At 44.9% G+C, this 57,671-nt stretch carries 47 protein-coding genes and 2 pseudogenes (1 of these 49 running past the window's edge); 36 read left to right on the top strand and 13 right to left on the bottom strand.

The window, feature by feature from the left end:
* From L3V32_RS23350 to L3V32_RS23365, 4 genes and pseudogenes are all read left to right on the top strand, one after another.
* Positions 1 to 121, top strand: a pseudogene (locus L3V32_RS23350) (elongation factor Tu); the annotation flags it as partial.
* Positions 122 to 452: 331 nt separating this feature from the next.
* Complete coding sequence (locus tag L3V32_RS23355; protein WP_031780493.1) at positions 453 to 641, top strand: (2Fe-2S)-binding protein; 189 nt, start codon at positions 453 to 455, stop codon at positions 639 to 641.
* Between the two features lie 101 nt (positions 642 to 742).
* Positions 743 to 1,219: a bacterioferritin gene (bfr, locus tag L3V32_RS23360; protein ID WP_005395745.1), complete on the top strand. Its 477-nt coding sequence runs from the start codon at positions 743 to 745 to the stop codon at positions 1,217 to 1,219.
* 203 nt (positions 1,220 to 1,422) lie between these two features.
* Positions 1,423 to 2,700, top strand: a complete 1,278-nt coding sequence (locus L3V32_RS23365; RefSeq protein ID WP_006742766.1) for a malic enzyme-like NAD(P)-binding protein — start codon at positions 1,423 to 1,425, stop codon at positions 2,698 to 2,700.
* A 112-nt stretch (positions 2,701 to 2,812) separates the two neighbouring features.
* Here the strand turns inward: L3V32_RS23365 and metJ are convergent, their stop codons facing one another.
* Positions 2,813 to 3,133: a met regulon transcriptional regulator MetJ gene (metJ, locus tag L3V32_RS23370; RefSeq protein WP_005381353.1), complete on the bottom strand. Its 321-nt coding sequence runs from the start codon at positions 3,131 to 3,133 to the stop codon at positions 2,813 to 2,815.
* 225 nt (positions 3,134 to 3,358) lie between these two features.
* Between metJ and L3V32_RS23375 the strand changes: the two genes are divergently transcribed.
* The 3 genes from L3V32_RS23375 to metF all read left to right on the top strand — a co-directional run bounded on the left by L3V32_RS23375 (position 3,359) and on the right by metF (position 8,108).
* Positions 3,359 to 4,522 (top strand): O-succinylhomoserine (thiol)-lyase, encoded by a 1,164-nt coding sequence (locus L3V32_RS23375; RefSeq protein WP_237285351.1) that lies wholly within the window; start codon positions 3,359 to 3,361, stop codon positions 4,520 to 4,522.
* A gap of 12 nt (positions 4,523 to 4,534) precedes the next feature.
* Positions 4,535 to 6,943, top strand: a complete 2,409-nt coding sequence (locus tag L3V32_RS23380; protein WP_237285352.1) for a bifunctional aspartate kinase/homoserine dehydrogenase II — start codon at positions 4,535 to 4,537, stop codon at positions 6,941 to 6,943.
* Between the two features lie 262 nt (positions 6,944 to 7,205).
* Positions 7,206 to 8,108 (top strand): methylenetetrahydrofolate reductase, encoded by a 903-nt coding sequence (gene metF / locus L3V32_RS23385; protein WP_237285353.1) that lies wholly within the window; start codon positions 7,206 to 7,208, stop codon positions 8,106 to 8,108.
* Between the two features lie 70 nt (positions 8,109 to 8,178).
* Here the strand turns inward: metF and L3V32_RS23390 are convergent, their stop codons facing one another.
* From L3V32_RS23390 to argE, 3 genes are all read right to left on the bottom strand, one after another.
* Positions 8,179 to 8,718, bottom strand: a complete 540-nt coding sequence (locus L3V32_RS23390) for a PadR family transcriptional regulator (RefSeq protein ID WP_005395734.1) — start codon at positions 8,716 to 8,718, stop codon at positions 8,179 to 8,181.
* A 425-nt stretch (positions 8,719 to 9,143) separates the two neighbouring features.
* Positions 9,144 to 11,777 (bottom strand): phosphoenolpyruvate carboxylase, encoded by a 2,634-nt coding sequence (gene ppc / locus L3V32_RS23395; protein WP_109170362.1) that lies wholly within the window; start codon positions 11,775 to 11,777, stop codon positions 9,144 to 9,146.
* Positions 11,778 to 12,049: 272 nt separating this feature from the next.
* A complete protein-coding gene (gene argE, locus L3V32_RS23400; protein WP_237285354.1) occupies positions 12,050 to 13,186 on the bottom strand; it encodes an acetylornithine deacetylase in 1,137 nt (378 codons plus the stop codon).
* A 144-nt stretch (positions 13,187 to 13,330) separates the two neighbouring features.
* Here argE and argC point away from each other — a divergent pair, with 144 nt between their 5' ends.
* The 4 genes from argC (at position 13,331) to argH (ending at position 18,575) form a co-directional block, all read left to right on the top strand.
* Positions 13,331 to 14,335 (top strand): N-acetyl-gamma-glutamyl-phosphate reductase, encoded by a 1,005-nt coding sequence (argC, locus tag L3V32_RS23405; RefSeq protein ID WP_237285355.1) that lies wholly within the window; start codon positions 13,331 to 13,333, stop codon positions 14,333 to 14,335.
* Between the two features lie 21 nt (positions 14,336 to 14,356).
* The gene (argB, locus tag L3V32_RS23410; protein ID WP_237285357.1) at positions 14,357 to 15,148 is read left to right on the top strand and encodes an acetylglutamate kinase; all 792 of its coding nucleotides are present in this window, start codon (positions 14,357 to 14,359) and stop codon (positions 15,146 to 15,148) included.
* Positions 15,149 to 15,232: 84 nt separating this feature from the next.
* Positions 15,233 to 16,447 carry an argininosuccinate synthase gene (locus L3V32_RS23415; RefSeq protein WP_065645889.1) on the top strand — a complete coding sequence of 405 codons (1,215 nt, stop codon included), beginning with the start codon at positions 15,233 to 15,235 and terminating at the stop codon, positions 16,445 to 16,447.
* Between the two features lie 253 nt (positions 16,448 to 16,700).
* Positions 16,701 to 18,575 carry an argininosuccinate lyase gene (gene argH, locus L3V32_RS23420; protein WP_006742774.1) on the top strand — a complete coding sequence of 625 codons (1,875 nt, stop codon included), beginning with the start codon at positions 16,701 to 16,703 and terminating at the stop codon, positions 18,573 to 18,575.
* 206 nt (positions 18,576 to 18,781) lie between these two features.
* On the opposite strand, the gene L3V32_RS23425 is transcribed toward argH, so the two are convergent.
* The 3 genes from L3V32_RS23425 to L3V32_RS23435 all read right to left on the bottom strand — a co-directional run bounded on the left by L3V32_RS23425 (position 18,782) and on the right by L3V32_RS23435 (position 21,835).
* Positions 18,782 to 19,051: a DUF3624 domain-containing protein gene (locus tag L3V32_RS23425; protein WP_012841349.1), complete on the bottom strand. Its 270-nt coding sequence runs from the start codon at positions 19,049 to 19,051 to the stop codon at positions 18,782 to 18,784.
* A gap of 390 nt (positions 19,052 to 19,441) precedes the next feature.
* A complete protein-coding gene (locus L3V32_RS23430; RefSeq protein ID WP_237285360.1) occupies positions 19,442 to 20,914 on the bottom strand; it encodes a dihydrolipoyl dehydrogenase in 1,473 nt (490 codons plus the stop codon).
* A 192-nt stretch (positions 20,915 to 21,106) separates the two neighbouring features.
* Complete coding sequence (locus L3V32_RS23435) at positions 21,107 to 21,835, bottom strand: redoxin family protein (protein ID WP_005395721.1); 729 nt, start codon at positions 21,833 to 21,835, stop codon at positions 21,107 to 21,109.
* A gap of 170 nt (positions 21,836 to 22,005) precedes the next feature.
* Here L3V32_RS23435 and oxyR point away from each other — a divergent pair, with 170 nt between their 5' ends.
* Entirely contained in the window at positions 22,006 to 22,917 is a 912-nt protein-coding gene (gene oxyR / locus L3V32_RS23440) for a DNA-binding transcriptional regulator OxyR (protein ID WP_005395720.1), read from the top strand.
* Between the two features lie 51 nt (positions 22,918 to 22,968).
* Here the strand turns inward: oxyR and L3V32_RS23445 are convergent, their stop codons facing one another.
* The gene (locus tag L3V32_RS23445) at positions 22,969 to 25,530 is read right to left on the bottom strand and encodes a penicillin-binding protein 1A (protein ID WP_074191325.1); all 2,562 of its coding nucleotides are present in this window, start codon (positions 25,528 to 25,530) and stop codon (positions 22,969 to 22,971) included.
* A gap of 143 nt (positions 25,531 to 25,673) precedes the next feature.
* Here L3V32_RS23445 and pilM point away from each other — a divergent pair, with 143 nt between their 5' ends.
* The 14 genes from pilM (at position 25,674) to rplI (ending at position 36,863) form a co-directional block, all read left to right on the top strand.
* Positions 25,674 to 26,690, top strand: a complete 1,017-nt coding sequence (pilM, locus tag L3V32_RS23450) for a type IV pilus biogenesis protein PilM (RefSeq protein ID WP_237285362.1) — start codon at positions 25,674 to 25,676, stop codon at positions 26,688 to 26,690.
* Positions 26,674 to 27,249, top strand: a complete 576-nt coding sequence (locus L3V32_RS23455) for a PilN domain-containing protein (protein ID WP_046874634.1) — start codon at positions 26,674 to 26,676, stop codon at positions 27,247 to 27,249. Before pilM ends, L3V32_RS23455 begins: the two co-directional genes overlap by 17 nt.
* The gene (locus L3V32_RS23460; protein WP_012841351.1) at positions 27,242 to 27,835 is read left to right on the top strand and encodes a type 4a pilus biogenesis protein PilO; all 594 of its coding nucleotides are present in this window, start codon (positions 27,242 to 27,244) and stop codon (positions 27,833 to 27,835) included. Before L3V32_RS23455 ends, L3V32_RS23460 begins: the two co-directional genes overlap by 8 nt.
* Positions 27,825 to 28,340: a pilus assembly protein PilP gene (locus L3V32_RS23465; RefSeq protein ID WP_012841352.1), complete on the top strand. Its 516-nt coding sequence runs from the start codon at positions 27,825 to 27,827 to the stop codon at positions 28,338 to 28,340. Before L3V32_RS23460 ends, L3V32_RS23465 begins: the two co-directional genes overlap by 11 nt.
* A 25-nt stretch (positions 28,341 to 28,365) precedes the next feature.
* Complete coding sequence (locus tag L3V32_RS23470) at positions 28,366 to 30,114, top strand: type IV pilus secretin PilQ (protein ID WP_006742777.1); 1,749 nt, start codon at positions 28,366 to 28,368, stop codon at positions 30,112 to 30,114.
* Positions 30,115 to 30,301: 187 nt separating this feature from the next.
* Positions 30,302 to 30,820, top strand: coding sequence for a shikimate kinase AroK (aroK, locus tag L3V32_RS23475; RefSeq protein WP_005381319.1), 519 nt, complete (start codon positions 30,302 to 30,304; stop codon positions 30,818 to 30,820).
* 32 nt (positions 30,821 to 30,852) lie between these two features.
* Entirely contained in the window at positions 30,853 to 31,953 is a 1,101-nt protein-coding gene (gene aroB / locus L3V32_RS23480) for a 3-dehydroquinate synthase (protein ID WP_237285364.1), read from the top strand.
* Positions 31,954 to 32,005: 52 nt separating this feature from the next.
* Positions 32,006 to 33,520, top strand: coding sequence for an SPOR domain-containing protein (locus tag L3V32_RS23485; protein WP_237285366.1), 1,515 nt, complete (start codon positions 32,006 to 32,008; stop codon positions 33,518 to 33,520).
* Positions 33,521 to 33,589: 69 nt separating this feature from the next.
* The gene (locus L3V32_RS23490) at positions 33,590 to 34,429 is read left to right on the top strand and encodes a Dam family site-specific DNA-(adenine-N6)-methyltransferase (RefSeq protein ID WP_237285369.1); all 840 of its coding nucleotides are present in this window, start codon (positions 33,590 to 33,592) and stop codon (positions 34,427 to 34,429) included.
* A gap of 92 nt (positions 34,430 to 34,521) precedes the next feature.
* A complete protein-coding gene (gene rpe, locus L3V32_RS23495; protein WP_005395709.1) occupies positions 34,522 to 35,193 on the top strand; it encodes a ribulose-phosphate 3-epimerase in 672 nt (223 codons plus the stop codon).
* A gap of 242 nt (positions 35,194 to 35,435) precedes the next feature.
* Positions 35,436 to 35,825: a 30S ribosomal protein S6 gene (gene rpsF / locus L3V32_RS23500; RefSeq protein ID WP_005381299.1), complete on the top strand. Its 390-nt coding sequence runs from the start codon at positions 35,436 to 35,438 to the stop codon at positions 35,823 to 35,825.
* A 5-nt stretch (positions 35,826 to 35,830) separates the two neighbouring features.
* Positions 35,831 to 36,133, top strand: coding sequence for a primosomal replication protein N (gene priB, locus L3V32_RS23505; protein ID WP_005381298.1), 303 nt, complete (start codon positions 35,831 to 35,833; stop codon positions 36,131 to 36,133).
* A gap of 16 nt (positions 36,134 to 36,149) precedes the next feature.
* The gene (gene rpsR, locus L3V32_RS23510; protein WP_000090472.1) at positions 36,150 to 36,377 is read left to right on the top strand and encodes a 30S ribosomal protein S18; all 228 of its coding nucleotides are present in this window, start codon (positions 36,150 to 36,152) and stop codon (positions 36,375 to 36,377) included.
* Positions 36,378 to 36,410: 33 nt separating this feature from the next.
* Complete coding sequence (gene rplI / locus L3V32_RS23515; protein WP_005381278.1) at positions 36,411 to 36,863, top strand: 50S ribosomal protein L9; 453 nt, start codon at positions 36,411 to 36,413, stop codon at positions 36,861 to 36,863.
* A gap of 77 nt (positions 36,864 to 36,940) precedes the next feature.
* On the opposite strand, the gene L3V32_RS23520 is transcribed toward rplI, so the two are convergent.
* A complete protein-coding gene (locus L3V32_RS23520) occupies positions 36,941 to 37,705 on the bottom strand; it encodes a DUF481 domain-containing protein (RefSeq protein ID WP_006743223.1) in 765 nt (254 codons plus the stop codon).
* A gap of 221 nt (positions 37,706 to 37,926) precedes the next feature.
* Between L3V32_RS23520 and L3V32_RS23525 the strand changes: the two genes are divergently transcribed.
* On the top strand, positions 37,927 to 39,327 hold the full coding sequence (locus L3V32_RS23525; protein WP_005395704.1) for a replicative DNA helicase: 1,401 nt from the start codon (positions 37,927 to 37,929) through the stop codon (positions 39,325 to 39,327).
* A gap of 13 nt (positions 39,328 to 39,340) precedes the next feature.
* Positions 39,341 to 40,417, top strand: a complete 1,077-nt coding sequence (alr, locus tag L3V32_RS23530; RefSeq protein WP_041853013.1) for an alanine racemase — start codon at positions 39,341 to 39,343, stop codon at positions 40,415 to 40,417.
* Positions 40,418 to 40,455: 38 nt separating this feature from the next.
* Here alr and L3V32_RS23535 read toward each other — a convergent pair whose 3' ends face one another.
* On the bottom strand, positions 40,456 to 40,875 hold the full coding sequence (locus L3V32_RS23535; RefSeq protein ID WP_046874640.1) for a secondary thiamine-phosphate synthase enzyme YjbQ: 420 nt from the start codon (positions 40,873 to 40,875) through the stop codon (positions 40,456 to 40,458).
* Positions 40,876 to 41,181: 306 nt separating this feature from the next.
* Between L3V32_RS23535 and pgi the strand changes: the two genes are divergently transcribed.
* Positions 41,182 to 42,834, top strand: a complete 1,653-nt coding sequence (pgi, locus tag L3V32_RS23540) for a glucose-6-phosphate isomerase (RefSeq protein WP_053807699.1) — start codon at positions 41,182 to 41,184, stop codon at positions 42,832 to 42,834.
* A 105-nt stretch (positions 42,835 to 42,939) separates the two neighbouring features.
* Here pgi and L3V32_RS23545 read toward each other — a convergent pair whose 3' ends face one another.
* Entirely contained in the window at positions 42,940 to 43,401 is a 462-nt protein-coding gene (locus L3V32_RS23545) for a chemotaxis protein CheX (protein ID WP_005381269.1), read from the bottom strand.
* A gap of 9 nt (positions 43,402 to 43,410) precedes the next feature.
* Entirely contained in the window at positions 43,411 to 43,875 is a 465-nt protein-coding gene (gene zur / locus L3V32_RS23550; protein WP_005381268.1) for a zinc uptake transcriptional repressor Zur, read from the bottom strand.
* A gap of 598 nt (positions 43,876 to 44,473) precedes the next feature.
* Between zur and L3V32_RS23555 the strand changes: the two genes are divergently transcribed.
* Positions 44,474 to 44,752, top strand: a complete 279-nt coding sequence (locus tag L3V32_RS23555; protein ID WP_237285370.1) for a pyocin activator PrtN family protein — start codon at positions 44,474 to 44,476, stop codon at positions 44,750 to 44,752.
* Positions 44,753 to 44,793: 41 nt separating this feature from the next.
* Here L3V32_RS23555 and L3V32_RS23560 read toward each other — a convergent pair whose 3' ends face one another.
* On the bottom strand, positions 44,794 to 45,627 hold the full coding sequence (locus L3V32_RS23560; RefSeq protein ID WP_237285372.1) for a hypothetical protein: 834 nt from the start codon (positions 45,625 to 45,627) through the stop codon (positions 44,794 to 44,796).
* 216 nt (positions 45,628 to 45,843) lie between these two features.
* Between L3V32_RS23560 and L3V32_RS23565 the strand changes: the two genes are divergently transcribed.
* The 6 genes and pseudogenes from L3V32_RS23565 to L3V32_RS23590 form a co-directional block, all read left to right on the top strand.
* Positions 45,844 to 46,188: a hypothetical protein gene (locus tag L3V32_RS23565; RefSeq protein ID WP_102501352.1), complete on the top strand. Its 345-nt coding sequence runs from the start codon at positions 45,844 to 45,846 to the stop codon at positions 46,186 to 46,188.
* A 129-nt stretch (positions 46,189 to 46,317) separates the two neighbouring features.
* A pseudogene (locus L3V32_RS23570) lies at positions 46,318 to 47,880 on the top strand (N-6 DNA methylase); the annotation flags it as partial.
* Between the two features lie 1,975 nt (positions 47,881 to 49,855).
* Entirely contained in the window at positions 49,856 to 52,204 is a 2,349-nt protein-coding gene (locus tag L3V32_RS23575) for a class I SAM-dependent DNA methyltransferase (RefSeq protein WP_237285374.1), read from the top strand.
* The gene (locus L3V32_RS23580; protein ID WP_237285376.1) at positions 52,204 to 53,553 is read left to right on the top strand and encodes a restriction endonuclease subunit S; all 1,350 of its coding nucleotides are present in this window, start codon (positions 52,204 to 52,206) and stop codon (positions 53,551 to 53,553) included. The genes L3V32_RS23575 and L3V32_RS23580 overlap by 1 nt, the downstream gene beginning before the upstream one ends.
* Positions 53,553 to 56,825 carry a type I restriction endonuclease subunit R gene (locus L3V32_RS23585; protein WP_237285378.1) on the top strand — a complete coding sequence of 1,091 codons (3,273 nt, stop codon included), beginning with the start codon at positions 53,553 to 53,555 and terminating at the stop codon, positions 56,823 to 56,825. Before L3V32_RS23580 ends, L3V32_RS23585 begins: the two co-directional genes overlap by 1 nt.
* A 4-nt stretch (positions 56,826 to 56,829) precedes the next feature.
* Positions 56,830 to 57,671: the 5' portion of a hypothetical protein gene (locus L3V32_RS23590; RefSeq protein WP_237285379.1), read on the top strand. Its footprint extends 181 nt past the window's final position; 842 of the gene's 1,023 nt are visible here — the first part of the coding sequence; its start codon is at positions 56,830 to 56,832; its stop codon lies beyond the right edge, outside the window.

A 57,671-nucleotide genomic window follows, 5' to 3' on the forward strand; every position in this document is an offset into this window, starting at 1 on the left:
CAACGTACAGATGACTGTTGAGCTAATCGCACCAATCGCAATGGACGAAGGTCTACGTTTCGCGATCCGTGAAGGTGGCCGTACAGTAGGTGCTGGTGTTGTTGCTAAGATCTTCGACTAATTCATAACGAATTAAACGAAATCTTGCACTCTTCTTCTTTATGAAGAAAGCGCATCGAGAAAGGGAAGCTTAGGCTTCCCTTTTTTATATCTAAATTATATTTGGTTATAAGTGTTCGTAGGAAATACGTTAATTTTTTAATTTAAAAACAGAATATTACCGGCTATATTTTTCAACACCTTTGGTCGTAACACCTAACTCTCTGATCTTGGCCTACTGTCACCAAATCTATATAACAAAATATTCTGAGCAGACCTATCAATGCGACTGGTAACAAGAATTATTCTTGTTTATATTGGTTGCTACAAGTTAATTTAATAGGTTTTTGAGTATGTACGTTTGTCTTTGCCATGGGGTCTCCGACAAGAAAATTAGGAAGTTGGCGATAGATGAAGGCGTAACGGATATTAAAGGAATCAAAAAATGCACAGCATTGGGTAGCCAATGTGGTAAGTGCATCAGACAGGCCAAGGATATTTTAGCGGAAACCAGTTACACGGTATTCAAACAAGCTAGCTAATTACTGTGAGCATGCAGTAATTAAGTAATTATTTGCCTAGCGTTTTGACACCTTCTCATTTGCTTCTACATTTAAATGAAGCTAAAGAGGAGGTTTTTGTCATGAAAGGCGATCCAATCATCATCCAACATCTCAATAAAGTGCTCGGAAATGAGCTCATCGCTATTAATCAGTATTTTCTTCATGCTCGAATGTATAAGGACTGGGGGTTAAAGCACCTAGCAGATAAGGAATATCACGAATCTATCGATGAGATGAAACATGCCGATCATCTGATTGAGCGTATTTTGTTTCTTGAGGGCTTACCGAATCTACAAGATTTAGGCAAGTTGATGATAGGTGAAGACACTAAAGAAATGCTCGAGTGTGACTTAAAGCTTGAAATGGCCGCCATTCCAGATTTAAAAGATGCGATTGCCTATGCTGAAGACATTCGAGACTATGTGTCTCGCGATCTGTTTCAAGATATTCTTGAAGATGAAGAAGAGCATGTTGACTGGCTAGAGACGCAACTTGGCTTGATTGAAATGTCTGGCATTGAGAACTACCTCCAAGCGCAATACGTAGACGAAGAGTAATAACGTCCAGGATTTTGCGCACTTCAATTGTAAGAAGAAAAGAGCACCTGACTCGAAAATCAGGTGCTTATCCCCGCTATCTGGTCTAATCTCTTTTATTATCGGCTTTTTAAGGATATTGCTCGCAATCTTGCCTATGAAGTTTGATTTCTATCCGATAGAATTTATGCCCCCTTACCTAAAAATAAAAAAGAGAAACGTCCATGTCTGAAGACAATCGCCAAGCAGCCACTCCAGAAGAAGAACATCGCCAAAAAGCATTGGATTACCATGCTTATCCAACTCCAGGGAAGATTGCTGTCGAATTGACAAAGCCTGCGGAAACGGCGGGTGATCTTGCCCTTGCTTACAGCCCAGGTGTTGCAGAACCAGTGCGTGAAATCGCACAAAACCCTGATAACGTGTACAAGTACACAGCGAAAGGCAACATGGTTGCTGTTATTTCTAACGGTACCGCTATCCTGGGTCTAGGTAACCTAGGTCCACTTGCATCTAAGCCAGTAATGGAAGGTAAAGCGTTACTGTTTAAACGTTTTGCAGGTCTTGATTCTATTGATATTGAAGTTAAGCACCGCACGATCGATGAATTTGTTGATACTGTTGCAAGCATTGCAGACACCTTTGGTGGTATCAACCTTGAAGATATTAAAGCACCAGATTGCTTTGAGATTGAAAAGCGTCTAATTGAGCGTTGTGATGTACCAGTATTCCACGATGATCAGCACGGTACTGCGATTGTAACGGCAGCAGGCATGCTGAACGCGATCGAACTTCAAGGTAAGAAGCTTGAAGACTCAACGATCGTTTGTCTTGGCGCTGGCGCTGCAGCTGTTGCGTGTATGGAGCTGCTGATTAAATGTGGTGCAATGCGCGAAAAAATTTACATGCTGGATCGTAAAGGTGTAATCCACACTCGTCGTGATGATCTTAATGAATACAAGCAGCTATTCGCAAACAACACGGACAAACGCACATTAGAAGACGTGATTGAAGGCGCGGATCTGTTCCTAGGTGTATCTGGTCCAAACCTATTGCCAGCGGAAGCGTTGAAGCTGATGGCAGATAAGCCAATCGTATTTGCATGTTCGAATCCAGATCCTGAAATTAAGCCGGAACTTGCCCACGCTGTTCGTGATGATTTGATCATGGGGACTGGTCGTAGTGATTACCCGAACCAAGTAAACAACGTATTGTGTTTCCCATTCATCTTCCGTGGTGCTCTTGATGTGCGCGCAAGTGAAATCAATGATGAAATGAAACTTGCAGCCGTTGAGGCGATTCGTGAGCTAGCAAAAGAGCCTGTACCTGAAACTGTATTGAAGGCCGCAGGCGTCGATAAGCTTGAGTTTGGTGCAGACTACATCATTCCAAAACCAATGGACTCACGTTTACTACCACGTGTTGCAAAAGCTGTGGCTCAGGCGGCAGTTGATTCAGGTGTTGCTCGTATCGAGATGCCTGAAAACTACATGGCAGAGTAATATATCTATTAGATGTGATGTACAAAAAATGGGACGCAATCGCGTCCCATTTTTTATGTCATTCTTTTGGATCGAGATAAGAGTTGCTATCTGAAGCCTCCAGTCTCGCTTTTTACTCTTCGTCAAACGACTCAAATTCGATGCCCATTTCGGTCATCAGTGCTTTTACTTCTGTTGGAATATCATCTGGACGGTCTTTACGAAGGTCTTCATCTGTTGGAAGTGGCTGACCTGTATACGCGTGCAAAAATGCTTCGCATAGTAATTCACTATTGGTTGCATGGCGTAAGTTATTGATCTGACGGCGAGTACGCTCATCAGTTAGCACTTTTAAAACTTTTAGCGGGATAGAGACGGTAATTTTTTTTACTTGTTCGCTTTTTTTGCCGTGCTCTGCATATGGGCTAATGTATTCGCCATTCCAGTCAGCCATTGCACACCTTCATTTATGTAATCGGTTAAAAATAATTTAGGTGCTGATTTTAGCTGCATTTACCGCCATAAGCAAAGACATATGGACGTCTAGAAGTGTTGACGTCTCATTTTTTGACGAGTAAAGTGAACAGAACAGCAAAGGAAGCGTGTTGATCACTTTATTTCACTCATTAGATATAGCGCATTCCTATTTAGAAGTCATTACCCGTGAAAGGATACACCCATGAGCTCTCGCAAACCTGCGACCATTGCAGTACGCACTGGTATTGAATCAGACAGCCAATATCACGCTGTCGTTCCACCTATTTATCTTTCCACTAACTATGGTTTTCCTGCTTTTGGTGAAGTACCTAAGTATGATTACACGCGATCTGGAAATCCAAACCGCGGACTGTTGGAAAGTGCGTTATCTGAACTCGAGTCTGGAAAAGGAGCGGTTGTCACGAACTGCGGTACGTCGGCATTAAATTTATGGGTATCCGCTTTTCTTGGCCCTGATGATCTCATTATTGCTCCTCACGATTGTTATGGCGGCACCTATCGTCTTTTTAATACCCGAGCCAACAAAGGCGATTTTAAGGTTCAGTTTGTCGATCAATCAGACGAGCAAGCTTTGGATGCCGCATTAGCACAAAAACCAAAACTCATTTTGCTAGAAACTCCGTCAAACCCTCTGGTTCGCGTAGTGGATATTGCAGCTACCTGTGAAAAAGCGAAACAAGTCGGCGCGTTAGTTGCGGTGGACAATACCTTTTTGACACCCGTGTACCAAAAACCTTTAGAACTAGGTGCGGATTTTGTTATCCACTCCACAACGAAGTACATCAACGGTCATTCAGACGTGATTGGTGGCGTGATCATCACCAAAACAGAAGCGCATGCAGAAGAGCTTGCATGGTGGGGAAATTGCATTGGTGCGACTGGCACACCTTTCGATAGTTATATGACGTTGCGAGGCATTCGTACACTTGGTGCTCGCATGCGAGTGCATGAAGAGAGTTCACAGCATGTACTGGCTTATCTCCAAAAGCAAGCGTTAGTTAAAACCATTTATCATCCAAGCCTGCCGGAGCACCCAGGTCATGACATTGCTAAAAAGCAGCAAACTGGTTTTGGCTCTATGTTGAGCTTTGAGTTTGCCGGTTCGTTTGAGCAGTTAAAAGTGTTCGTTAAAGAGCTCCAACTGTTTTCATTGGCTGAGTCATTAGGTGGAGTTGAAAGCTTGATTTGTCATCCGGCATCCATGACGCATCGCGCTATGGGAGAGGAAGCACTTGCAGAAGCGGGGGTGTCGCATCAACTATTGCGTTTGTCTGTCGGCTTGGAAGATGCACAAGATCTCATCACAGATTTAGAGCAAGCATTCGCTAAAGCTGCCCAACAATAGGAGACGATAATAATGACTTTACAACGTCAGCTGCATAAGTTTGGTGGCAGTAGCTTAGCAAACCCAGAATGCTATTTACGCGTTGTGGATATTCTTAAGGAGTATTCGACGGAAAATGATCTTGTGGTCGTCTCGGCGGCAGGAAAAACCACTAACCGCTTGATTGAGTTCCTGGAAGGGCTAGACAAAGATGGCCGAATCGCGCATGAAGCACTTCAAAGCCTAAGGCAGTTCCAAACGGAGCTAATAGAAAACTTGTTGGAAAATGAAGTACAAGAAGAACTATTAGCGTTACTGCATGATGAGTTCAGTACCTTATCTGAGCTGACAGCACCACTCACTGGCGCGCAAAAAGCCGCGGTACTAGGACACGGAGAAGTTTGGTCTGCTCGCCTATTGGCCGCGTTATTATCTCAACGTTCTATCCCCGCTGTTGCACAAGATGCACGAGCGTTTTTACGTGCGGAAGCCGGGACTCAACCTGAAGTTGATCGCGCTCGTTCATATCCTTTGATAAAAGAAGTTCTCGCGCAACACAATCATAAACGTGTGGTAATTACTGGCTTTATGGCTCAGAACGAGGCGGGCGAAACCATTTTACTTGGTCGTAATGGCTCTGACTATTCTGCAACTGTCATTGGTGCTCTGGTTGAAGTGAGCACAGTCACCATTTGGAGTGACGTTGCCGGTGTCTATAGTGCCGATCCGCGTTTGGTGGCAGACGCGTGTCTGTTACCGTTACTTCGATTGGATGAAGCCAGCGAACTCGCCCGTTTAGCCGCCCCAGTCCTACACAGTCGTACACTTCAGCCTGTGGCGCAAAGTACTATGGATCTCAACCTCAAATGTAGCTATCTGCCGGAATCGGGCTCTACTCGTATTGAGCGTGTCTTGGCGTCTGGCCGTGGCGCTAAAATTATTACCTCGCTGGATGATGTTTTATTGGTGCAGCTGTCTTTCATGCATGGGCACGACTTCGAAAAAACACAGAATGATGTATTACAAGCGTTGCAGCGAGCGCAATTGGAGCCATTGGCATTTGAGGCACAGCCCGATCAACACACGTTGCGCTTGGCTTACACCGCGGAAATCGCCGGTGGTGCATTGAAACACTTGCAAGAGCTTGCGGTAGAGGCAGAAATTAAGCTAAAAGAAGGTTACTCGCTCTTAGCTGCGGTAGGTGCAGGCGTTACGAAAAACGCCAATCATTGCTTTGGCTTTTATCAGAAGCTAAAGCACTCTCCGGTAGAATTTATCTCTGAAACAGACTCAGGGCTGAGCCTAGTCGCTGTTTTGCGCCGTACTGATACCGAGGCGTTGGTTCAAACGATTCATAGCCAGTTGTTCCAAGCGCAAAAGCGCGTGGCAGTGGCTTTATGTGGCAAGGGTAATATTGGTTCTAGTTGGCTAAATTTATTTGCGACGCAAAAAAGTGAGCTCGAAAAACGTCATGGTATGAGCTTTGATCTTGTCGCGGTTGTGGATAGCCAAACCTATTGGTTCGATGAGCAAGGTATTGAGGCGGTGAGTGTTGCTGAACGATTTGATGATGAAAGCATAGCAAACAATGGGGATTGGCTGGCACGTTTGGGAGCGCTTAAAAGCTATGATGAAGCCGTCGTGCTTGATGTTACCGCGAGTAAAGAGTTAGCTCAGCGCTACGTAGAAATCGCACAGCAAGGCATTCATTTGATTTCCGCTAACAAAGTGGCCGGTTCCGCAGATAGTCAGTACTACCATCAGGTTCAAGATGCATTCGCTAAAATTGGTCGTCATTGGCTATACAACGCAACGGTTGGTGCTGGGTTACCGATAAACCATACCGTGCGAGATCTTCGTGAAAGTGGGGATGAAATCGTCGCTCTATCGGGTATTTTCTCGGGGACGTTATCATGGTTATTCCAACAGTTTGATGGTTCTGTGCCATTTAATGATTTAGTCGATCTTGCTTGGCAGCAAGGGTTAACCGAACCTGACCCTCGTTCTGATTTAGATGGCTCCGATGTAATGCGTAAGTTAGTCATCTTGGCTCGAGAATCGGGCCTAGATATAGAACCAGACAGCGTTAAAGTTGAGTCTTTGGTGCCAGAAGAATTAAGAGAACTGAGCTTAGATGATTTCTTCGATAATGGAGCGTTGTTGAGTGAAATACTTCAAGAGCGTCTGACAAAAGCACAGAGAAACGATCAAGTGCTTCGCTATGTGGCGCGTTTAGAAAAAAATGGTAAAGCAACGGTGGGAGTCGAAGCGTTATCTCGTGAGCACGCGCTCGCCAACTTATTGCCATGCGATAACATTTTTGCCATAGAGAGCAAGTGGTACAAAGATAACCCTCTGGTCATTCGAGGACCAGGCGCAGGCAGAGAAGTGACAGCCGGCGCTATTCAATCCGACCTCAACCGATTGGCTGGTTTATTTTAAAGTTGCGATTGACCTAAAAACCCTGGAATTAATCCAGGGTTTTTTATTCCCCTATCAGTGCCATACTGAAGTCATAACCCGTGCAAAATGGTGAGATGATGCTCAAGTAGAAACTTGAACTATCTTCATTATTAACTTGAGAAAAATTCATAATTACAAGGTTGACATTAAATCGTATTCAATACATTCTGTAGACATATAGACGTCTAAACGTCGATTTTAAGGATTTGTTTTCGTGGCGGAGTGCCGCAGGGAGAGTAAGATGGGATATACGCACGCAGGCCATATCGACGCCTTGAACCAGAATATTGCTGAGTTATCAGATAACATCAATGTATCGTTTGAGTTTTTTCCGCCAAGCAGCGCTAAGATGGAAGAAACACTTTGGAATTCAGTGCACCGTCTTAAAACGCTTCAACCTAAATTTGTTTCTGTGACTTACGGTGCGAACTCCGGCGAGCGTGACAGAACACACTCCATCATTAAAGAAATTAAAGCAACAACCGGATTGGTTGCCGCTCCCCATCTCACTTGTATTGATGCGACTCGTGAAGAGTTGATTAATATTGCCGATGATTATTGGAACAATGGTATTGAAAATATCGTCGCTCTGCGTGGTGATATTCCTCCAGGTGGCGGTGCGCCTGATATGTATGCCTCGGATTTGGTTGAGCTGCTGAAATCACGCCACGATTTCGATATCTCCGTTGCTGCATTCCCTGAGGTTCACCCTGAAGCTAAAAGCGCTCAGTCTGACTTATTGAACCTAAAACGTAAGGTAGATGCAGGTGCAAACCGTGCTATTACTCAGTTCTTTTTTGACGTTGAGTCTTACCTGCGATTCCGTGACCGTTGTGTCGCAGCAGGAATTGACGTAGAAATTGTGCCAGGAATTTTGCCTGTATCGAACTTTAAGCAAGCTTCTCGCTTTGCGGCACAGAACAATGTGAAAGTACCAGGATGGATGAGCAAACAATTCGATGGCTTGGATGATGATCCGGTGACTCGCCAGCTTGTAGGAGCTAGCCAAGCTATTGATATGGTGCGTGTACTGAGTCGTGAAGGGGTTAAGGATTTTCACTTCTACACACTAAACCGTGCAGAGATGACTTACGCGTTATGCCATACGTTGGGTGTTCGTCCTCGCGCAGTAGTCGGTACGTAAACCTAGTTTCAAAAAGATAAAAGGCTTGCCAAATGGCAAGCCTTTTTCGTTTTATCAAAGCAAAAGGAGTTTAACCAATCACTTCAAGTTCAGTTAGAACTTCTTCTGCCCAAGTGATCCACGTTTCACGTAACAGTAGGTTACGACGAAGCGTTAAACGCTCTAGGCGAGCTTGTTTGTCTAAAGTTGACGGCGTTGCGTAGTAAGCCGCTTCAATTTCTTTGTAGTGAGAAACCAGTTTGCGAGACTCTTCAACCAGTTCGGCGAGTTGATCACGGAAAGGTGTTGATGGTTGAACGGCACATGCCATCAATTTCGCTGAAAATTCATCACGAACAGTCGGGTGTGCAGTTGGTTGATCAAACCATTCTCCTAAAGCGCTGCGACCAGCATCTGTGATGGAGTAAACCTTACGGTCTGGTTTGCCTTCTTGGGGTTCTAATACGCAAGTAACCAGCTCTTTCTCGGCCATTTTATTGAGTTCACGGTACACTTGTTGGTGGCTTGCTTTCCAGAAGTAACCGATGCTAGCAGAGAATTCTTTAGTGATATCGTAACCGGTTGCGTCGCGAGTGCTAAGAACAGTTAAGATTACGTGTGGTAATGACATGTCTTCAATCCAAATGGTCAATAAACTTGTAAACAAGCTACTTATACTTTCAGCTGTGCTCTTTCTGGCACTTGAGTTTTTTAATGTATAAGTAGCACCAACAATGTTGGTCCTGTCACCTTAAAGCCGTTTATCACCTAGAAAGATGGGGAGTCCCATCATGGCTGGAGCAGGTATGATTGGATTTATGAGCTCTCAGCAGGCAAGTAGTATATAAATAATAAGCATGAAGTGGAATAGTAGGACAAAATTACCCTAAAAAACTAACATAATAATCAATAGTGTTAACTTGTGGTTTTTTATTCTTTTTGTGTGGTAATTTTTGGGTTTTTTGTAGTTTATTAAACTGCCTTTTGGTTGTGCAATTATCCAGCGCCAAAAAAAAGCTGAGCACTTGCTCAGCTTTTTTATTACAAATGAAGCGATTAGCCTGTGTTGCGCATGCCAGCTGCAATACCAGCAATTGTCACCATTAGCGCTTCTTCTAGGTTTGCAGATGCTTCTTCGGTTTGGCGTGTACGGTATAGCAACTCGGCTTGTAGCATGTTCAATGGCTCAACGTAGATGTTGCGCAAGCGAATCGATTCGAGTCCCCAAGGGTCATGCTGCATCAAGTTTTCGTTGTTCTCTACATTCAGTACTGCTTTGATATCTTCTTGAAGCTGAGCGCGAAGCTTTTCACCGAGTGGACGGAGTGATTCATCCACCAATCGCTCATCGTAATAGCGAGAAATATCGATATTACACTTCGAGTACACCATTTCTAACATGCCAAGGCGAGTCGAGAAGAACGGCCATTCACGACACATCTCTTCGAGCAGCGCTTGGTGACCTTTATCGATCGAGTATTGAATCGCTTCACCCGCACCTAACCATGCTGGAAGTACCAAACGATTTTGGCTCCACGAGAATATCCACGGGATTGCACGTAAGCTTTCCACTCCGCCCTTCGGATTACGTTTTGCAGGACGAGAGCCAAGTGGCAACTTACCGAGCTCGAGCTCTGGTGTCGCTTGACGGAAGTAAGGCACAAAGTCAGGCTCGCCGCGAACTACGTTGCGATAAGACTCGCAGCTAACTTCTGATAGCACTTCCATTAAGTCGCGCCATTCTTGTTTTGGCTCTGGTGGTGGCAATAGGTTGGCTTCTAGAATCGCGCTCGCGTAAAGGTTAAAACTGTTTACAGCGACGTCTGGGAGACCGAGTTTAAAGCGGATCATCTCGCCCTGTTCTGTTACGCGCAAACCACCTTTCAAGCTTTTTGGTGGTTGAGACAGAAGTGCAGCGTGTGCTGGCGCGCCACCGCGGCCTACTGTACCGCCACGACCGTGGAATAGAGTCAGTTCAACACCTTCTTCTTCCGCCACTTTTACTAACGATTCCATCGCATGGTACTGAGCCCAGCCTGCAGACATGACACCCGCATCTTTCGCTGAGTCAGAGTAACCAATCATGACCATTTGGTGGTTTTGGATAAAGCCACGGTATAGGTCGATACCCATCAGCTGTTTGATGACCGATTCTGCATTGTTCAAGTCGTCTAGCGTCTCGAATAACGGGCAAACATCCATACGATATGGGCAGCCAGCTTCTTGCAGAAGTAGGTGGACTGCTAACACATCTGATGCAGTGCGTGCCATAGAAATAACGTAGGCACCGAATGCTTCACGCGGTTGTGCTGCAATAATCTTACAGGTGTCCAAAACCTCTTTGACAGGTTCTGATGGTTCCCAATCACGAGGCAGAAGAGGACGTTTAGATGCGAGTTCGTTGGTTAGGAAAGCAATCTTATCTTGCTCGCTCCATTGTTCGTAATCACCAATGCCTAAGTAGCGGGTTAATTCAGACAATACGTCTGAATGACGCGTGCTCTCTTGGCGGATATCAAGGCGAACAAGATGAATACCAAATGCTTTTACGCGGCGCAATGTATCTAGTAGAGAGCCATTTGCGATCACACCCATGCCACATTCATTTAGCGACTGGTAACAGGCATACAGAGGTTCCCAAAGTTGCTCGACTTTTTGCAACGGAGCTTTAACGGCCAGTTTTTGACCGTGGATCTTAGCATCGAGAATATCTTTGGTTTCGTTCAATAGTGAGCGAAGTTGTTTCAGGATCGCACGATATGGTTCGTGCTGATCTTCGCCAGCAAGCTCACGAACTTGGTCGTTTGAAACCGTCATAGACAGTTCACTGATCAACTCGTTGATGTCATTGAGATAAAGATCTGCGGCTTTCCAACGAGAAAGAAGCAATACTTCACGCGTCACGCTATGAGTGACGAACGGGTTACCGTCGCGGTCACCCCCCATCCAAGAAGAGAAGTGCACAGGGCGCGCATCAATTGGTAAACCTTCACCTAGGTAAGACTTCAGACGATCATTCATTTCACGTAAGAAGTCTGGCACCGCTTCCCATAGTGAGTTTTCAACGACTGCAAAACCCCATTTTGCTTCATCCAGCGGAGTAGGGCGCTGTTGTCGAATTACGTCTGAATGCCAGCTTTGCGCGATCAGTTGCTCTAAACGACGCTCGGTTTTCTTGCGCTCTTTAGAAGAAAGATCACTCAATTCCAACTTTGATAAGCACTCGTTGATCTTGACCAACTTGTTGATCATCGTGCGACGCGTGATTTCCGTTGGGTGAGCCGTCAAGACCAATTCAATATTCAGATCACGAACCGCTTGCGCAGTGTCCAGTTTGCTCACATCGTTTTGTACCAGTTTAGAAAACAGCGAGTTAATCGCGTCTGGTTCACAAATGTGCTCTTCACAATGGCGTGAAATCGTGTGGTATTGCTCAGCAATATTGGTGAGATTTAGAAATTGGTTAAACGCACGGGTAACGGGCGTTAGTTGCTCATCAGGTAAATGTTTGATTTCTTCGATCAAGCTGTCCCTGTCTGCTTGATTTCCTGCTTGAGCTGATTTGGATAATTTACGAATGGTTTCCACTTTCTCGAAGATTTCTTCGCCATGGGCATCGCGAATGGTGTTACCCAATAGGTGGCCTAACATGCGCACATTACTTTTGAGTGCGGCGTATTTCTCGTTCATTGTCGTCCTGCCTCGTAAAAAAACTACATCCATTGTCCTTGTTAAGACTCCAATCTAGCGAAAAGCACCAGTTATAGTCAAATAAAGCAGACTAAGTTTGCAATTATTCCGCGGTCTCCTGATTTAGAGCAAATTTACGGCAGCTGTAGAATAAGAAGTGAAAATTAATTACAAAATAACAAGTTAAAGAAGTGTTAAGGCTAGCGCTAAATTGTGAAGATAAAAAGATGCAGCTCAATCGAGCTGCACTGACTTTTGAGTTTATTCGTGTATTAACAGCAATACTTGACCATTGCCTTTGAAAGCACATCAATTGTGGGATCGATAAAATCAAATGAGAGAAACTCATCCGGTTGGTGCGCTTGGTCAATTGAACCCGGGCCAAGAACTAAGGTTGGACAGAGCTGTTGTAAGAAGGGCGCCTCAGTACAGTAGTTCACGGTTTCTGAACTGGTTTGGCAGATCTCTTCAACACCACCGATAAATGGGTGGTCATGTTGGCATTCGTAACCCGGAATTGGTTCATGTAACGGAATTATCTCCAAGCGTCCAAGCCACTTTGCTTCGACTTCTTTTAATGCTCCGCGCAGCATATTTTCTAGGCCATCCAGGCTGATCCCTGGTAGTGGGCGAACATCATAGTGCAGCTCACAGCAACCACAAATACGGTTAGCGCTGTCACCGCCGTGAATGTGTCCAAGGTTTAGGGTAGGGCTTGGAATGGCAAAACCCGGATGGTGGTATTCTTTCACCAATTTATCGCGCAGTTGCATCATGGCAAACATCACTTCATGCATGATCTCAATCGCGTTAACGCCTAAGGCAGGATCGGATGAATGGCCTGACTTACCCGTGACCCGAATTGCATTCGCCACATGACCTTTGTGGCCGCGAATAGGAACGAGGCTGGTAGGCTCACCAATAATGCAGTAATCCGGCTTAAAAGGGGCGTTTACGGTGAAATGTCGTGCACCCAACATGGTGGTTTCTTCGTCACAAGTGGCTAATACGTATAGCGGCTTGGTCTGCTTGCTCCAGTCGACTTTTTTGACGGCTTCGTAAATAAAGGCAAAAAAGCCTTTCATGTCTGCCGTGCCTAAACCGTAAAAGCGGTTGTCTTTTTCAGTCAGCTTATGTGGATCAAAGTTCCATCGCCCTTGATCGAATGGCACGGTATCACTGTGGCCAGCAAGTAAAAGGCCGCCTTCACCCTCTCCCATACGTGCAATCATATTGTGCTTGCCTGGCTCCACCTCGATCACTTCAACGTTGAAGCCCAGATCTTTAAACCAAGATGCGAGTTTTTCGATGACTTTTGCATTGCCCTGATCCCAGCTCGGATCCGTGGAGCTGATAGAAGAGGTGCTGATGAGTCCTTCATAGACCTCTAGAAAAGTTGGTAATTGCATGGATTCTTCAAATCTCCTGTTGACAGACAGACCACAAAAATGTAAAACACATATTAAATCATTTTTAATGAATAAAAAATCAAAATAAAGCAAAAATTAAATATGAATAGTCATTTGAGCCTTTAAGTATATGGATGTCACACAATGCTAAAAACCACGATTATTGGAGCCAGCGGTTACACCGGCGCAGAGTTAGCGTTAATGGTTAATAAACACCCACAACTCACGCTATCAGGTTTATACGTTTCCGCCAACAGTGTTGATGCAGGAAAGAATATTGCGCAGCTGCACGGTAAGTTAGCAGGCATCATTGATATTCCGGTCTCGCCACTAACGGATCCACTGCAAATCGCTCAAGAATCGGATGTGGTGTTTTTAGCAACGGCTCATGAGGTGAGCCACGATCTAGCCCCAACTTTCTTGGAGGCAGGCTGTCAGGTATTCGATTTATCGGGGGCATTCCGCGTCCAAAGTGAAGGTTTTTACAACACCTTTTATGGCTTCGAGCATCAACATAATAACTGGCTAGATAAAGCTGCATACGGTTTAGCAGAGTGGAACCAGGAATCAATTAAAACTGCTCCCTTAGTCGCTGTAGCAGGTTGCTACCCGACTGCTTCGCAGTTAGCCATCAAACCTCTACTCGAAAATGCATTAGTGGATACCAATCAATGGCCTGTCATTAACGCGACCAGCGGTGTATCCGGAGCTGGGCGTAAAGCTTCTATGGTGAACAGTTTCTGTGAAGTGAGCTTGCAACCTTATGGTGTATTTACTCATCGTCACCAACCAGAAATTGCTCAGCACTTAGGTTGCGATGTGATTTTTACTCCTCACTTAGGCAACTTTAAACGCGGCATTCTTGCCACGATCACCATGAAGCTAGCATCAGGCGTTACAGAGCAACAAGTCGCTCAAGCATTTGAACAAGCTTATCTAGGAAAGCCTGCCGTGCGTTTAAAAGGCGATAGCATTCCACGTATTCAGGATGTCGAAAATACCCCTTTCTGCGATATCGGCTGGAAGGTACAAGGTGAACACATCATTGTGATTTCAGCCATCGACAATCTACTCAAAGGTGCATCAAGTCAAGCGATGCAATGTCTCAATATTCATTATGGTTACCCAGAACTGACAGCGTTGCTGTAGTCGTTGAAAGAGGGAAATGCGATGACGCAAACCAATCAAGCTCCTTTAGTCATTAAGCTAGGCGGTGCTGCTCTATCTTGCACTCAAACCTTAAGCCAACTGTTTGGTGCCATTGCGGTTTACCAAAAATCGGCACAGCGACAAATCGCCATCGTTCATGGCGGTGGCTACCTAGTTGATGAGTTGATGGCAAAGCTTCAGCTTGAAACCGTAAAGAAAAACGGTTTACGCGTAACGCCTTACGATCAAATTCCTGTGATTGCAGGCGCGCTTGCAGGCACTGCTAATAAGTTACTTCAAGGTCAAGCGATTGCGGACGGTCTTAACGCTGTGGGTCTTAGCCTTGCGGATGGTGGTTTGTGTCTTGTTGAAGAACTTGACCCAGAACTCGGCGCGGTAGGCAAAGCATCACCGGGTGACTCAGCACTATTACAAGCGGTGCTAAACACAGGTGCACTGCCGATCATCAGTTCAATTGGTTTAACCAAAGATGGCCAGATGATGAATGTGAATGCTGATCAAGCAGCAGTCGCGGTTGCGGGCGCATTAGATGCGGAGTTGGTCCTGTTATCAGACGTGAGTGGTGTACTCGATGGCAAAGGGCATTTGATCAAAACCCTGTCAGAGCAGCAAGCTAACTCGTTGATCGATGGACATGTGATCACCGATGGCATGATCGTCAAAGTGAAAGCCGCTTTGGAGGCCGCCAATGATCTTGGCCGTCCAATTGAAGTCGCGACCTGGCGTTACCCAGAAAAATTAGTACAGCTATTCGCTGGTGAAAGTATTGGAACGCAATTTTTGCCTCAATAAGCATCAGCAAAAGAATTCAATATTAGGAAGTAGTAGTTGGCACTGACCGCCGAGCGCAGCGCCAGTTAAGTTTGGAGAAGAAAGATGAGCAAAGTGAACGTAAATAAAGTGGTAGTCGCATACTCAGGCGGTCTAGATACCTCAGTAATTATCCCGTGGCTAAAAGAGAACTACGATTGTGAAGTCGTTGCTTTCGTTGCCGATGTTGGTCAAGGCGCAGAAGAGCTAGAAGGTATTGAAGAGAAAGCAAAAGCTTCAGGTGCTTCTGAGTGTTACATCGCTGATCTGAAAGAAGAGATGGTGGCGGATTACATTTACCCAACGCTAAAAACCGGCGCGTACTACGAAGGTAAGTACCTGCTGGGTACATCAATGGCGCGTCCAATTATTGCTAAAGCACAGGTTGAAGTCGCACGTAAAGTGGGCGCGGACGCATTGTGTCACGGCTGTACAGGTAAAGGTAATGACCAAGTTCGTTTCGAAGGTGCATTCGCAGCACTAGCACCAGATCTACAAGTGATTGCCCCTTGGCGTGAATGGGACCTAGTGAGCCGTGAAGAATGTTTAGATTACCTAGCTGAGCGTAACATTCCTTGTTCAGCGTCTCTTACTAAGATCTACTCACGTGATGCAAATGCATGGCATATTTCCACTGAAGGTGGCGTCCTAGAAGATACGTGGAACGCACCAAACGAAGATTGCTGGGTATGGACTGTAGACCCAGAGCAAGCACCAAACGAAGCGGAATACGTCACGCTGAAAGTAGAAAAAGGTGAGGTGGTCGAAGTTGATGGCGAAGCGATGACACCATACAACGCGTTGGTTTATCTAAACGAAAAAGGTGCGAAGCACGGTGTTGGTCGTATCGATATCGTTGAAAACCGTCTAGTAGGAATGAAATCTCGTGGCTGCTACGAAACACCGGGAGGCACCATCATGATGGAAGCGCTGCGTGCCGTTGAACAGCTCGTGCTAGACAAATCATCATTCGAATTCCGTGAAGAGCTGGGGCTAAAAGCGTCTCACCTTGTGTACGATGGTCGTTGGTTTACGCCGCTATGTAAGTCGATCCTTGCCGCTTCAGAAGAGCTAGCGCAAGACGTGAATGGTGAAGTGGTTGTTAAGCTTTACAAAGGCCAAGCCACGGTAACGCAAAAACGTTCTGACAACAGCTTGTACTCAGAAGAGTTCGCAACTTTTGGTGAAGATGAGGTTTACGACCAAAGCCATGCGGGTGGTTTCATCCGTCTTTACTCGCTATCAAGCCGTATCCGTGCGTTGAACAGCCAGAAGAAATAATCTCTCCACATCTCGGATTGAGTAAAGACCTGCTATTGGATAGCAGGTCTTTTTTGTTGGCTTACGTCTATGAGCACAAAGATGCAAATACATTCCTTTTGAATATATATGTAAAAATATTGAATTTATACTTTATTTTTTGTCGAAATTGCCGTAACGTTGACCCATAAGAAAAAGTGAGCAAATGACCATCAAATTGGTTACTACTCATTCGAGAACGTTAGAGTAAGCAATAGTCATCAGGAGAAACGCAATGGCATTATGGGGCGGAAGATTTACCCAAGCGGCAGACACTAGATTTAAAGAGTTTAACGATTCGTTGCGTTTTGACTACCGATTGGCTGAGCAAGACATCGTAGGTTCAATCGCATGGTCTAAAGCTCTGCTTTCTGTAGATGTTCTATCGGCAGAAGAACAGCAAAAGCTGGAACTTGCTTTAAACGAGCTGAAGTTAGAAGTGATGGAAGATCCTCATCAAATTCTTCGCTCAGATGCAGAAGATATCCACTCTTGGGTTGAACAGCAGCTGATTAGTAAAGTGGGAGATTTAGGCAAAAAACTCCACACTGGGCGTTCTCGTAATGACCAAGTAGCGACAGACCTAAAACTTTGGTGTCGTCAGCAAGGCCAGCAACTGTTGATTGCTTTAGATCGTCTGCAAGCACAAATGGTTCATGTTGCTAAGCAGCACCAAGGCACAGTATTGCCTGGCTATACTCATCTTCAGCGCGCTCAACCTGTCACCTTTGCTCACTGGTGTTTGGCTTATGTTGAAATGTTCGAGCGTGACTACTCTCGTCTGAATGATGCCTTACAGCGCCTCGACACTTGTCCACTTGGTTCGGGTGCTTTAGCTGGCACGGCTTATCCGATTGATCGTGAACAATTAGCTCATAACCTTGGTTTCCACCGCGCTACGCGTAATTCACTCGATTCGGTTTCGGATCGTGATCATGTGATGGAACTGATGTCGGTGGCCTCGATTTCTATGTTGCACCTTTCTCGTCTTGCAGAAGATATGATCTTCTACAACTCAGGGGAGTCTAACTTTATTGAGTTAGCGGATACGGTGACGTCTGGTTCGTCATTGATGCCACAGAAGAAAAATCCGGATGCACTTGAGTTGATCCGTGGTAAGACAGGGCGTGTCTATGGCGCATTATCGAGCATGATGATGACAGTGAAAGCCCTACCATTGGCGTACAACAAAGACATGCAAGAAGATAAAGAAGGGTTGTTTGATGCGTTAGACACATGGAATGATTGCATGGAAATGGCAGCGCTGTGTTTTGATGGCATTAAAGTGAATGGTGAGCGTACGCTTGAAGCTGCGAAGCAAGGGTATGCGAACGCGACTGAGTTAGCTGATTACTTAGTGGCGAAAGGCATCCCATTCCGTGAGGCGCACCATATTGTGGGCGTAGCGGTGGTAGGGGCAATTGATAAAGGCTGTGCGCTGGAAGAATTGTCTCTGCAAGAGCTAAAAACCTTCTCTGAGGTGATTGAAGATGATGTGTATGACATTCTGACAATAGAGTCTTGTTTGGAAAAACGTTGTGCGCTGGGTGGCGTTTCGCCTCACCAAGTCGCTTATGCGGTAGAGCAAGCGGATAAACGTCTGAGCCAGCGTGACAGCTCGGCAGTGAAAGTGCGTCCTGCACGTTTGACGGACATTGAAACACTAGAGGGCATGGTGGCTTATTGGGCGAACCTCGGTGAGAATCTACCCCGCTCTCGTAATGAGCTCGTGAGAGATATTGGCTCCTTCGCGGTGGCAGAGCATCATGGTGAAGTGACAGGTTGCGCTTCTCTATATGTGTATGACTCAGGGTTGGCTGAAATACGCTCTCTTGGTATCGAAGCGGGCTGGCAAGGTCAAGGACAGGGCAGTGCAATCGTAAATCACTTGGTTGAGAAAGCACGTCAAATGGCGATAAAGAAGGTCTTTGTCCTCACTCGAACGCCGGAGTTCTTTATGAAGCAGAGCTTCTTACCAACATCGAAGTCGCTGTTGCCAGAAAAAGTCTTGAAAGATTGCGATCAGTGTCCACGTCAGCACGCGTGTGATGAAGTGGCGCTAGAGATCAATTTAATGGAGCAAGTGATCCAAAAATCGCATGTGGCATGAGCTGAAATTTCGGAGTGATTTTATTAGCATTCAATGACATAGTTATTTTCTGATTCACTTACATCAGTATTTGCTAAAAAAATCGAAAAAATTTGGAACCTTTGAGAGGAAGCTCGGTCTATTAAAGTACCACTGCTTTTTCTTAGAAGAATCTAAGAGAGCCCCAGAACTGATGTTGGTTTTGGGGCTTTTTTCTATCTGCCACTTTACTCTTTTTTATCCGTCTCTTTTCGTCCTCGCCGACGTTGCCACGGCAAGATGACAAAACGCATCCATAAGTGCAAAAACAATAAAATATTGAAAGCGAAACCAGCAAAGATCAAAGCGATCGACTCGATGCTTTGTGGATCATCTTTGAACGCAAACCACCACACAATCCAGCACAGTACCGAAAGCACCGTTAACTGATCCAAGCATCGTTGGCAACGCCCAAGCTTTTTCCAAAACCAATGTTCCTCGCAGCGGCGACAAGTCATAGTGTTTTCCAAGGCATCAGTGTTGCTTCAGATTATATACCCAACACAAAGAGAGAAAGCGTTTTTTGTCGCAGCTTAGAGCGCAGGAACACAACCAAAAATGGAAAGTTAGCTTTGTAGAGCTTATGTGGCACGTGATTGATGTATGGTTCGCTGTCAGTCTTTAATAGGAAAAATAATCATGTCGACAGAATTGAAATTTGCACTGAGTATCGCTGGTGGTTTTTTTACGATCGGTGTAGTCGCGAGCATCATGGTAAGTCGTTACGCAATGATGTCAGTGTAGTACTTATGTAATCGCCTCAAAGTAGTCAACAGAAAGCCCCGTTAATCACGAGGCTTTCTGTTTTGCTTGGTATGTAAAGACTGGCTCGATTGAGCATGAAATCGTTAGCAACCAGGCCCACAGTCAAGGCAATGTTTCACCATTTCTGGCCCTAAGTGTAGTTTTGCATTCAAATCACGTAGAGCGGTGCGGACACCCTCTTCGATCACTGGATGATAGAAGGGCATATCTAGCATCTCAGAAATCGTCATTCTATTTTGGTGTGCCCAAGCCAAAAGATGCGCGAGGTGTTCTGCGTTCGGCCCCATCATCTCTGCACCTAAAAAGCGTCCAGTACCTTGCTCGCCATAGACATGTAACATCCCTTTGTTTCGTAGCATGACACGCGAACGTCCTTGATTCTCAAACGAGACTTCACCAGTAACAAAACAACCACAGCTTCCTAAGCGAGTTTCCAGTTGTTTGAAAGTTTCACCGACCATAGCTATTTGCGGATCGGAGAATACAGCTGAAATTGGCGAACGACGCAGACCTGCACGAATATCCGGGAAGCGACCTGCATTATCACCAGCAATGCGACCTTGGTCAGCGGCTTCGTGCAGCAGTGGAACTTGGTTACTTGCATCACCCGCAATAAAAATACTCTCTACGGAGGTTTGCAATGTGTAGTGATCTGCGGTTGGTACACCGCGTTCATCTAATGCTACATTGGTGTTCTCGATCGCTAGCTTATCTACGTTAGGACGTCGTCCAGTGGCTGCTAAAACGTAATCAACAATAAAGGTTTCTAATTCACCGTCGTGGTTAATGAATTGGATTTCAACTTTGTCTGCGCCTGCTGTATTCGATGATGGTATGCGCTTCATGCTTTCTACTTTTACATCGGCATCAAGATAGAACTCTTCTTTAAAAGTTTTATCTGCGTAAGCCATCACCTCTGGATCTGTCAGTGGACCAACTTGACCACCAAGACCAAAGAGCTTCACTTTCACCCCTAGGCGGTGCAATGCTTGACCGAGTTCAAGGCCGATCACTCCAGGGCCAAATACCGCAACGGACTCAGGCAAATCATCCCAATCAAAGACATCATCATTCATTACGAGACGGTCACCCAACTCATTCCAAGCTGCTGGATAAGCAGGACGAGAGCCCGTCGCGATCACAATCCGTTTTGCGGTGACCTGAGTATGATCATCTATGATGAGAGTGTGGTCATCGGCAAACTTCGCGTAGCCCGATAGTTTGTCTTCAGCGGGAATATCATCGACACTTTCAAGCACAAAGCCAACAAAACGATCGCGTTCGCGCTTTACACGATCCATAACTTCTTGTCCGTTAATGCGTATTTCACCTTGCGGATGGATCCCAAATCCAGGCGCTTTTTCGATTTGGTGGACACTTTCTGCGGCCGCAATCAACAGCTTAGAGGGCATGCAACCGACGCGAGCACAGGTTGTTCCGTAAGGGCCGCCTTCAATCATTACTACGCTATTAGTATGAGCTTTTGCTGCTCGATAAGCGCCAAGACCAGCAGTACCACCACCAATAATCGCTACGTCGACATTAACTTGTTTCATCGTGAACTCTCGCTTTTTGTTTTTAAGCCAAGCTAGCTACATTGAGCTTGGAGAGTGAATTGGGTCGTTGAATCTGTATAAGGAGTCACCTTATCGGTAGACGACTACTTATCTAGACTAGTAGAAGAAGTGAGTTAGGGTTGGCCTCCGAGCCAAAGGCACCGGAGACCGAGGGTGTAGGCTATGGACAGCTTAGCCTAGATACGCTTCTAGCTCTTCGCTACCGCCGATGTGCTTGCCACCGATAAAGACTTGTGGAACAGTCGTGCGACCAGATATAGCTCGTAGACTAACTGTCGTTGCGTCTTTACCCAGAATCACTTCTTCATATTGAAGACCGTGGTCAATCAGGTTTTGTTTCGCTTTCATACAGAAAGGGCAGCCTGGTTTAGTGAACACCGTGATGGATTCTTGCGTTTTGTAGTCAGGCGCTATGTAATTCAGCATCGTATCTGCGTCTGACACCTTGAATGGGTCGCCAGGTTCGTTTGGCTCAATGAACATTTTTTCTACTACGCCATCTTTTACTAGCATGCTGTAACGCCATGAGCGTTTACCAAAGCCGATGTCGTTTTTATCCACTAACATGCCCATGCCATCGGTGAACTCACCATTACCGTCAGGAATGAAGGTGATGTTTTCTGCTTCTTGGTCTTGTTTCCATGCATTCATCACGAACGTATCATTGACTGAGACACAAATAATCTCATCCACTCCGTGCTCTTTAAATACAGGGAACAATTCGTTGTAACGAGGTAGATGGCTTGATGAACAGGTTGGAGTAAATGCACCCGGTAAGCTAAATACGATAACGGTCTTACCTTTAAATAGCTCATCAGTCGTTACATTCATCCAAGAGTCACCTTGACGAACTGGAAAAGTAACTTGAGGGACTTGTTGACCTTCTTTAGATACAAACATAATGATTTCCTTTAACTATTTTAAATTATGCGTATAGAGCTTAGCGTTTTTCTTTGCTCTGTTTCGTTCTGTTGAGCCCATTATTGTAAAAATCCTTTGATAGCTCTAATCGTTTGGTGTTATGGTTTTGATAGGTATTAGCTATTGTTAAAAGAAGCGAATTGTGAGTTATGAATATTCGAGATTTTGAGTACTTAGTTGCACTTGCGGAACATAAGCACTTTCGCAAAGCGGCAGAAGCATGTTTTGTTAGCCAACCAACATTGAGTGGACAAATTCGTAAGCTAGAGGATGAACTCGGTACCACGCTTTTAGAGCGAAGCAGCCGTCGCGTTTTGTTTACCGATTCAGGGTTGCAGTTGGTGGAGCAAGCTAAGCGTATCTTAAGTGAAGTGAAAACTTTTAAAGATATGGCGAGTGGTCAGAGCGGAGCAATGACTGGGCCGATGCATATCGGTTTCATCCCGACGGTAGGTCCGTATCTACTACCCAAAATTCTGCCGCAGATAAAAGAAGCATTTCCTGAACTGGAGCTTTTCCTGCACGAAGCTCAAACACATCAGTTGGTGCGTCAATTAGAAGAAGGTAAATTGGACTGCTTGGTCTTGGCTTCGGTTGATGAAACGGCACCTTTTAAAGAAATCGAAGTGTATAACGAGCCGTTAAGCGTAGCGGTGCCATGTGATCATGAGTGGGCTTCTCTCGACCATGTTGATATGTTGGAGCTGAATGGTAAAACCGTTTTAGCGCTAGGAGACGGTCACTGTCTTCGTGATCAAGCGTTAGGTTTCTGTTTTGCTGCCGGAGCGAAAGACGATGAACGCTTTAAGGCCACCAGTTTGGAGACACTGCGCAATATGGTCGCTGCTGGTGCTGGGATTACGTTATTGCCTCAGCTTTCTATCCCCAATGAGAAGCAAAAAGATGGCGTGTGCTATGTACCAGCCGTTAACCCTACGCCTTCGCGCAATATAGTCCTTGTATATCGCCCGGGTTCACCACTGCGTGCAAGGTTTGAAGCTTTGGCGGCGAAGATTAAAGAAGTATTGGCTTCTTATCCTTCATTGAACGCCGCGGCGTAAAAGCCGACATAAAAAAGGGAGAGCGAATGCTCTCCCTTTTGCTTTAGTGATTTAGAACAGCTCTTCTGCGCCAGAGCCGGAAGAATAAATACTGTCTTCCAAACGGTCTCCAGCGTATTCGGTAGGCTCAGTGCCTTTTTCAAAGTATTCGAACATCGATGTGCTGTCTACTTTGTGCGTTAGCATGCCAGTGTTGCGATCAATACGAACACGAATGATGTTATCTGGAATATTTTTACCTTGCTCAGGTGTTTCTTCTAGTGCAACGCGCATAAAGTCAATCCAAGCGGGTTCTGCGGTTTTCGCACCCGATTCAGCACCAGAAATTTGGCCTTTGCCTAGGTTGCTATTAACCGTTGTGCGACCAAGGGCGCGTGAGTGATCATCAAAACCAACCCAAGCAATGGCAACAACACCAGGACCATAGCCGTTGTACCAAGCATCTTTGGAGTCATTCGTTGTACCCGTTTTACCACCGATATCACGACGCCCCAGTTTTTGTGCACGCCAGCCAGTACCGTTCCACCCCGTACCTTCACGCCAGTTACCACCACCCCAAATGTTGCTGTACATCATCTCACGCATCAAGAATGCGTTTTGCTCAGAGATAACTTGTGGAGCATATTGAGGTTCATCATTTTCCAGTGCGTTGTCTGTTGCCAAACCATCAATCGCGACGTCTTGTTCGCCAAACTCATCGGCATAGCGATTGTCTGGCTCGTCGCTCATTTGTGGGCAATCCTTATGACAAACGCTCTTTGGATTCGCTTTAAACAGCACTTCACCGAATGCATCTTCCACGCGTTCTACGTAGAACGGTTCGACGTAATAACCTCCGTTCGCAAATACTGAGTAGCCTTGTGCCACTTTCATTGGTGTTAAGCTACCAGCACCGAGCGCGATGGTCTCTGAACGTGGTACTTGGTTAATATCAAAACCAAAACGAGTAAGGTACTGACGAGTCTCATCAAGGCCTACTTCACGCAGCGTACGCACTGCCATCACGTTCTTTGACTGAGCTAAGCCGAGGCGAAGGCGAGTTGGACCGCCATAGGTTGGTGGTGAGTTTTTAGGTCGCCAAGCCGAACCAGAACCTGCGTCCCATTTGTTAATCGGCGCATCGTTGATCAGAGTGGCTAGGGTAAGTCCCTTGTCAATTGCTGCTGAGTAGATAAATGGTTTGATACTTGAGCCAACCTGACGCACTGACATAGTGGCACGGTTAAACTTACTATGAACAAAGTTAAAACCACCCACTAACGATAATATCGCACCATTTTCCGGGTTCATCGCGACAAACGCGGTGTTCGCTGTTGGCACTTGGCTCAGTTTCCAGCTTTGTGTCGTGTTGTCATCTTCATTGGTTTCGCTCACTTCGCGAACCCAAACTTGTTGACCCGTCGCTAGAACATCATGCGCTGATTTTGGCGTTGAGCCTTGGCGGTTTTCGGTGATGTATTTTCGTGCCCAATGCATTCCAGTCCAAGGAATGGTCTGCTCTTCATGGTTTTTAACCCAAACTTGTGCAGTTTTATCATCGACTTTTGTCACGACTGCAGGGTAAAGGTCACCATAAGTTGGTTGCTTCTTAAGGTGCTTTTCTATTTGCTCGCTGTTCCAAGCGGTTTCACCTTCTTTCCAAAGCACTTTCTCCGCACCGCGGTAGCCGTGACGTTCATCGTATGACAGCAGATTATTTACCACGGATGTATTCGCGGCATCTTGCAGTTTAGAGTCCACAGTCATGTAGATATTCAAGCCAGAGGTGTAAGCTTCTTCTTCACCGTACTCTTTTACGGCCCATGCACGAGCTAGTTCTGCCACATAAGGAGCGGAAAGTTCAATTTCAGCACTGTGGTAACGTGCCACGATAGGTTCGTTGCGTGCTTCGTCATACTGTTCTTGCGTGATGTATTTTTCATCAAGCATTCGCATTAACACGACGTTACGGCGTTTTGTCGCACGCTCAAGAGAGTAAATTGGGTTCATCGTTGATGGCGCTTTTGGCATCCCTGCGAGTGTCGCAAGTTCGCTTAACGTCAATTCATCAAGGCTCTTACCAAAGTAAACTTGAGCGGCCGCACCAAAACCATATGAGCGGTAACCAAGGAAGATTTTATTGACATAAAGTTCCATGATTTCTTGCTTACTCAGAAGCTGCTCAATGTGGATAGCAATGAAAATCTCTTTAATCTTACGCATGATCTTCTTCTCATTAGATAAGAAGAAGTTACGCGCTAGCTGTTGCGTAATGGTACTTGCGCCCTGCTTAGCGGAACCTGAAATCGCAACTACAACGGCTGCACGAGTGATGCCGATAGGATCGATACCTGGGTGTTCGTAAAAACGGCTATCTTCGGTTGCGATCAGCGCATGAATTAAGTCTTGAGGAATTTCATCATAAGTAACAGGAATACGACGCTTTTCACCGAACTGTGCGATCAGCTTCCCGTCTTGACTAAACACCTGCATAGGTGTTTGTAATTCAACGTCTTTTAGAGTTGCAACATCTGGCAATTCAGGCTTCACGTACTGATAGAAGCCAAATATTGTGGTGACTCCAAGAATTATGCAAATCAATGTTAAAAATAATAAACGCTTTATGAACTTCACCGGAGAATCCCTGATTGGTTGAGGCTGTGTAACGGCAAACCCTTGTACTCTTAGGTCAAAAATTTAGCACATAGAGATATTAACTCTTATTTGGGTGCTAATAACAACCTTTGCACGAAGAAATTTCGGAGCGAGAGTAAGAGATGGATAAGCTAATCGTTACCGGCATCGATATAGGCCATAACAGCCTCAAAGCCGTAGTACTTAAACCCACAGGCAACAATTACGCTCTGTTGGGTTACAAAGAAATATTACTAAAGGAAGGTATTGTCGCTGAAAATAACACTATAAATCATCAAGAAATTGTAAAGACCCTAAAGCTGATTAAAAAAGAACTGCCTTTTGGTGCTAAAAAGGTCGCAATTTCAGTGCCTGATAATTCGGTGATCAGTAAAAAATTGCAAATAGAACAAAACCTTGAAGATAGCGAAGTTGAGTTTGCTGTGATTCAGGCATTTTCTCATCAATCGCCATTCCCTGTCGAAGAGCTGAGTTTAGACTTCGTCCGTCTTCGTGCAGAAGATGGGTTGCGTGGGACTGATAACTATCAAGTGTTTGCGACAAGAAAAGATGTGGTCGATAGTCGCGTGGATGCATTACAAAAATCCGGACTAAAACCCGTTTTAGTGGACGTGCATTCACAAAGTCTTGGTCATATCTGGAAGCTCACCGCCGATCGCTTTCCTGACAAAAATAAGTACTGCTTACTCGATATTGGCACCTCATCGAGCTCCTTTACCATGTTTACCGAACAAGGTGAGCTGTTTCACAAAGAGTTTGCTTGCGGCACACGCGGAGCAAACAGCCCTGTTCAAGATGATTTGATGTCCGATGATGCTCAGGAGAAAACAGAGCTGTTTAATCGCCAAATCGTGGAACGGGTGAAACGTCAGATGCAGCTCTACACCTCAATTAATGGCTCGCAAAATATCAAAGGTATCTGGTTATCAGGGGAAGGAGCTTCGACACCAATGCTCGCGGAAGAGTTATCTCAGCAACTGTCACTAGAGTGTGAATTGCTAAACCCGCTAGGGCTATTTGAGATGAAGGTGCCCAAACGTAAACGTCGTGCCGCGGATTGGCAGCATTTCTCTACAGCCGCAGGACTCGCGATTCGTGGCATTCATTGGCTAGGAGGTGCGCGTGCTTTATCGCATTAATTTACTTCCTTGGCGAGAGAACCAAAGAGAAGAGCACCGACGTCGTTTCATTAGCTTGGTCGCGTTAGGCATGTTGGTCGCCATTGGTATTCAATGGGGTATTGGAAAGTTTTTTGAGTACCAACAAGATCAGCAGCAGGAGCGGCTTGATTACCTTACTCACTACATTGCTGAGCTCGACCAGCGTATTGAAGCAATGAAAATCGCCGAGCAAGAGCACAGCAAAATCCTCGAACGTTTAAAAGTGGTTGAAGGGTTACAAAACGGTAGAAACAAAACGACCGAGTTTATGAACTTGATGCCAGCCGTCATTCCTGAAGGTGTATATGTCGACAAGATCAAAATGAATGATCTGGAAATTGAGATCTCGGGGATCTCTGATAGCACTCCAAAGCTTGCCACGATGCTGGACAACATGGAGCGTTCGGCCAAGTTGAATGACGTAGAAATGCACTCCATCGTTCACGGAAAAGCGCGTTTTGGAAAAGAGTTCCAAACGTTCAAAGTGTCTTTCATGTTCAAAGTGCCGGAGAAGAAAGTGGAGGCCCAGCATGGTTGATTGGCAGGATCTCGAAATAGATGAAATGGCAGAGTGGCCATTGTTGCCTCAGCTTGTGGTTATCGCGCTGCTGATTTTCCTAATTCAAGGTTTTGGCTATTGGTTTTACCTTAAGCCAAAAGAAGAGCAATTGAATAACTTGGTCCAGCAGGAGCAGACGCTCAAGGTGGCATTGAAGATCAAAGCGAACAAAGTAGCAGCATTGCCTCAGCTTCAATCTCAATTGGATGAACTCACCACGCGTTACGAATTATTGCTACAACAACTGCCCGCGCAAAAAGAGTTGGCTACGATGCTCGCTTCGGTGAATGAACTCGGTATCGACAATAAGTTGACCTTTACCCGTATCGACTGGGGTGAAAAGCAATCAGAGCATTTCCTCTATCGTCTTCCTTTAAACATTGAGTTAACGGGAGATTTTCATGACATCGGCCATTTTTCTCAGGCGATAGCAACGCTACCTCGAATCATCACGTTTAAAGATGTGACTTGGCAGCGTGTCAGCCAAGAAAGTGAAACTCTGCACTTTAGGGTACGAGCCAATACCTATCAGTTTAAGCCAGAGGAGACGAACAATGACAAGTAAGCATTTGTTACTGGTACTGATGGGGTCTCTGCTACTTGGATGTCAGGCGAATGATGAGTCATTAACGGATTTTATTCGAGGGGTGGAGAGTCAGGCGCGTCGAGATGTCGAGAAACTTAAGCCTGCAGATAAGTATGTTGCCGTCACGTACGCACCTGAAGTACAGCGTGCGCCCTTTGAGTTGCCAAAAGAAGCCACCATCGCCACTCAGCCCGTTGCAAGAAAAGATTGCTGGCAACCGCCTTCAAGAAGGCGCACTGGCAAATTAGAAAAATTCCCATTAAGCCAATTACGTTTGAAAGGAGTTATGGGCATGGGTAATACGGTTTCTGGTCTCGTTCAGGCACCCAATGGAACCGTTTATAAAGTGAAGCCGGGGCAATACCTCGGACGCAACAATGGCAAAGTGACCCACGTCAGCCATTCCTATTTGTTAGTTAATGAAACGTTGCCCGACGGCTTAGGGTGTTGGCAGAAGCGTAAAGTTAAGTTGGCTTTGAGATAGCCCCATTTATTTTTGATATTGAGTAATGAAAATGAGACAAGGATTAACACGTACACCAAGGATACTAACAGGGCTCTTCTCCTTATGGTTGTTTGTATTTTTAGCCCCTTTAGTGGCAGCAGAAGAAGTATCGTCTAATGCCTTAAAGAGTATCGACTTTCGCACTAATAAAGATAAAGACGCCGTTATAGTCGTTGAACTGGCGTCACCTGCCGCGATTGTCGATGTCAAACGCGTACAGGAAGGGTTAAGTATCGATTTGCTTAATACTTCGGTAAAAGACGAGCAACTGTATCTCCTAGACGTAAAAGATTTCTCGACTGTGGTTGAAAGCGTAGAGGTGTTTCGCGATACCTCAACTACGCGCTTGGTTGCGCACATCAATGAAGAATATACGCATGATTACCGTTTAACGGGGCGATTCTTGGAAATCAAAGTGGCTAAGATCAAACCCAATGAGAAAGCTCCGGATAAAAGCATTCTAGAAAAAGAAGGCAAGCTCATTTCGATTAACTTCCAAGATATTCCTGTACGTAACGTGTTACAGCTGATTGCCGACTACAACCAGTTCAACTTGGTTGTTTCAGACTCCGTAGAAGGTAACCTCACACTTCGTCTTGATGGTGTTCCGTGGCAGCAAGTGCTGGATATTATTTTGCAAGTTAAGGGGTTAGATAAGCGTGTTGATGGCAACGTGATTCTGGTTGCTCCAACAGATGAGCTTGATCTGCGCGAAAAACAGCAACTCGAAAAGCAGCAGCTAGAACAAACGATGGGAGAGCTTTCGTCTGAAATCATCAAGGTAAACTTCGCTAAAGCATCAGATATTGCAGAGATGATCAACGGAGAAGGGAACATCAGTATGTTGTCTGAGCGAGGCAGTATGACCATTGATGAGCGGACTAACTCGTTATTGATTCGTGAGCTACCTGAAAACATTGAAGTGATTCGAGAAATTATTGAATCTTTGGATATCCCGGTGAAGCAGGTTCAAATTGAAGCGCGTATTGTGACCATCAATGAAGGCAACATGGACGAGTTGGGAATTCGCTGGGGCTTTACCTCTATTAATGGCAATAACACGGTTGGTGGTTCTATCGAAAACAACCTTGCCACGATCGGTTTATATAACGGTGGTGGTGAAGGAGAAGACGGTGGTGACGGTGATGGAGTAGGTATCGATGACTTCCTAAACGTAAACTTAGCTGCAACCAGTCCAAACGCGACCAGCATTGCTTTTCAGGTTGCAAAATTAGGCTCAGACACCTTGTTAGACCTCGAGCTTTCTGCGCTGCAACAAGAGTCCAAAGCTGAGATTATCTCAAGCCCACGTTTGATCACTACTAATAAGAAGCCTGCCTATATTGAGCAAGGTACCGAGATACCTTATCTAGAGTCCTCATCAAGTGGTGCCACGACGGTAACGTTCAAAAAAGCAGTATTGAGTTTGAAGGTGACGCCACAAATTACACCGGATAACCGTCTTGTGTTGGACTTAAGCGTTACGCAAGATAGACCTGGACAAGTCGTGAAAACAGGCACTGGTGAAGCCGTTGCGATTGATACTCAGCGTATCGGGACGCAAGTGTTAGTAAATAACGGTGAAACCGTCGTTCTTGGTGGTATTTTCCAGCACAGCATTACTAACTCTGTGGACAAAGTGCCTTTGTTAGGCGATCTGCCACTATTAGGTGCGCTTTTCCGTCGAAGTTATGAAAATGTTGGCAAAAGTGAGCTGTTAATTTTCGTCACCCCTAAGGTGGTGATTCAGTAGTTCTACCTCGTGAAAAACTGATTAAATCAAAAATAAAGTTGCAATAGTGGCACCATGCTTGGATAATTTCGGGTCTTATCACGAATTATCTGTGAGGAACTGGTGCCACAAGCCTTGTAGAACAGCGATTTAGCTGTGTTTTCTTGTGGCGATCTTATTGAATCAATGTTGTAAATTACTGCTAAACATGGCTGAGAAACGTAATATTTTCCTTGTTGGCCCAATGGGCGCCGGCAAAAGTACAATTGGTAGACATCTAGCACAGCAACTGCATATGGAGTTTGTTGACTCCGATACAGTGATCGAAGAACGCACTGGTGCAGACATCTCTTGGGTTTTTGATGTAGAAGGTGAAGAAGGCTTCCGCAAGCGTGAAGAAGCGGTACTTGAAGACCTAACACAAGAGCAAGGCATCGTGCTTGCGACTGGCGGTGGCTCTGTTAAGAGCAAAGAAAACCGTAATCGTCTTTCGGCACGTGGTGTTGTTGTTTACTTAGAAACGACGATTGAAAAGCAACTTGCGCGCACAAACCGTGACAAGAAGCGTCCTCTACTTCAAACGGACAACCCTCGCGAAGTATTGGAGCAATTAGCTGAAGAACGTAATCCTCTGTATGAAGAAGTAGCGGATTACACTGTTCGCACTGACGATCAGAGTGCAAAAGTGGTAGCCAACCAGATCGTAAAAATGCTAGAAGAGAGATAAGTTTTTATCTTTTTTTTAATTGGAGCAAACCGATGGAACGGATTACGGTCAACCTAGCTGAGCGTAGCTACCCAATCTCTATTGGCGCCGGGTTATTTGAGGACCCGGCGTACCTCTCTCAAGTTCTCTCAAACAAAAATGCAAAACAAAAAGTTGTTGTGATCAGTAATGTCACAGTGGCGCCTTTGTATGCTGACAAAATTTTAAAGCAACTCGAGCAGCTCGGTTGTAGTGCATCCTTGTTAGAATTGCCTGACGGCGAACAGTACAAAAACTTGGATGTGTTTAACCAAGTGATGAACTTCCTCCTCGAGGGGAATTACGCTCGTGATGTTGTGATCATCGCGTTAGGTGGTGGCGTTATTGGCGACCTTGTGGGTTTTGCTTCTGCCTGTTACCAGCGTGGGGTCGACTTTATTCAAATACCAACGACATTACTATCTCAAGTGGATTCTTCGGTGGGTGGAAAAACCGCGGTTAACCATCCGTTGGGTAAGAACATGATAGGTGCGTTTTACCAACCTAAAGCCGTGATCATCGATACCAACTGTTTATCGACGTTGCCTGAGCGTGAATTCGCAGCAGGTATCGCAGAAGTCATTAAGTACGGCATCATTTACGATGCAGACTTTTTTGTATGGTTGGAAGAAAACCTTGAACGCTTGTACGCGTTGGATGAAGAAGCGCTAACTTATGCCATTGCACGTTGCTGTGAAATAAAAGCGGAAGTGGTGGCTCTGGATGAGAAAGAATCGGGCATCCGCGCTCTGCTCAACTTAGGTCACACCTTTGGTCATGCGATTGAAGCTGAGCTTGGCTACGGCAATTGGCTGCATGGTGAAGCGGTTTCTGCTGGCACGGTTATGGCGGCCAAAACTTCGCATCTGCGCGGTCTTATCTCAGCAGAGCAATTTGAGCGTATTGTTGCGATTTTGCGTCGTGCCAAACTGCCTGCTCATACTCCAGAAAGTATGAGCTTCGATGACTTCCTCAAACATATGATGCGAGATAAAAAAGTCCTCTCTGGTCAATTACGATTGGTTTTGCCTACAGGCATTGGCAGTGCCGAGGTCATTGCTGATACGACACAAGACGTACTCAAACAGGCGATAGACTTCGGTCGCGATATTTAACCTTGTAATGGCGCCTTTGGGCGTCATTCTTGTAGTGTATTAAGGTTATTAGATGAGTGTTGCTCACGTTCTGGAACTAGATTCTCAAATCGAGTTGCTTGATAGGTTGGGATTGCTGACTAATTTTGGTTCCAATTTCATTGCGATTAATGGTCATGATGGTTATGGAAAATCTTGGTTAGCGCAGCGATACCTTGAAGTGGGTGCCAGTAACAAGAATCAATGTTTGTTACTTTGTCATTCTAATCAAGATGATGTGCAGCGCCGCATCCTTATTTTGAGTCAACTGGTTTCGGACGCATTGTTTAATCAGCAAGAACCTTTACTTGATAGCCTCGAAAGACTATTGGGTGATGAGCCTTGTGATATCGCGATTGTGGTTGATGATGCGCATTTATTAAGTGAGACGCTCGTTTCTGAGCTTTGGATGCTGGTTTTAGAGGCGCATCATAAGCCGAATTGGACCATCAATGTCTTATTATTTACGCAGTCTGGGCGCTTAGAAGGATTGCTGTCACGTCTCAGTTACGGACAAGAGATAAAGCCTGTTGAGCTTGATATTGATATGTTGTCCGAAGTGGAAGCCCGTCGTTTCTTTGAATCACTTGTTGCGCGCTATGTTGATGATGAGGCGGAGAAGCGGGTTCGAGATGCATTTAAAAAAGTTGACCCAGTACCGGGTGACATCATGGCGTTAGGAGAGATGAAAGTGGAAAAAAGGATCATTATCCGCTCGATTGTCGGTTCACCGCTGAATATTGCGTTAGTGGTATTAGCATTACTGTTGCTTGCTGCTGGTGGCTATTGGTGGATGTATAATCAACCAAGCCCTCATGATAAAGCGCAGCAAATTGCTGGTAGTTTAGAGCAAACGGCTATTCCAACTTTTGAAGAGTCAGGAATCAGTGCTGCGCAGTCTTCACTACAATCTGTGACTGATGACACTAGCAGTGGCCTTGATGGCTCTGGCGCGATTGATGATTCTGATTCATTACCGCCAGCAGTAACGGAAGAAGTGGCGAGCGTTGGCAGTGATGACAATCAACAGAGAGTGGTGATTGAGTCGAATGTGGTCGATGCATTGCTTGAAGGTAAAGCTGATTCAGCAGACACAAAAGCGATTGATGATGTCGTGGGCGTTGAGAAGCAAGACGCCACTGATGAAACCAGCTCACCCTTAATAAAAGTCGTAAAACCAAATCAAGGTATGACGCAAACTTCTGCTCAGCCAGAAGAAGACGGTGCGAAGCAGTCTGTGGTTAAGTTTTCATTTGCTCGCGAAGAATTAAAAGCACTATCACCAAGAGCCTATACACTGCAGCTTGCTGCTATGACGTCAATGGACGATGTACAAGCCTTCCTCGATGAGCATCAGCTGAATAATCAAGTACGAATTTATCCTACCGTTCGCAATGACACCGAGTGGTATATCATCACATACCAAGATTATCCGACAATTCAAATGGCTCGCGATGCCGTTGCAAGCTTGCCTGATTCGGTTAAGTCGGTGAGTCCTTGGGCAAAATCACTCCGTCAGGTTCATCGCGAAATTGATCGCGTGAAATAAACCTGAGCTTCGCTGAAAAATATGTTACATTCCGCAGCCTTAATTTTTGGTCGATAGATAGAGCAGTAGATGAAAAAGCAACGAGCCTTTCTTAAATGGGCAGGAGGAAAATACGGACTGGTTGAAGACATCCAACGTCATTTACCGCCGGCTCGAAAGCTAGTTGAACCTTTTGTTGGCGCGGGCTCAGTTTTTCTGAATACCGACTATGACCATTACCTACTGGCAGATATCAATCCAGATCTGATCAATCTGTACAACCTACTGAAAGAACGCCCTGAAGAGTACATCTCTGAAGCGAAGCGTTGGTTTGTTGCCGAGAATAACCGTAAAGAAGCCTACTTACACATTCGCGCTGAGTTTAATAAAACCGATGACGTGATGTACCGCTCTTTAGCGTTTTTGTACATGAACCGCTTTGGTTTTAATGGTCTATGCCGTTACAACAAAAAAGGCGGTTTTAACGTTCCGTTCGGTTCATATAAAAAGCCTTACTTCCCAGAGGCGGAATTGGAGTTTTTTGCCGAAAAAGCCAAGAAAGCCACGTTCGTTTGTGAAGGTTATCCAGAAACTTTTCGCCGAGCACGTAAGGGGAGTGTGGTGTATTGCGATCCTCCTTATGCACCGCTTTCAAACACGGCAAATTTCACCTCATACGCAGGTAATGGTTTCACGTTGGATGACCAGGCTGCATTAGCCGACATTGCTGAAAGAACGGCGACTGAGCGTGGTATTCCGGTTCTGATTTCTAACCACGACACTACGTTGACGCGTCGGTTGTATCACGGTGCAGATCTCAATGTAGTAAAAGTAAAGCGCACCATTAGCCGCAATGGCAGTGGTCGTAATAAAGTCGATGAGCTTCTTGCGCTTTTTCATGCCCCTGAGATGGATAAACCAAACTCTTAGTTCTCACACTATTAAATCTAAATAGTGGATCTCCCCACTGGCTTCGGTAGAATTGCGCGCAGATTGTTTGCTCATTACTACTGAGGTCAGGTATGAAAGATTTTCTTATTGCTCCATCCATTTTATCGGCAGATTTTGCTCGTCTCGGTGAAGATGTCGAGAAAGTACTCGCAGCGGGTGCGGATGTGGTGCATTTCGACGTTATGGATAACCACTATGTACCAAACCTGACTTTTGGTGCACCTGTGTGTAAAGCACTACGCGATTACGGCATCACAGCACCAATCGATGTTCACCTAATGGTGAAACCGGTTGACCGCATTATTCCTGATTTCGCAAAAGCGGGTGCGTCGATGATTACATTCCATGTGGAAGCTTCTGATCATGTAGACCGTACACTGCAGTTAATTAAAGAGCACGGCTGTCAGGCTGGTGTGGTACTAAACCCAGCAACGCCACTTGCGAGCCTTGAGTTCATCATGGACAAAGTCGACATGATTCTACTGATGTCGGTTAATCCTGGCTTTGGTGGTCAATCATTCATTCCTCACACACTAGATAAACTGCGTGCAGTTCGTAAGATGATCGATGAGTCTGGTCGCGATATCCGTTTAGAAATTGATGGCGGTGTGAAGGTTGACAACATTCGTGAAATCGCAGAAGCGGGCGCAGACATGTTTGTTGCAGGCTCGGCGATTTTCGGTCAGCCAGATTACAAACAAGTGATCGACCAAATGCGCACGGAACTGGCTGAAGTAAAATAAGTCCCGATATACGCGCGATAATGCCCTGATTTTAAAGGCTGTCACTTTATTGGCAGCCTTTGTTATTTCTAGCGTTGGATGAAATAAAATATCCCCTGCGTTGAGCAAATAATCACTTGCCTATTTTGCGCCCTTTCTGTACTATTCGTGCTCCTTAAACTCAGTCAATTATCTTTAGTTCCTTGCTTCCTCTGGACGACTGAGCCATTTGTGGAAGCTGAATAATCCGTAAGGAGCAACCAATGCGTCATTACGAAATCGTATTCATGGTGCACCCAGATCAAAGCGAGCAAGTTGCTGGCATGATCGAGCGTTACACTGGTTCAATCACTGAAGCTGGCGGTAAAATCCACCGTCTAGAAGACTGGGGCCGTCGTCAACTGGCTTACCCAATCAACAAGCTTCACAAAGCTCACTACGTTCTTATGAACGTTGAAGCTGACCAAGCTGTAATTGATGAGCTAGAAACTGCTTTCCGTTTCAACGATGCAGTTCTACGTAACATGATCATGCGTACTAAAGCAGCGATCACTGAGCAATCTATCATGCTTAAGCAAAAAGAAGAGCGTGCTCCACGTCGTGAAGAGCGTTCTGAAGCTAAGCCTGAAGCTAAGTCAGAAGCTGCTGAGTAAGTTTTATGGCCAATCGAATGGAGCTGAGCGGCACCATTGCCAAACCGCCCATTCGTAGTAAAAGCCCAGGTGGCATTGAACACTGTCGGTTTTGGCTGGAGCATCGCTCTACTATTATCGAAGCTGACTTACCTCGACAAGTTTATTGTCGTATGCCGGTAGTCGTCAGCGGGCTTGGGTCACAAGCACTAACTCAGAATTTAGTTCAAGGCAGTAACATTAAGGTAAGTGGTTTTGTCACTTATCAAACCGGCCGAAATGGCGTGGGGAAATTAGTGTTACACGCCGACAACATTACTCAAATTTAAGATCAGGAGATAGCCCATGGCTCGTTTCTTCCGTCGTCGTAAATTCTGCCGTTTCACTGCAGAAGGCGTACAAGAGATTGATTACAAAGACGTAGCAACTCTTAAAAACTACATCACTGAAGCTGGTAAAATCGTACCTAGCCGTATCACTGGTACAAGCGCTAAGTACCAGCGTCAACTAGCACGTGCTATCAAGCGTTCACGCTACCTAGCTCTACTACCGTACACTGACAAGCATCAGTAATCGGTTCATTTTATTAAGAAAGAGGATTAAGCAATGCAAGTTATTCTACTTGATAAAATTGGTAACCTAGGTGGTCTTGGCGATACTGCAAACGTTAAATCTGGCTACGCTCGTAACTTCCTTATCCCACAAGGTAAAGCAGTTATGGCAACTAAAGCTAACGTTGAAATGTTTGAAGCTCGTCGTGCTGAACTAGAAGCTAAAGTTGCTGAGCAACTAGCTGCTGCAGAAGCTCGCGCAGAGAAAGTTAACGCTCTAGAAGCTGTAGTTATCGCTTCTAAAGCTGGTGACGAAGGCAAACTATTCGGTTCTATCGGTACTCGTGACATCGCTGACGCTATCACAGCTGCAGGCGTTGAAGTTGCTAAGAGCGAAGTTCGCCTTCCTGAAGGTGCTCTACGTACAACTGGTGAGTTCGAGATCAGCGTTCAACTTCACTCTGAAGTTTTCGCAACTGTGAACCTACAAGTTGTAGCTGCTGAGTAATTCAGTATCAAGACGAAATACTAAAAAGCACCTCTTCGGAGGTGCTTTTTTTATTTCTAAAACTGAGAGAAAAAGGGTTAAAAAGCGAAAAGTAAATTAACGGAAAATACGCTGTCCGCTTTGCTTAAGCCTTCAGGCACTTTATCGTGATACTGACGAGAGTGTGCCAGTTTCAGTGCAATATCTTCAGTAATATCATTGGTCACGCTGAGTTCACTATCGGCCCGAGTGTTACTTTTACCTGTTACCAACGTAATATCAGCCGCGAAACTCAAATTATCTAGTGCGTGCCAAGTCGTATTGATATTCCCTCGAAAAATGCCTTCTCGAACGATATCGGGAAAGACAATGTCGTCATCATCTATCTCATCTAAATTTGGTTCTTGATAACGAAAACCAGGACCGACTTCTACCTCTAAAATGAAGTTTTCAGTGTAGGAAAACTGGTAACCCAAACCACCTGATAAGGTGTAGTCTTTAAAATAGGCACTGTAACGAGAATCCACCCCTTTAAAGCTGCCATACAAATACGTTTTAGGGCCTAACTTGTAGTCACTCTGTAGGGCGTAGGTGGATGAGCGTTTGTCTTCTTCACCGTCTTTGTACAAGTTGTAGTACTTCCATTCACCATTAGAACGGTGTCGACCTGACGTATATTCAGCACTCAAACGAGCATTCAGGGAACGAGAGTCCGTGTTACCTGTGTGAGCTTGATAGCCGAACTCCACCTCGGTTTTTAATGGGTCAGGCACATCAATATTTTGCTCTGGCTGTACTGATTCGTCAGCATACGATGCACTAGCGCATAGTAGGCTAAAGCTAAGTAACCAGTATCGGGACACATCAACCTCGAACGTAATTAAAAAGGAGGGGCATGATACTGATACAGATATTTTGTTGGGTCAATGGTAGGTTAATTTTTATTAGAGCTGGGCGGAAGAACCAGGCTATTACTTGTGCGGTTCGCATGTTGATTTCTTAACAAGTAATTGTCGCTTCGGGGAAGCATCTCAGTTAGGTTAAGGTTATAATCGTGGGTCAATAGTAGTTATCGAGCAAAGTCATGGCGGAAAACAGAAATCGCAAACCTTCAGACAGTCAGGTCGACGCAATCAAAGTGCCACCTCACTCACTAGAAGCCGAGCAATCAGTAATTGGTGGTCTTTTACTGGACAATGAACGTTGGGACACCGTTGCCGAACGTGTTGTAAGCAGTGATTTCTATAGTCGTCCGCATCGCCTAATTTTTGAAGGTGTAAAAACCATTCTTGAAGCGGGCAAGCCTCTCGATCTTATTACTTTATCGGAATACTTGGAGCGTCACGAGCAATTAGAAGATGTGGGCGGTTTTGCTTACCTTGCAGATTTGGCGAAAAACACGCCAAGTGCCGCTAACATTAATGCGTACGCTGATATTGTTGCCGAGCGTGCGATCGTCCGTGGTTTGATCGGTGTCGCGAATGAGATTGCGGATGCGGGTTACGATCCTCAAGGTCGAAGTTCGGAAGATCTGATTGATATGGCGGAGAGTAAAGTTTTCGCCATCGCTGAGTCACGAACCAGTGAAAACGAAGGGCCACAAAATGTCGATAACATCCTCGAAAAGACGTTAGAACGTATCGAGCTGTTATATAAAACGCCGCAAGATGGTGTGACGGGTGTCGACACAGGTTTCACTGACCTCAATAAGAAAACCGCAGGTTTGCAAGGTTCTGATTTGGTGATTGTCGCGGCGCGTCCATCGATGGGTAAAACGACCTTTGCGATGAACTTGTGTGAAAATGCGGCCATGCAACAAGAGAAGCCTGTGCTTATTTTCTCGCTAGAGATGCCAGCCGAGCAGTTGATGATGCGTATGTTGGCTTCTTTGTCTCGCGTTGACCAAACCAAGATCCGTACGGGTCAGCTGGATGACGAAGACTGGGCGCGTATTTCTTCTACTATGGGTATCTTGATGCAGAAGAAAAACATGTACATTGATGACAGCTCCGGTCTAACTCCGACCGAAGTGCGTTCACGCGCTCGCCGTATCGCACGTGAACATGGCGGTCTGTCGATGATCATGGTCGACTACCTTCAGCTTATGCGCGTGCCTGCACTCTCTGATAACCGTACGCTGGAAATTGCGGAGATATCGCGCTCTCTGAAAGCGCTGGCAAAAGAGCTGAATGTGCCCGTCGTGGCGCTGTCTCAGCTTAACCGTTCCCTAGAGCAACGTTCAGATAAACGCCCAGTAAACTCGGACTTGCGTGAGTCGGGCTCTATCGAGCAGGATGCCGACTTGATCATGTTCATCTACCGTGACGAGGTGTATCACCCAGATAGCCCATACAAAGGTACGGCAGAAATCATCATTGGTAAGCAACGTAACGGTCCTATCGGCTCTGTGCGTCTCACCTTCCAAGGTCAACACTCGCGCTTTGACAACTACGCGGGTCCTGCATTCGATATTGATGATGAGTAACCCCATGAGCTATATGAAAGCGGCCAAGGCGTGCATTGATTTGTCTGCGTTGCAGCACAACTTACAGCGCGTGAAAGCGCAAGCGCCCCAAAGTAAAGTGATGGCTGTAGTGAAGGCCAATGGCTATGGCCACGGATTACGTCACGTTGCAAAACATGCCAACCATGCGGATGCGTTTGGTGTGGCTCGCATTGAAGAAGCGTTGCAACTGCGCGCTTGTGGCGTGGTAAAGCCGATTCTATTGCTAGAAGGTTTTTACTCTCCAGGTGACTTACCCGTTCTTGTGACGAACAACATCCAAACCGTGGTGCATTGTGAAGAGCAGCTTATCGCTTTGGAGCAAGCCGACCTTGAAACTCCGGTTGTCGTGTGGCTTAAGATTGACAGTGGGATGCACCGTCTTGGCGTTCGCCCTGAGCAATATGATGAGTTTGTCACGCGGTTGAAAGAGTGTCCAAACGTAGCCAAGCCGTTACGTTACATGAGTCACTTTGGCTGTGCAGATGAGCTGGATAGCCATATCACTCCCCAACAGATTGAGCTGTTTAAGTCGTTGACCTCTGGTTGTCAGGGGGAGCGTTCACTTGCGGCCTCTGCGGGGTTGTTGGCATGGCCTCAAAGCCATTTGGATTGGGTTCGTCCGGGCATCATCATGTATGGTGTATCGCCATTTGATGACAAGACCGCACAAGATCTGGGGTATCAACCCGTGATGACACTTAAATCCCATCTTATTGCGGTACGTGAAGTTAAGAAGGGCGAAAGTGTTGGCTACGGCGGTATGTGGACCAGTAAGCGAGATACAAAAGTCGGTGTCATCGCTGTAGGGTATGGCGACGGTTACCCAAGAAGTGCCCCGAATGGCACTCCGGTTTGGGTAAATGGTCGTAAAGTACCTATCGCAGGTCGAGTTTCCATGGATATGCTGACGGTCGATTTGGGACCAGATGCAACGGATAAAGTCAGCGACGAAGCGATTCTTTGGGGGAAAGAGCTCCCAGTAGAAGAAGTGGCGGGTCACATTGGTACCATTGCGTATGAACTCGTGACTAAGCTAACGCCTCGCGTCGAGATGGAGTACTCAAAATAAACAGCGAAAGGCTAACCTAAGGTTAGCCTTTGTTTTATCTACTCACCGTTAATCGTAGCAATAACGCGGCGGCCGCCGCCAAAGTCTCGGTGCTCACCCAAGTAAATGCCCTGCCATGTTCCTAAAGCTAATCGACCATTTTGGATTGGTATCGTCACACTACTGCCAAGTAGGGATGCTTTAATGTGTGCTGGCATGTCGTCATCACCTTCATAGGTATGCTGATAATAAGGAGCACGCTCTGGCACAAACTTATTGAAGTGCGCTTCCATATCCATACGCACGGTTGGATCAGCATTCTCATTTAAGGTCAAACTGGCGGAGGTATGTTGAATAAATAGGTGTAATAAACCTACTGAAAGCTCGTTTATTTGTGGTAATTGTTGTTCAATTTCATCAGTTATTAGGTGAAAACCGCGGCTTCTCGCTTTTAATTGCAGTGTTTTTTGTGCCCACATACGTGTTCCTTTGGAAATTTATAAATTGGCGTCTATCCTATTCCAATTAGAGCCTGTCATTAGTAAGTGATATGATTCTTGTCATCGTAAATGAATTGTTCATTTTCAGGGCAGGGAACGTGACCTAACTCAATGTGAGTGTAAATACTCTCAGTCATAATTGGCACCTGAAAAAAAATTACAAAGACTTGTTTTGTGGCAATTCGCCCAAACATCTAATTAATATTCTATTTGCTAAATCGGGGATTCCACAGTTTTCGCTAGACTGTAAGGAATGGAACCTACTGTAACATCGGGATAAAGACCATGTTGAAAAATATCAATCCAACGCAAACACAAGCTTGGAAAGCGCTAACTGCGCATTTCGAATCTGCACAAGATATGGATCTTAAAGAGTTATTTGCTCAAGACGCAGCGCGTTTCGACAAATACTCTGCACGTTTCGGCTCAGACATCCTAGTCGATTACTCAAAGAACCTCATCAATGAGGAAACTCTGAAGCACCTGTTCGCTCTTGCGAACGAGACTGAGCTGAAATCTGCAATTGAAGCGATGTTCAGTGGCGAAGCGATCAACCAAACAGAAGGTCGCGCTGTTCTTCACACTGCACTACGTAACCGCGCGAATACACCAGTAATGGTAGACGGCGAAGACGTAATGCCAGCAGTGAACGCGGTTCTAGAAAAAATGAAATCATTCACTGAACGCGTTATCGGCGGTGAGTGGAAAGGTTACACAGGTAAAGCAATTACAGATATCGTGAACATCGGTATCGGTGGTTCTGACCTTGGTCCTTACATGGTGACGGAAGCTCTAGCACCATACAAAAATCATCTAAACCTTCACTTCGTATCTAACGTTGATGGTACTCACATCGTTGAAACGTTGAAGAAAGTTAACCCAGAAACGACGCTATTCTTGATCGCGTCTAAGACGTTCACAACGCAAGAAACCATGACTAACGCGCACACTGCTCGTGATTGGTTCCTAGAGTCTGCGGGTGATCAAGCGCACGTGGCTAAGCATTTTGCTGCGCTTTCAACGAACGCGACAGCCGTGTCTGAGTTCGGTATTGATACCGCGAACATGTTCGAATTCTGGGACTGGGTTGGTGGCCGTTACTCACTATGGTCTGCAATCGGTTTATCAATCGCATTAGCGGTAGGTTACGACAACTTCGTTGAGCTGCTTGAAGGTGCTCACGAGATGGACAAGCACTTCGTATCAACAGACCTAGAAAGCAACATCCCTGTGATCCTTGCGCTTATCGGTATTTGGTACAACAACTTCCACGGTGCGGAATCAGAAGCTATCTTACCTTACGATCAGTACATGCACCGTTTCGCGGCGTACTTCCAACAAGGTAACATGGAATCAAACGGTAAATACGTTGACCGTGAAGGCAATGCCGTGACTTACCAAACGGGCCCTATTATTTGGGGTGAACCAGGTACCAACGGTCAGCACGCGTTCTACCAACTGATTCACCAAGGCACTAAGCTGATCCCATGTGACTTCATTGCACCTGCAATCAGCCACAACCCAGCTAGCGATCATCACCAAAAACTGATGTCCAACTTCTTTGCGCAAACTGAAGCACTAGCGTTTGGTAAGAGTGAAGAAACCGTGAAAGAAGAGTTGGTGAAAGCAGGTAAGAACGCTGAAGAAGTGGCCGCGATCGCGCCATTCAAAGTGTTTGAAGGTAACCGTCCAACAAACTCTATCCTAGTGAAGCAAATCACGCCTCGTACGCTAGGTAACTTGATCGCAATGTACGAACACAAAATTTTCGTACAAGGTGTTATCTGGAATATCTTCAGCTTTGACCAATGGGGCGTGGAGCTAGGTAAACAACTGGCTAACCAAATCCTACCTGAGCTTGCAGACGAGTCTCAAATCAGCTCGCATGACAGCTCAACAAATGGTCTAATCAACGCATTTAAAGCGTTCAAAGCTTAATGTTTGGTTTGAATAGATAAAGAAAAGGTCAGCAAATGCTGACCTTTTTTATTGCCTGAGGCAAAAACAAAATAGGTTGGCCAGTGCCAACCTATTTTTTCTCCTTTATTCGAAGCAAATTTCGATAAAGGCATTTCCCCATTGGGAAGAGAAAGGCATGATGATGATTGAGCCCTCACACTTGTGGCGAATCGTATGGCCTCGGCCAGAAACCACTACGGGTGTTGCCATATCAAAATCAAAACCACTTTCCGCCAGAATGCGTTTCGCACCACCAGTAACCATGTTGGTGATCTCACCCACCATATCGGTGACCTCTTCATTGAGTCCATTTGGACGCTCACCAAGCATGTTCTGCATGATTTCTAGAGCTAGCGCTTCATCAAAGGTAATCGACATTGAACCACGAGTTTGTGGACCTACCATGCCAATCAGACCAGAAACGTCACCTCGTGCGATCTCATCTTTTTTGATTCGCGGTTTTTGTGGCTTCAGCTCAAGAGAAGCCATGGTTTTTAGCACGTTCATTAAAGAAGCTAAAAACGGGTTTACAAATTCAGCGCGCATAACGTTCTTCTATACTTTTTCTTTCGTCTCGGAGGAACAGGCCTGGCATTCACCATGAGTTTCAATAACTTGGTTGGTCAGTTTGAATCCATGCTTCTCGGCGTTTTCGGCTAACAAGGATATCAGCGTCTCATCTTCGAGTTCAACGACATCACCACATTTATCGCAAATTAGTAATTGGAAAAAGTGCTGCTGAGTATTGAAAGAACAACAAGTAATAAAGCTATTTGTCGATTCCACTCGGTGGATGAAGCCTTGCTCTAGGAGAAAATCTAATGCTCGATAAACAGTGGGAGGCTTAGCCTGAGGCTCACTCTCTTTTAGTTGCTCCAATAGCTCATACGCACTTGAGGCGCGGCGATTAGAACAAATGAGTTCAAATACGCGTCGGCGTTGCGGAGTCAATCGTACTCCACGCTCTGCGCAGATACTTTCAATTTGTTCAATGATTGTTGGGTTCAAACCTTTCACCATAACTATCGGACGTGCTCTATGATAAATCATTTCTATACGAAGTTCGTTTAGAAATGCTTCATTTTACCCACTATCAGAACGAAAATCATGAATTAAAGCAAGTCGGTGGTGGTGTGAAGTCGGAATAGTCATCACAGAATGAATCAACGAGTGACAGATTCGTATTACTGCTGCATATTCCTAAGCATTTGGCTAGCCAGACAACCAAATCATTCTCGCTGAAACTAGCACCTAGAGGTGCTTGGGTATACAATACCCGACTTATTTTTTGAGCGTACTGCTGCGCTCTACCTTGGCAACATAAAAACGGGTGTTTATATCATGACTCATTCTTGCAGGCTCTCCGTAGCACCAATGCTCGATTCGTAGTACTGAGCTGGTTTAGCCTACAAAAACAGTATGTTACATCTGCTTTGAGAAGTTGAGGGGATGGTTAGGGGACTGTTACTCGTCATAAAATTAAAGCACCGTCTTGCCCATACTATCTCCCTTTCTGAAAAATTCAAAAAAAATGCTTTATGGGCGTGAAAAAGTGCTGCTAAATATTATTGATAGAGCGTGTCGTAGTATGACCGACGATAATAAATTAGGAGCATCGATGAGCGTCACTTTGAATTCTATTTCCACTCAATCGCTTTTGGCAGCCAAACATAGCAATGAGCCTCTTATTCCGTTGGAAGTTGTTGCAACAACTTATCTCGGACTGACAGCAAGTACAGCGAAACGGAAAGCGCGCATTAATGACCTCCCTTTTCCTGTCATTCGTTTAGGTGATTCTCAGAAAGCCCCGTGGTTGGTCGATTTTAACCACCTTGTCGCTTATATAGAGCGTGTAGCCACTGAGTCTCAATGCGACTGGCTTCGCATGCAGTGCTAGGTTAAAAATGAAGCCTGTTGATATGACAGGCTTCTTACAAATTAGTGTATCTTGTTTTTTATAACTTCAGCTTGCTCTTGTTGCTGCTTCGATAATGAGTGAGAGGCAAGGGACTCATAGGTTTTAATGAGTCGATTCTTTTGGCGTTGTTGTTGCCTGTCGTTATGTTCTTCCTTGGCTTTGAGCCATTTATCAAATTGGCTTTGCATTTTTGCGATAAGCTTTTCTATCTCTAAAGCTTGGTTGGCTTTTTCATACTGATATTGCCAAGTCGAGAGCCTCCTACCTTTCTCTGCCTCAATCGGTTCATAGCTTCTATGATCTACCCCGACATGTTTTAAAACAGCATGATTGAAAGTTTGCTTGATTAATTTAGTTGCCTTCTTTTGCTGAAGTTCCTTCAGAACTTGCTTGCCAACGACCTTCCCAATAATTAAGTGGACGTGATCACCGCTGCCGCGTTTTCCACCTTGTTCTTGTTGGTGTAATACAGCTCGGATTTGCTGACGATATTGTGAGAATTCTGATTTGTCGAGCTTGCATAACTTTGCGAGGGCTAAGCTGCAATCCTTAACTACAGATTGCCATTGTTGTTTAGTTGGGCGGTAGCCTTTCGGAAGAGTTAGGCAATACTCGACCGCGTAGCTCGAAAGTGGGCGACCGCCACGGCGGTTATACATCTGTTGATTCAGTCTAAATTCTTCGCCAGCTAGCGCTATGCGGTTAGATGTTTCCGCGCAACCAAAAATAGAAACGATACGCTGGGTATGTTTGTGGTTGGCGTGCGTTAGGCTTTGAAGGTAGCGCTCGCGCATCATGACGCCATCAGTAGCAAAGCGAACGGGTTGGGTTATTACAGTCCAGTTTTTTAGCATGTTGGATGTTTATTTAAATTTTAGACTTTTGCCTTAACTTGTACAAACTACTGGACTGGAACCATTACTATTCAGTAGTGGTTCCAGATAGGACAACGGCTTCGCATTGTCACTGGCAAGAAGGGAGACCCTTCTTAACTACCCCTAAAAAGAGCGCTCGCACTTTTACCAAATTTTGCTGTTGGAAAAAGAAAATGTATCCTTTAAATAAACACTATGAGCAAACTTATTCCCACCAAACTATTATTCAAATTTGCATACGATTTAGAAGAATTTGAAGCAACCAGACTTGCTGAAAAAGTAATAGAAAAAGCAATTGAAGCTGGCTTTCTTACTTTAAGTGATACACCAGATAACCGATCAAAGTTGGCATGGATAGAAAAGGTTACTCGACATGCTGAAGATGCTTACAACCTAGAAGATATCGCTGATGGCGAAGATCTTGAGGTGAAAATCACTAATCTCAAGCAGCTTTTGGATCGTCGTGACAAGCAAGTAAAGGAAATTCTAGAGTTACTTGCTAAGCACATCATTGACGCCGCCCCATGCTATAAGGCTTGATGATTTCTCAATAAGATAACTTGTTTAATTAAGCACCTGATGTAGGTGCTTTTTTTGTTTTAGGTCGCTGTCCCTATGATATCGGTAGGGTATAATCAGCGCAATTTTCGTCAGATTGACTACAGAACTATGACCAACAACAACTTCTCTCAAACCGCTGCTTTCATTTGGTCGGTTGCCGATCTGCTTCGCGGTGACTTCAAACAATCTCAATACGGGCGTGTGATCTTACCTTTCACTCTTCTTCGTCGCCTTGAATGTGTACTGGAAGAAAGTAAAGATGCAGTTGTTATTCAGGCTGAGAAAGTGAAAGCTATGAACCTTTCTGAAGAAGCCCAAGAGAAGATGTTGCTTCGTGTTACTAACGGTTTGTCGTTCTTCAATACCTCCCGAATGAATCTAAATCATGTAGGGTATAGTGATATCCAAGCCAACTTAGATTACTACATTCAAGGTTTTTCTGCGGATGTTCGTGAGATCTTTGAATATTTTAAGTTTGATGAGTTTGTTGGTCTGTTAGATGACGCTAACCTTCTATATAAAGTAGTTAAGAAGTTTGCCGCTACCGATCTTTCCCCTAAATCTATGTCTAACCATGATATGGGGTTGGTGTTTGAAGAGCTGATTCGACGTTTTGCTGAAAGCTCAAATGAAACGGCAGGTGAGCACTTTACCCCTCGTGATATCGTTCGTCTAACTACTTCGCTCGTGTTAATGGAAGATGATGATGCGCTTTCTAAAGAAGGCGTTATACGTACCATTTATGATCCTACAGTTGGTTCGGGAGGCTTCCTATCTTCAGGTATCGAATATGCCCATGAACTGAACCCCAGTGTGGTGATGCATGCGTTTGGTCAGGAACTAAACCCAGAGTCATACGCTATCTGTAAAGCGAATATGTTGATCAAAGGGCAGGATACTAGCCTTATCAAGTTAGGTAACACCCTTTCAAATGACCAACTGCCAGACGGAAAATTTGATTACATGCTATCTAACCCTCCGTTCGGGCTTGATTGGAAGAAGATTGAACGTGAAATCAAAGACGAACATAACCTAAAGCCTCTTAATGGTCGCTTTGGTGCGGGGTTGCCCCGAATGTCTGATGGCTCTCTATTGTTCTTGATGCATTTGATCAGCAAAATGCATGGCCCTTATGCTATCGGTGGTAGTTTTACTGGTAGCAGTCGTATCGGTATCATTTTTAATGGCTCACCACTATTTACTGGCGGTGCTGGTAGTGGTGAAAGTGAAATCCGTCGTTACATCCTTGAAGCTGATTTACTTGAATCTATCGTCGCACTCCCAACAGACATGTTCTATAACACAGGGATTGCAACTTACGTATGGGTTTTAAGTAATAAGAAAGTTTCGGAACGTAAAGGTAAAGTGCAATTAATTGATGGCTCCCATCTGTGTAGCAAGATGCGTAAGTCGCTAGGCTCTAAGCGTAACGTAATGAGTGAAGATGACATCAAAACTATTACTCGCAGCTTTGGTAATTTTGAAGTGGTTGACGCTCGTGAGTTTGATAAGCCAACAGAGCAAAATACTAATCGTGGGCGTCAGTCAGCGACACCCAAAATAGCAGCGCCAAAAACCTTCTCAAGTAAGATCTTTAATACTTACGAGTTTGGATACCGCCGCTTAACGATTGAGCGGCCGTTACGTTTATCTGCACAACTAACGGATGAGCGAATCAATACTCTCCGTTTTGCTCCTAAACCCTTTCACGCAGTTATGCCCGCTATTTATGAGCAGTTTGGTTCTGAATGGACGAATGATACCTATGGCATGTTGAGCGAAGTTGAAACTGAGGTTCGAGCATTAATCAAAGCTGACTTCTCTGAGCTTAAAGCGAGGCAGATCAAAGATGTCTTAGATTGTAAAGTATGGTTATCTCAAAAATCATTAATGGGTAAAGCTCGACAGCTTCAAGTTGAGTTCGCAGGTTCTCTAGGTGGAAAGTCACAACAGTCCAATGACTTTAACCAGTTTGAACTCACACTCAAAGAAGCGTTGAAAAAAACGGGTGTTAAACTATCTGCCAAAGAGAGAAAGCAGTTCATTGATGCAGTAACATGGAAAAACCAAGATGCGGAACCTGTTGTAAAAAAAGCTCTGAAAGAACTCGCGCGGCCGCTTTATGGTGCATTTTCTTATCAGGGGAATGTTAAGGAGTGGCAAGGTAAAGTAGTCGAGTACCAACAAGATAGTGATTTGCGTGATAATGAGAACGTTGCACTTAATCCGAAATTAACAACCTCAGCACTCATTGAATCTTGTTTTACAAAAGAAGTACAACCGTATTCATCAGATGCATGGATTAATGCAGATAAGCGCGATGAGCATGACAATGAAATAGGTATCGTTGGATATGAGATTAATTTTCGTTCTTTTTTTCAAAGAGATCACTCTCGAGATGAATTACTCAAAGGGACACAATATCGACTCAAAGAAATTGTGACGATAGATCCTAAAGGGTTACTTGTTCTTGATACACCAACAGGAAGAATCGTCGAGTTTTCTAGCTTAAATGAGCAAAGAAAAGCGCAATCGCCAATACGTTTTGATTTACCTACGAACACTCTGCTGGCCGAATTTTACAACATATTCTTACAACAAGAAGAAGGTAAAGATTGGCTCGATAGCAACTTTATGTCTTCGAGTTCATGGAGGAACGTGTCAATGACTTCATGGCTAAATGCCCGAATATCGGTTCCCCCGGTTTCTAACCAATCTGCATTGATTGATTTTTGGTTTGAGTGCGATGCCGTGCTTACTCGGGTTGAATTGCTAAAAAAATCAGTATTTAGTGACTTTCAGACTGCAAAAGAACAGATACTTCCTTATCAGAGTGTCACAAATCGATATCAACAAGAATTCTCATCGATGTTGCCTACTCCTTTAGCCATTCTTTGGGAGTTAGCAGAGTCCAAATTTAATGAAAGAGAGAGAGCTGAAGCTTTTATTAAAACTTATGAATTTTTGGGCTTATATTTAGTGTCCATAGTTTTTGGGCATATAAGTCCACCCAAGAAAACTCTATGCTCAGCAAAAGGCCTAAAGAGTTTAACAATGGCTTTCAGTCACAACCGATTAAGTGAATACAAGCATCACTTCCCTGACTCGACCGTACTAATCAGTTCTCTTTGTCATAGTGATATTACGGATATACTATCTCGTGCAACAGATCTTAGAAATGATATTGCTCACAGAGGGCTTCCATCAGCAGAATTAGTGCGCAATGCAAAGAAAACAATACAGTCTTTAAATGAGAAAATGCAGAGTGTATTGAGACCGTTCTTTGAGATGACAACACTGATTAAGCCCATACAAGCACAATATGATGGCAATTCATTCTTCTATGAAGTGGAAGTATTGAAAGGCCTTGGGATAAATCCTGCGAAAACAGCAAGAATTAAAACTCAAGAGCCGATGATCTCTGGGCAGCTTTATCTGGCTCATAGCGACTTAACTCACGAAGAAAGCATTGCAGTTACAAAGTTATTTCCTTTATTAACAATGAGAGAGACTGTCCCAAATAGCGAGATAATGGGTTTCTATTTCTATAGCGATCCCGTCGAAGGCAACCTACGTTTTGTGTGCCCTTACCCAAATGTTGAAACATACAAGTTTCTCCCAGAAGAACTCATAAGAGAGTGTCTAGATGACTAATACAAATTTCTCACAAACCGCTGCATTCATTTGGTCGGTTGCCGACCTTCTTCGCGGTGACTTCAAACAATCTCAATACGGGCGTGTGATCTTGCCTTTTACTCTTCTTCGTCGCCTTGAGTGTGTACTGGAAGAAAGCAAAGATGCTGTTGTTATTCAGGCCGAGAAAGTGAAAGCTATGAACCTGCCTGAAGAAGCCCAAGAGAAGATGCTGCTTCGTGCTACTAACGGGCTTTCATTCTTCAATACCTCGCCAATGAACCTTGGCAAGATGGGGCAGAGCGACATTAAAGCCAACCTAGAGAACTACATTCAATGCTTCTCTGCGGACGCTCGTGAAATCTTTGAGCACTTCAAGTTTGATGAATTTGTTGGTCTGTTGGATGACGCCAACCTTCTTTACAAGGTGGTGAAGAAGTTTGCTACCACAGATCTTTCCCCTAAAGCCATTTCTAACCATGATATGGGTTTGGTCTTTGAAGAGTTGATTCGCCGTTTTGCTGAAAGCTCAAATGAGACGGCAGGTGAGCACTTTACCCCTCGTGATATTGTTCGCTTGACCACATCGCTTGTGTTTATGGAAGATGATGATGCGCTGACTAAAGAAGGCATTATTCGTACCATTTACGACCCTACAGCGGGTACGGGCGGCTTCCTATCTTCAGGTATGGAATATGTTCATGAGCTGAACCCTAAAGCAGTAATGCGTGCATTTGGTCAGGAGTTAAACCCAGAGTCATACGCAATTTGTAAAGCGGATATGTTGATTAAGGGACAAGATGTCAGCCGTATCAAATTAGGTAACACCCTATCTAATGACCAACTGCCAGCCGACCAATTTGATTACATGCTGTCTAACCCTCCGTTCGGTGTTGACTGGAAGAAGATTGAAGGTGAGATCAAAGATGAGCATACCCTTAAGGGTTTCGATGGGCGTTTCGGTGCGGGTCTACCTCGTGTGTCTGATGGTTCTTTACTGTTCTTGATGCACCTGATCAGCAAAATGCGTGACACTCATGCCGTCGACGGCAGTGTTACTGATGGCGGTCGTATCGGCATCATTCTTAATGGTTCACCATTATTTACTGGTGGTGCTGGTAGTGGCGAAAGTGAAATTCGTCGTTATATTCTTGAAGCTGACTTACTTGAAGCCATTGTCGCGCTGCCAACCGACATGTTCTATAACACGGGCATTGCAACTTACGTATGGGTGCTAAGTAATAAGAAAGCCTCAGAACGCAAAGGCAAAGTGCAATTAATTGATGGCTCTAACCTGTGTGGCAAGATGCGTAAATCGTTAGGCTCTAAGCGTAACGTAATGAGTGAAGATGACATTAAAACCATTACGCGTAGCTTTGGTGATTTTGAAGTGGTTGATGCTCGCAAGCTTGATAAGCCAGCAGAGCAAAAGTCAAACCGTGGACGTCAGTCAGCGACACCAAAAACAGAAGCGCCTAAAACTTTCGCCAGCAAGATTTTCAGTACCCACGAGTTTGGCTACCGCCGCCTAACAATTGAGCGTCCATTACGTTTATCTACACAGTTAACGGATGAGCGAATCAATACTCTCCGTTTTGCTCCTAAGCCATTCAACGCAGTTATGACTGCGATCTATGAGAAGTTTGGTTCAGAGTGGACAGACGAGGCATATGGTCTGTTAGGTCATGTTGAAACTGAGGTTCGTACCTTAATTAAAGCGAATTTTCCAGAGCTTAAAGAGAAGCAAATTAAAGATGTCTTGGATAGCAAGGTATGGCTATTCCAAAAATCGCTCATGGAGAAAGCTCAGCAGCTACAAGCGCAGATAGGTCAATCTTTGGGTGGAAAAGAGCACCAAAGCGATGACTTCAACCAATTTGAACTGACCCTAAAAGGCGCATTTAAAGCTACAGGTATTAAGTTTGATGCCAAAGAAAAAAAGCAATTTATTGATGCAGTAACGTGGAAAAACCAAGAAGCGGAACCAGTCGTTAAAAAGGCACTAAAGGAAGATGCACAGCCATTGTACGGCGCGTTTGAATACAAAGGTAAAGTGGTCGAATTCCAACAAGACGGCGACCTCCGTGATAATGAGAATGTGCCGCTTGACCCAAGTATCAGCACCTCGGCGATGATTGAAACCTACTTCAATAAAGAAGTCGCGCCTCACGTTGTTGATGCATGGATTAATGCAGATAAGCGAGATGAGAAAGATAGTGAGATCGGTGTTGTTGGTTACGAAATCCCATTTAACCGCCATTTCTATATCTACCAGCCACCGCGTAAGCTAGAAGTTATTGACGCGGATTTGGATGCGGTGAGTACTGAGATTATGAAGCTGCTACAAGAGGTGCATTCATAATGGGCAAGCAATTTAAATACTCCGAATACCAGAGTACCGGAATTGATTGGTGCGGTGAAGTACCTGCACATTGGTTGCTTGCTCCATGTAGATCTGCTGTAGATCACTTAGTAGAGAAGAATCATGATGGCAAGGTGCAAAACTATTTATCAGTTATGGCAAACGTTGGGGTAATTCCTTACGAAGAAAAGGGTGATGTTGGTAATAAAAAGCCTGATGATTTAAGTAAGTGTAAATTAGTCAGGAAAGGTCAGCTTGTTATCAACAGTATGAACTATTCGATTGGTTCTTATGGCATGTCTGACTACGATGGTGTGTGTAGTCCTGTTTACATAATCTTGCAAGCAAAAACAGAGATTCTACATAAGAGATTTGCTTTGAGGGTTTTTGAAAACACACCTTTTCAGAAACATTTAGCTACGTTTGGTAATGGCATCTTGGCACATAGAGCGGCAATTGGCTGGGATGATATCAAAGGTCAATATATTCCAGTTCCACCAATGGAAGAGCAGGAGAAAATACTCTACTTCCTCGATCACGAAACCGCCAAAATCGATACTTTGATCGACAAGCAACAGCAACTTATTAAGCTGCTAAAAGAAAAGCGCCAAGCTGTGATCAGCCATGCGGTGACAAAAGGTTTAAATTCACAAGCGTCAATGAAAGATTCTGGTGTGGAGTGGTTAGGGGAGGTGCCAGAGCATTGGAAGGTAGGAAAGATCGGCTATTATGGAAGAGTTATCAATGGTTCAACTCCAAGCAAGGCAAACATTTCGTATTGGAATAAAAAAGAAGTAGCGTGGTTATCATCTGGTACTGTCAATCAATATCACATAACTGAAGCATCCGAATATATTACGGAAAAAGCACTGACTGAATGCTCAGTCGAATTGATTCCAGTTGGTACTCTAGTGATGGGTATGATTGGTCAAGGTAAAACTAGAGGTCTTTCTGCAATAACTAAAATTGAAGCGACAATAAACCAAAACCTTGCAGCGATCATTCCTGACGCAAGATTAAAATCTGAGTATGGGCATCTTGTACTACAAGCTGCTTATAACGAAATTCGAGAGTGCGCGCGAGGCGGAAATCAGGCTGCTTTAAACTGTGAATTAATTAGTAATTTTAATATCACTGTTCCACCAGTGAGAGAGCAAGAGTTTATTGTCACTGAGACGACTCGAAGATTGAGTCAATTTGATAGGTTATTAATGATCGCTAATGAATCTATTGACTTGGCTATGGAACGACGTACAGCCTTGATTTCAGCAACTGTCACCGGAAAGATTGATGTACGTAATTGGCAAGCTCCAGCGAACCAAGAAGCTCAACAGCAGGAGGCTAGCTAATGAGTACCGATTCAACGCAAGAGCGTATCTTCCAAGATGACATCATTCGCCAGATGGTGGAGAACGGCTGGGTAGAGGGTAAGCCAGAAGGCTACAACCGCGAATCAGCACTCTATGAACAAGATGTTCTGAAATTCGTAAAAGAAACCCAACTAAAAGAGTGGGAGAAGTTCTGTAAGGTTTACCCAAATGAGTCCGACCGTCACTTTATTGAAGCGCTAGTTGCTCAATTAAAAAAAGCTGATGTGAATGCCACAGACCAAGCCTCACGTAGTTTTGGTACTTTGGGTGTGCTGCGTCACGGCTTGAAGATTCGTAATGCGCGTTTCTCGTTGTGCCAGTTTAAGCCAGAGCATAACCTAAACCCTGAAACTTTGGCGCGTTATCAGCAGAACATCTGTCGTATCGTTCCTGAGCTGGTTTACAGCCCTTATGCCACTAAAGAGCATCTAGAAGCGACAGGCAAAAAAGCTAAGGCGTGGCGTATTGATCTGGTGCTGTTCGTCAACGGCTTGCCAGTATCAACGCTTGAATTGAAATCAGAGTTCAAACAAGCGGTAGAGAATGCAATTAAGCAGTACAAACGCACTCGTCTACCCAAAGACCCTGCAACTAAGAAACCAGAGCCACTATTAACCTTTAAACGTGGTGCTTTGGTGCATTTCGCTGTGAGTCAATATGAAGTGCATATGGCAACCAAACTGGCAGGTGATGACACCTTCTTCCTTCCTTTCAATAAAGGGACGAAAGAAGGCGGTGCGGGTAATGATGTGCCGAAAGATGAGAGCCGCTATGCCACGGATTATTTGTGGAATGAGGTATTAGTCCCTGACAATCTATTAAATATCATCGGTCGCTTTGTTCATCTTCAAATTGAAGAAAAGGAAGATTGGGAAGGACGCAAATCTAAGAAAGAAACGCTGATCTTCCCGCGTTACCACCAATGGGATGTCGTCACTAAGCTCATTGATGCCGCCATCGAAGAGGGTACGGGTAACAAGTATCTTGTGCAGCATAGTGCGGGGTCGGGTAAGTCGAATTCTATTGCATGGACTGCGCACCAGCTTTCTACTCTTTATGATGCGGAAGGTAACAAGCAATTTCACTCTGTCATTGTCGTCACTGACCGAACCGTTCTTGATGATCAGTTGCAAGATACCATCTACCAATTTGAACATGCCGATGGCGTAGTAGGGCGCATCAATAACAAAGAGGGTGATGGCTCTAAATCAGAGAAGTTGGCTTCAGCATTAGAGAACTCGCAACCTATTATCATCGTAACCATTCAAACCTTCCCGTTTGTGTTACGTGCGATAGAAAACAGCACCAGTCTGAAAGAACGCAGCTATGCAGTAATTGCGGATGAAGCGCACTCTTCGCAAAGTGGTTCTACGGCTCGTCAGTTAAAAGAAGTATTGATGACCGAAGAAGCCGATGATGATGTCGAGTTGTCGTCGGAAGATATTTTGGATGCGACTATTGCTGCACGTCAAGGCAGTGCCAACCTAAACTACTACGCATTCACGGCAACCCCTAAACCAAAGACGATGGAGCTATTTGGACGTTTACCTAAGCCTGAGCTTGCGCCATCAAAGCAGAATAAGCCCGAAGCGTATCATGTGTATTCAATGCGCCAAGCCATTGAAGAAGGTTTTATTTTGGATGTGCTAAAGAACTACACCAATTACAAGGTGATGTATCAATTAGCGCAGAAGGTGGAGGCTGCTGATAAAGAAGTCGACAGCAAGAAAGCCAAGGTTAAGTTGAACCAATGGGTACGCCTACACGATCACAACATCTCACAAAAGGTCAAAGTGATTGTTGAGCACTTCAAAGATAACGTCATGGGCTTATTAGGTGGTCAGGCTAAAGCGATGGTGGTTACTAGCTCTCGTAAAGAAGCGGTACGTTACAAACTCGCTTTTGATAAGTACGTGGCTGATGCGCTTGCCGAGAAGAAGACAGGTTATGATGCGATCCGCGCTATGGTGGCCTTCTCTGGTGAAGTCGAATTCAACGCTAATGACCCTGATAGCTTTGCTTTTATCGATCAAAAGTTCACAGAAAAGAACATGAACCCAGACTTAAAAGGTCGGGATATGCGTAAAGCCTTTGATAGTGACGACTATCAGGTAATGCTGGTGGCTAATAAGTTCCAGACAGGCTTTGACCAACCGAAGTTGTGCGCTATGTACGTTGATAAGAAGCTAGGCGGTGTTGAGTGTGTTCAAACACTTTCTCGTCTTAACCGTACTTATCCGGGCAAGGCAGAAACAGGCACCTTCGTATTAGACTTTTACAATGAGCCAGATGAGATTTTGGGGTCTTTCCAGCCCTATTACCAAACCGCAGAGTTGACGGATGTCACCGATCCTAACATGGTATTTGACCTGTATGAGAAGCTGCGCACAAGTGGCATCTTTTTGTGGTCTGAAGTAGAGCAGTTTTGCGAAGCCTTCTTCACCAAGAACAAATCTAATGCTGCAATCAGCAACATCTGTCATCCAGCCAAGGAACGTTGGCAAAAGCGTTATACCTCAGCGGTAGAGGCTTATATTAAAGCTAAAGAGATGTTTGAACGCACAAAGAAAACAGGCGACGCTGTTCTTATTGCCAATGCAGAGAATAGTTTTAAAGACTGCAAGCAAGAGAAAGACCGTCTTGAGATATTCAAGAAGGATCTCGGCAGCTTTACCCGTTTCTATGAGTTTATGTCCCAGCTCGTTGATTACGATGATAAAGAGCTAGAAAAATTGAGCTTGTATGCGCGCCACTTGCGCCCGTTGCTACGAGAGAAGGTGATTGAGGAAGATGAGTTAGATTTAGATAACGTGGTAATGAGCCACTACCGTCTATCTAAGATCCGCCAGCAAGATATACAGCTGAAAGAAGATGCTCCTGACTACCAACTTGAGCCAAGCACCGACATCGGTACTGCTAAGGCCAAGGATAAGAAGGAAGAGTTCCTTTCCCATATCCTTGATAAGTTAAATGAAGTGTTCATCACTGATAACTTGTCAGACAAAGATATGATCAATTACGCCTTTACTGTAAGAGATAAGCTCACCGAGAACGAAGCGGTCATGAGTCAAATTGCCAATAACACCCGTGAACAGGCAATGCTGGGCGATTTCCCTCAAGCGATTGATGATGCGATTCTTGGAAGTAATGAAGCGCATCAAGAGCAGATGATGCAGTTGCTTTCTGACCCTAATAAAACTCAGCAGTTTGCACGGGTTATTTTTGATATGTTGAGTGGGTATAAGGGGTAGGTTAATGGCAATCTATGAATTAGCGAAAGACACACTCATTAGGGTTGAACCTACTTCTTTTGAAGCGGAGAGGCTAAAGGAAAGGCAAGATATCCAACGCCTATTGAGAGCCAATATTGAGGCTATTAGCCCCGATACTTTGGTGATTGCAGAAGAGTACGGCCATTTTGTAGAGTCTAATCGCCGAATTGATTTGTTAGGGATAGACAAATCAGCGAACCTCGTCGTCATTGAACTAAAAAGGGATGACGATGGCGGCCATATGGAGCTTCAAGCCATTCGTTATGCCGCTATGGTGGCTAACCTTACTTGGGAACAAGCGGTGAGTGCTTATAAAGAGTTCTTAGCTAAGACAGAGCAAGAGCAGGATGCCGAAAGCTCGTTACTTGATTTTCTTGATTGGGATTCGCCTCAAGAAGATGAATTTGGCAAGGATGTTCGCATTGTTCTTGCTGCGCGAAATTTTTCCAAAGAGATCACGACATCGGTACTTTGGGTTAATGATATGGGGCTAGACATCACCTGTGTTCGTTTGAACCCACTTCGACTAGATGATCGCCTTTTGCTCAATGTAGAACAGATAATTCCACTCCCTGAAGCCTTAGACTACCAGATTGAAGTTCGCCATAAGAAAAGAGAAGAGCGAGCTGCACGAGTAGGCCAGCGTGACTCTTCAGTTATATCACTATCTATAGACGGTCAGCCCTTCAAAACCCGCTTCAAAAAATCTGATCTTGGTTTGTTTACTGTTCAAGCTGTTTTGGAATCAGGGTTGTTAGATAGTCACTCTTTTGAGTTTCTTCGCCAAAACACGTCATGCTCTTTTCCATTGATAAAGATGGAAAG

It is taken from the genome of Vibrio sp. J2-4, assembly GCF_021728155.1.
Classification (GTDB): domain Bacteria; phylum Pseudomonadota; class Gammaproteobacteria; order Enterobacterales; family Vibrionaceae; genus Vibrio; species Vibrio diabolicus.

Coding starts and splice junctions, on each gene's coding strand:
- L3V32_RS23355 (WP_031780493.1), top strand. CDS start 453: ATGTACGTTTGTCTTTGCCATGGGGTCTCCGACAAGAAAATTAGGAAG.
- bfr (WP_005395745.1), top strand. CDS start 743: ATGAAAGGCGATCCAATCATCATCCAACATCTCAATAAAGTGCTCGGA.
- L3V32_RS23365 (WP_006742766.1), top strand. CDS start 1,423: ATGTCTGAAGACAATCGCCAAGCAGCCACTCCAGAAGAAGAACATCGC.
- metJ (WP_005381353.1), bottom strand. CDS start 3,133: ATGGCTGACTGGAATGGCGAATACATTAGCCCATATGCAGAGCACGGC.
- L3V32_RS23375 (WP_237285351.1), top strand. CDS start 3,359: ATGAGCTCTCGCAAACCTGCGACCATTGCAGTACGCACTGGTATTGAA.
- L3V32_RS23380 (WP_237285352.1), top strand. CDS start 4,535: ATGACTTTACAACGTCAGCTGCATAAGTTTGGTGGCAGTAGCTTAGCA.
- metF (WP_237285353.1), top strand. CDS start 7,206: ATGGGATATACGCACGCAGGCCATATCGACGCCTTGAACCAGAATATT.
- L3V32_RS23390 (WP_005395734.1), bottom strand. CDS start 8,718: ATGTCATTACCACACGTAATCTTAACTGTTCTTAGCACTCGCGACGCA.
- ppc (WP_109170362.1), bottom strand. CDS start 11,777: ATGAACGAGAAATACGCCGCACTCAAAAGTAATGTGCGCATGTTAGGC.
- argE (WP_237285354.1), bottom strand. CDS start 13,186: ATGCAATTACCAACTTTTCTAGAGGTCTATGAAGGACTCATCAGCACC.
- argC (WP_237285355.1), top strand. CDS start 13,331: ATGCTAAAAACCACGATTATTGGAGCCAGCGGTTACACCGGCGCAGAG.
- argB (WP_237285357.1), top strand. CDS start 14,357: ATGACGCAAACCAATCAAGCTCCTTTAGTCATTAAGCTAGGCGGTGCT.
- L3V32_RS23415 (WP_065645889.1), top strand. CDS start 15,233: ATGAGCAAAGTGAACGTAAATAAAGTGGTAGTCGCATACTCAGGCGGT.
- argH (WP_006742774.1), top strand. CDS start 16,701: ATGGCATTATGGGGCGGAAGATTTACCCAAGCGGCAGACACTAGATTT.
- L3V32_RS23425 (WP_012841349.1), bottom strand. CDS start 19,051: ATGACTTGTCGCCGCTGCGAGGAACATTGGTTTTGGAAAAAGCTTGGG.
- L3V32_RS23430 (WP_237285360.1), bottom strand. CDS start 20,914: ATGAAACAAGTTAATGTCGACGTAGCGATTATTGGTGGTGGTACTGCT.
- L3V32_RS23435 (WP_005395721.1), bottom strand. CDS start 21,835: ATGTTTGTATCTAAAGAAGGTCAACAAGTCCCTCAAGTTACTTTTCCA.
- oxyR (WP_005395720.1), top strand. CDS start 22,006: ATGAATATTCGAGATTTTGAGTACTTAGTTGCACTTGCGGAACATAAG.
- pilM (WP_237285362.1), top strand. CDS start 25,674: ATGGATAAGCTAATCGTTACCGGCATCGATATAGGCCATAACAGCCTC.
- L3V32_RS23460 (WP_012841351.1), top strand. CDS start 27,242: ATGGTTGATTGGCAGGATCTCGAAATAGATGAAATGGCAGAGTGGCCA.
- L3V32_RS23465 (WP_012841352.1), top strand. CDS start 27,825: ATGACAAGTAAGCATTTGTTACTGGTACTGATGGGGTCTCTGCTACTT.
- L3V32_RS23470 (WP_006742777.1), top strand. CDS start 28,366: ATGAAAATGAGACAAGGATTAACACGTACACCAAGGATACTAACAGGG.
- aroK (WP_005381319.1), top strand. CDS start 30,302: ATGGCTGAGAAACGTAATATTTTCCTTGTTGGCCCAATGGGCGCCGGC.
- aroB (WP_237285364.1), top strand. CDS start 30,853: ATGGAACGGATTACGGTCAACCTAGCTGAGCGTAGCTACCCAATCTCT.
- L3V32_RS23485 (WP_237285366.1), top strand. CDS start 32,006: ATGAGTGTTGCTCACGTTCTGGAACTAGATTCTCAAATCGAGTTGCTT.
- L3V32_RS23490 (WP_237285369.1), top strand. CDS start 33,590: ATGAAAAAGCAACGAGCCTTTCTTAAATGGGCAGGAGGAAAATACGGA.
- rpe (WP_005395709.1), top strand. CDS start 34,522: ATGAAAGATTTTCTTATTGCTCCATCCATTTTATCGGCAGATTTTGCT.
- rpsF (WP_005381299.1), top strand. CDS start 35,436: ATGCGTCATTACGAAATCGTATTCATGGTGCACCCAGATCAAAGCGAG.
- priB (WP_005381298.1), top strand. CDS start 35,831: ATGGCCAATCGAATGGAGCTGAGCGGCACCATTGCCAAACCGCCCATT.
- rpsR (WP_000090472.1), top strand. CDS start 36,150: ATGGCTCGTTTCTTCCGTCGTCGTAAATTCTGCCGTTTCACTGCAGAA.
- rplI (WP_005381278.1), top strand. CDS start 36,411: ATGCAAGTTATTCTACTTGATAAAATTGGTAACCTAGGTGGTCTTGGC.
- L3V32_RS23525 (WP_005395704.1), top strand. CDS start 37,927: ATGGCGGAAAACAGAAATCGCAAACCTTCAGACAGTCAGGTCGACGCA.
- alr (WP_041853013.1), top strand. CDS start 39,341: ATGAAAGCGGCCAAGGCGTGCATTGATTTGTCTGCGTTGCAGCACAAC.
- L3V32_RS23535 (WP_046874640.1), bottom strand. CDS start 40,875: ATGTGGGCACAAAAAACACTGCAATTAAAAGCGAGAAGCCGCGGTTTT.
- pgi (WP_053807699.1), top strand. CDS start 41,182: ATGTTGAAAAATATCAATCCAACGCAAACACAAGCTTGGAAAGCGCTA.
- L3V32_RS23545 (WP_005381269.1), bottom strand. CDS start 43,401: ATGCGCGCTGAATTTGTAAACCCGTTTTTAGCTTCTTTAATGAACGTG.
- zur (WP_005381268.1), bottom strand. CDS start 43,875: ATGGTGAAAGGTTTGAACCCAACAATCATTGAACAAATTGAAAGTATC.
- L3V32_RS23555 (WP_237285370.1), top strand. CDS start 44,474: ATGAGCGTCACTTTGAATTCTATTTCCACTCAATCGCTTTTGGCAGCC.
- L3V32_RS23560 (WP_237285372.1), bottom strand. CDS start 45,627: ATGCTAAAAAACTGGACTGTAATAACCCAACCCGTTCGCTTTGCTACT.
- L3V32_RS23565 (WP_102501352.1), top strand. CDS start 45,844: ATGAGCAAACTTATTCCCACCAAACTATTATTCAAATTTGCATACGAT.
- L3V32_RS23575 (WP_237285374.1), top strand. CDS start 49,856: ATGACTAATACAAATTTCTCACAAACCGCTGCATTCATTTGGTCGGTT.
- L3V32_RS23580 (WP_237285376.1), top strand. CDS start 52,204: ATGGGCAAGCAATTTAAATACTCCGAATACCAGAGTACCGGAATTGAT.
- L3V32_RS23585 (WP_237285378.1), top strand. CDS start 53,553: ATGAGTACCGATTCAACGCAAGAGCGTATCTTCCAAGATGACATCATT.